Here is a 57671-nt window from a genome sequence, read left to right as displayed (position 1 = left end):
ATGAATGGGTGACGGATGCACAGAGTTAATGCGCACGCCAGATGGCGCTACCTCCAATGCGGCCGACTTAGTCAAGCCAACGACCGCATGCTTCGATGCAACGTAAGGGCTCATGTTGCCAAAGCCGTCCAAGCCCGCCACAGATGACATGTTGATAATACTACCCGACTTCGCCTTGAGCATGGATGGTAAGACGTACTTCATGCCAAGGAAAACGCCGCGAACGTTCACGGCCATCACGCGATCAAAGTGCTCTGCAGTTTGTTCATGAATCATTGCAGGTTTGCATTCGATACCAGCGTTATTCACGAGTACATCGATACTTCCAAAATGGGCTAACGTAGCTTGAACAAACTTTTGCACGTCCGACTCACTTGATACATCAGCAGCGACACTATAGACACGTTCAGCGTGCCCAAGCTCTTTTTCAGCAGCGTCTAAATCGGATTGGTGTAAGTCGACGAGACAAACTTTTGCGCCTTCGCGCAAAAATAATGCAGCGGTTGCAAGGCCAATGCCGGCGGCACCGCCGGTAATAATGGCAACTTTATCTTCAAGACGGGGCATCGCACACCTCCAGTTTTCGTATATGTGCGATCAACTATAGATTAATTTCTGTGCAGTTTTATGATCATCGCTAAGTTTTTTGTCACTGCTTTCTCGTTACCAAAGCAGCGCAACAATGCCGAGTAGAATAAACACTGCGGCAGCAATATAGCGCGCCAAATCGAGTGGTAACCTTTGCATTAGCTTAGCGCCTAACAATACCACTGGTACATTCGCTATCATCATGCCGAGCGTTGTGCCTAGAGTGACCGCGACAACACTGGTGTATTGAGCCCCAAGTACAATAGTAGCCACTTGTGTTTTGTCGCCTATTTCAGCAATAAAAAATAAAACGGTGGTAGCAATAAAGGCGCCGTATTTACGTACTTCATTATGCTCATCATTGTCAGGCTTATCGGGAATTAGTACCCACAAACCTACGGCAATAAAGCACACCGCCACGATATAAGTCGCCATTTGTTCTGGCAACACACCCACAATCCAACTGCCAAACCACGCCGAGACGAAATGGTTTAATACCGTCGCCACAAAAATACCCGCAATAATCGACCATTTGTGGCGATACCGCGCCGCTAAAAACAAGCTTAGCAATTGCGTTTTATCGCCTATTTCAGCTAGGGCAACCGTGAGAGTTGAGGTGAGGAATGCGTCCAAAATATGCTCCTTGTGAGTCGGCGCGCATTTTATCGGCAATAGACCAGATCATCAACAAAGTATCTAACACGGCTTTGCACCGCCTTTACAAACTGGAGCGGAATAATGTGAGCTCATCCATCGTTATCGAGGTGTCATTACGACATAACGGAGGAATCATTATGAAAACCGTATTTAATTTAAACGTCATCGCCTTATCACTTGCTTTAACTTCAGGTGCGGCTTTCGCCCAAGACGCTTCTGTCAGCGCAAATGCTTCGGTTGCGGCGCAGCAATCAACGTCAGCAGAGGCCGACAACAATCGTGTTGAAGCTGATACCCAGATTTCTGCCAATGCGAACGCAAGTGCTTCAGCGCAAACACCGCAGCCATCAATGGAAGATGATGCGCCAGTCGAAGGTGAACAGCCGGAAGATGATCAAGCAGAAGAAGCTTCGGAAACCAGCGGTGAGTTGTTGGCTGATGCTGAGCAAGATCTATCAGGTCAAGCTGATGCCTCACTTGAAACCGTTAATGGCGTGCAATCTGACGTTGTTAGCACCGTAGATGCAACAGCGAACGTTGCACAACAGACTGCCGGTACTGTCACAGCAACAGTCAATGACACGGTTTCATCAACGGTTTCAGGCGCAATCGAAACGGCTTCTGAGGCTGCCGTGACCGACAGCGTTAATGACACCATTAACAGCTCAGTGGAATCGACCGTTGATGCAGCGGTACGCAATACCATTCGCGGCAACATTGGTAACTAAGCTCGCCTGATTAACCCTGACGACATGGAGCTAGCCCTGCGCTAGCTCCATATTTTACTCGGAGGAATCACCATGAAAACATCAACTCTAATTCTCACTGTAGCTACCGTTAGTTTATTGCCTCGTATTGCCGTCGCAGAAGAACAAGGTTTTAGCTGGCAAGGTAAGCTTGAAGCGGGCTATTTGTACGATAGTAACGTGACGGTGCGTGAGCTCGATACCACCACGAATGAATCCGATCAGGCAGCACAATTAAAAGGGAGTGTGTCGCTGAAATGGAACCCCTGGGCCAACTTGAATTTCAATACCGGTATTAACCACAGCCAAACTCTGTATCAATCACAGGATGAATTTGATTTAGCCATTACCACCATTCATGGCGATTTATCTTATGATTTCAGTGAGATCACCGTGGGCGTAAGTCGTCATGATGCTACGGCAGATCTTGCTGACCAAGCTTTTATGGATTACCAACAAGATGCGTTTTATCTTGCTCGCTTGTGGAGCTCACGTTGGTACTCTCGAATTGCGATTCAAGATATTGACAAATCGTTTAACCAAGTGCCCGATCGCAACGCAACTGCGCAGGCTATCGCGGGCGATATTTATTGGTTTACGCCATCGGCGAAGAGTTTTGTGATGATTGGTTATACCTATCACGATGAAACCGCGACGAACCCTGAGTTGAGTTATCAGGAACCGCAGTATCGATTAACTTGGCAATCACAAACCACCGGCTGGGGTGGTGAGCATACCTGGCAAGTTCAATTACAGTGGCAGCAACGTGATTATGCGGCGCCAATGCAACTTCTGGATGGTGCCGCACGTGAAGAGCAGCGTTTGACTGCGCGTGCACAGTGGAATATTCCGTTGGCTGCGGCGTTGAAGCTGACGCCATCGCTTGAATATGTGGATAACCAATCGAACTTTGCCGACGTGGATTATGATGAGACCCTAGCCGGCATTAAACTGAGCTATTCGTTTTAAGGCGGCGTTATTATTGCGCCGTTAACAAACCAAATCCAAATACTGAATCACGCCCATTCTCGCCAAGATCAATCACGCGCTGCTGGAGTGCTTTTCGCACCTCAGTAGCGTTTTGTTGTGGATAGTCGTGCCAGATACACGCAGCAGCAGCGGCAACGACCGGAGCCGCCATCGACGTGCCCGTTTCATAGCCAACCTGACCATCGCGTCGCGCCGTTTTGACCTGTACCCCGCGCGCAGCAAACTCAACAAATTCGCCTTGATTGGCCCAGCGGTAGATGACGCCGTGAGTATCGACTGCGGTCACCGCAATAACCTCTTCATAGGCTGCCGGATAATTCGCCGGCGCCGCAGGGCCATCATTGCCAGCTGCTGCAATAAGCAAAATATTTTGTTCAGAAAGGCGTTTCACCGCCTGCTGTAATAACGTGTTTCCTGGCCCGGTTAGCGACATATTAATGACGCGAACCTGTTGCTCAGCCAGCCAATTTAACGCCTCTAATAAAGGTAACAACGCAGCACCTTGTTGCAGTGCATTATGGCGATGAAAAATGGCGGCACTATAAAGTTTAGCCTGAGGTACCAAGCTCTCGTAATCGTCATGTGAACCAATTAACAGACCAGCGATAGCAGTACCATGCGCGGTAGGTTGCGCCACACCATGCGTTAGAAAATCTTTCTGTACAATCGTTTGGTTAGTAAAAGCCGGATGCGCCGTGTCGACGGCGGTATCAATCATACCGATGCTGAGCGGCGCGTCGCACCAACGACGCTGAGTAGCTTGTACGGTGTTCGCACTGGCAGCCATGCTTTGCGTGTCATAAACATAATGACGTACTAACGATGCCGCAGCGGCTTTGGGTAATTGACGACGCAATAGTGCTTCATCATTGTATTCAGTCGGCACTTTAAATCGCAATACCGTGATACCAACCGCACCCAGTTTTTGCTTCGCGAGCATCTGTGCACCCATGTCTCGCAGCACTTCTTCAGTTTCATTTGATGCAACCACTAGCCATTCACGCTCAAGCACACGCGTGCCATCTTCCAAAGTAACTTCGGCAAATAATTCTTGGTTATTCTCACCAAGTACCGGTAACCACGTCATGGTGTCATTGGTTAACGTCACTACCGCTTGATTGAATTTATGCATTGTTTCAGGTGCGCGCTCCTGCAGGTTTTCTTGAACACGTTCTTGTACTTGATTGCGTACTCGGTCCGTGGTGCGCTGAACATCCTGAAGCACAGGCTGTACTTGATTATCAAGCACTTGCGCTATCCCCGCTGTTGGTAAAATCAACGTTAACATGGTTAAGGTAAGGCATCGCTTTGTGATATGACGTGCTAGTTTAATAATCATCATGTTGTACCTCGTGCTGCGTAACAAGTGTGTACACCATTAACGGTTTCTAGCAAAAAAAATTCCGTTTCAATGGAATAAATGTGCGACATGGCTCGTTACCAAATTAACACAGAATGAAATTGACGCTTTCATTTCAGTCAACTTGGATAGAACGATGACAACAGCAAACTTGAAACAACAAATCAGTTCGATATTGCCGGCTTTACGGCGCTTTGCACTGTCGTTGTGTGGCAATGTTGCCGACGCCGACGATTTATTGCAAACCACCGTCGAACGCCTGTTAACCCGATCGGTACCCGACAATGCTGAGCTTATCGCTTGGGCATTTAAAGTATGCCGCAATGCGTGGATTGATGAGCACCGAGCACGTAAAGTTCGTGAAAATGCCATACACAACGAACAGCTACAAGAATCCACCAGCGCAGATGATGTGCAGCGTATTCATGATCAGATGGCGTTACATCAAGTGGATGCAGCCCTCGAGCAGTTGGCGCCCGATCAGCGCGAGGCCATCGCCTTAGTGGCCATTCAAGGTTTGAGTTATCGTGAAGCCGCTGAAATTCTTGAGGTACCTACCGGAACCATTATGAGCCGTCTCGCTCGCGCCCGCAGTAAATTAGTTTCGTTATTGCAACCATCTCAAGTCGCCGACGGCACCAGTAGCAAAGGGGGGACACCTTATGTTCATTAATGATGAGAAGCTATCAGCATTCTTAGACGATGAACTTGAGGCAGCTGAGGCGGAGGGTATTCGCGCGCAGCTCGAACATGACGAAGAGCTCGCTGAACGCTTAGCGGCACTGGCTATCGCCGACCTACAAATTCGCGAGCGGGTTGATGAATTAAACGCACAGCCAATACCAGCGCGAGTTTACAACCTGCTTCACGAAGCCGACGAACAATCGAATGTGGTTTCATTAAGTCGCTGGTCGAAGCTGAAAAATACCGTGCAAGAGCATGTCGCACTGGCCGCCAGTATTACCTTAGTGGTTGGGTTTGGATTAGGCGTATGGACCTTGGCCCCAACAACTAACCGTGCCGACGCTGCGATTGCTGCGGCACTAGAAACACAACCAAGTGGTCAGCCATTCGAGCTCGATGCCGGCGCAACATTTACCGGACAGTTAACCTTTGTGGATAACCAGGGTGATTATTGCCGCCAGTATGAATTAACCCAGCAACAAAGCACAACCACGGCGATTCAATGCCGCCGCAATGGCACTTGGCAACGGGTAGCAAGTATGGAAGTCGCAACACCGGCACAGTCGGATAGCTATCAAACGGCAACAGATCAGCACGTGCTAGACCCAATTTTAGATCAAATGATGCGCTCGGCGCCATTAACGCCAGCGCAAGAACAAGAGACACTTAACGCTGCTTGGCGTTTGACATCGAAAGCTAGCCAGCAGCATTAAAAAAGGAGAACGACCATGAAAACACACATTGTTATGTTGTTCACATTAGCAAGCCTTGTACTTGTCGGTTGTAGCTCACAGCCTGATTACCGCAAAGCGGAAGGCTCCGGCTATGGCTACCAAGAGACTAAAATCTCGGATACGCAGTATCGCGTGAGTTTTAAGGCGCGCGGTTCTGACAAAACCAAAGCGATGGATTATGCGCTGCTACGAGCCGCTGAAGTAACACTGGAAAATGGTTATGACTGGTTTGTCGTCACACACCGTGAAACATTGATTGATCGTGAGCGCGTGAGCCCCGAATCAAGCATTGGCTACACCAGTTCGAATGACATGGTTACGCGTTGCGGGCTGATTTCGTGCACCACCACGCACTATCCGCGCGATACGTTTAGCGCCGGAGTTCATATTGGTGGTCGCAAATCGAGTGAAATTGAGAGTATTGTTGAAATAAAAATTGGTAAAGGTTCCCGCCCTGACACCGATTACAGTTTCAACGCGCTTGAAGTGAAGGAAAATCTCAGTCCGAAAAATTAGTCCGATCTACCCCTTGAGAGGGATCTCGAGGGTACTCCTTCAGCGCAAGGTTAATTTGCAACTAGACTGCGTATACTGCATGCATTGATATTTGATTTTGATCTGCATCAGGAAAACGTTATGGCGAATATGACTTCACACATTCATTGTCAAAATTGCAGCATGGCAGCGCTATGTTTACCGTATCAACTGGATCAAGATGGTATGGCGCGTTTAGATACAATCATTCAGCGCCACAAACCGATTCACAAACGCGACGTATTAGTGAATGCCGGTACACCACTAAAGTTTTTATACGCTGTTCGTAGCGGCTCACTTAAGTCGTATACCATTGATGACAATGGCGTTGAACAAATTATTGATTTTCACTTACCCGGCGATTTAATTGGCTTTGATGCGCTTGCCAACAGCGAACATCGGAGTTACACCCAAGCACTTGAAACCAGCATGTTGTGCGAAATTCCGGTGAGTTCATTAGATGATCTTGCGGAACAAATGCCGGGTTTACGCCGCCAAATGTGGCGCTTAATGAGTGGCGAAATTTTTACAAGTAAGCAGTTACTAGGAACACTCAACAACCGCTCAGCACAACAGCGCTTAGCTCACTTTCTGGTGACCCTTGCGGATCGTTTTAAAGAACGCGGTTTGTCGAGTCGGTCGTTCCGACTCACCATGACCCGTGCTGACATCGGCAATTACCTCGGCTTATCGGTTGAAACCATCAGCCGCATTCTGTCTGCGTTGCAGTTAGAAGGAGTGATTGACGTGCAAAACAAACTGGTCAACGTTATTGAACCAACCCGCTTACGCGAGTTGGCTCAATAACTCGTTATGCCTATTGGCAACCGCCACAGCAGTGGCCGTTGCCATGGTGGCCTTTTCCTGCTTCTTCAGCTTTCTTAAAGAGCACGCTATTTTCAATGGCGATGTGCTGATGTAGGTCGCTGACAAATTCGTTGATGCCCTCATACAGCATAATCCAGCTACCACAAGCGCCTCGTGGCGCATTGCATTGGTTTGTTAACTCAAGCAACTGCGCAATCATTTGCTCATGCTGATCATGCTCCTCTTCCATCACGGCGATTGGCCCTTGTGGATAAATACCGCCGGCAAGCATTGGAAACAATATTTGCTCTTCCTTCATCATGTGACTTTCTAGCTCCTGGTACATTGCTTGCAGGTGTTCGGCCAAACCAGCTGGGCACTCGCTATGGTCGTTGTGAACGTCTTCAATTTTGCGCGCCAAGTTGATTAAATCTGGCAATTGGGTACGGTGCTTTTCATGAAAGTGTTCCACCATAAATTCGGTGAGTGCTTTCTTCGGCATCGCTTGGTATACGGCAAGTGCTTCACTATGGACAGTCTGGGTAGTCATATGGCTTCTCCTAACTAAAAATTTTCCGCTGAAAACAGCGCAACTGAGCGTATTTACCCCTTTACTGGTGCAATTTCGATGCCAAAACTACCCACTTTGATTTATATCGAGTTTTTTTCAGCAATGGTAAATTAAACCCATTGAAATTCGGGTCATTCAGGCCTAAAAGGGTTGTTTTTACCATGCATGATGTCTCTTTACTTGAAACACTAATCGCCGATTTAGTGACCGATTTACCAGCGGTCATTCGCTTGGAAAAGGTTGTGAAAACTCTACGCACACATTTTAACTGTGGCGCTGTCGTGATACTCAAACATGACCAAGATATGCTGCGTCCTGTTGCGAGTATTGGACTAGCACGCGAAGCACTTGGTCGACGTTTTTTGGTGCAACAACACCCTCGCCTTGAACGTATTTTGAGTAGTCGGGAAACGGTTCGATTTGAACCTGATAGTAGCTTGCCTGACCCCTATGATGGATTGATTGAAGATAGTCCAGATGGCCATCTTGCCGTGCATGATTGCATGGGCATTAGTTTGTACATTGAAGGCAAGTGTTGGGGTGTACTGACACTAGATGCGCTAACCCCCGGCACTTTTGATAACAGCACGATGCAGGCATTGCAGCGCGCTAGTTTGTTGGTAGAAGCTGCGATTCGAATGGGTTTGATTGAGCAAAACATTCGAGCGCTTCGCAACAATCGTCGCGACAGTGAATACTCACTTACCAGCAATGGTACCGATAGCCAAGAAATTATTGGACGCAGTGCCGCATTGATGACGGTGTTGCAAGAGTTAGAGGTGGTTGCTGGATCTGATTTGCCGGTATTGTTACTCGGCGAAACTGGCGTCGGTAAAGAATTGTTTGCACGCCAGTTACATCGGTTATCACCTCGCAACCATAAACCGTTGGTGTATGTGAACTGCGCCGCCTTGCCAGAAACCCTCGCCGAAAGTGAGCTGTTTGGGCATACCCGCGGCGCATATTCCGGTGCCACGGGTGAACGCGCCGGCCGTTTTGATAGTGCTGATGGCGGTACCATATTTTTAGACGAAGTGGGTGAGTTGCCCTTAGCCATTCAAGCCAAATTGCTGCGAGTATTACAGAATGGCGAAATTCAGCGCCTCGGTAGTGATAGCTCACACAAGGTAAATGTTCGGATTGTGGCGGCGACTAACCGCGATTTAAAACAACAGATAAAATCCGGCGATTTTCGCGCCGATTTGTATCATCGCTTGTCAGTGTATCCACTGCCGATTCCACCTTTGCGTGAGCGCCAAGATGATATTTCGGTACTGGCGGGGCATTTCCTGGAGCTCAACCGCGCCCGCTTGGGCGTTCGTGCGCTGCGTCTGTCACCCGCTGCAGAGCAAGCACTACAACGCTACGACTGGCCGGGTAATGTGCGTGAACTGGAACATACGATCAGCCGCGCCGCGATCAAAGCGTTAAGCTTAGGAGCTCGCCGCGATGACATCGTCAGTATTGATGCCGAGCTGCTCGATTTGCCAACTGCAGTGGTTCAAGCAATAGGAGCAAACGAGCTGCCGATACCGCGAACCAAGAGCAACTTAGCGGCCGGTTCGTTGAATTTAAAGAATGCCGTGCAAACTGTGCAGCGCGAGTTAATTCAACAAGCGCTCGAGTATACCGACTATAAATGGACGCAAGCAGCCCGTATACTGGATCTTGATCCGAGCAACTTACACAAGCTGGCAAGCCGGTTAGGGTTGAAATAGCCTCAGTGCTCGATTTTCGATTCAGTAACATATAGGTCGGTTTTTTATGAGGGTAATTCTGCGCATTCTGCTGTGGCGCACTATCGCAATCTTAGCGTTGCTGCTTGGAGTAATCGGGTTATTGCTACCGATTATGCCAACGGTTCCGTTTTTACTTGTCGCAGCTTGGGCTGGCGGTAAAGGGTGGCCGGTGCTTGAGCAAAAGCTGCTGGCGCACCCGAAGTATGGGCCGCAAATTATTGCTTGGCGTAAATATGGCGTGGTTAAACGTCAACCAAAAGTGATTGCGTCAGTGATGATGAGTGGTAGTGCCATTATGCTAGGATTCAGCCCTGCTCCTTTTGCCGTAAAATTCGCCGTGATCGGAATTATGGCGACGGTTGCGGTGTGGCTCTGGTCACGTCCAGAAGTAGCGCCAGCCACCGCAACCGAATCGGATTAGCCTGGACGTCCGTCTGGGCGTGGTGTGGTAAGAATTGGCAAATACACCACCACGTACATGGCATAGGCAATAATCCATGCTACCGCCGCAAATACCAACCAAGACATGGCTAAATCGGGCACCAACCAATTAAGTACAACGCGCGATAACGCCGCTGAAATAACCAATAGAAATGCTAATGACATAATCGGCTTAGGTTGCAATGGACGACCACTATGTCCCAATGAAACCCGCGCTATCATCGCTAAAATCATGTTGCCCATTGCGCCAGCGGTAAGTGCATGCAGCGCGATGGAGTTTGTGATGCTGGTGACACCAAGTTCACGTAGGGCAAACAATGCTAAGCCAACTGGAATAAACCAATAGGCGACATGCAACGACCATAACAATGGCACGCGAAGCGTTATCCATATGCGCCAGCGGAAGCAACGAATACCTAATGCAACGGCGCTAATACCGTATAAAGCGGCCATGACCTCGTTTGGCAATTGCGCATTTAACAAGGTGATATTGAGGATAAAAATTAGCCACAAGCTGCCGAGCCCAATCCGGTCGAGCCACTCAATCGGTTGCGCCTTTTGGGTCATCGTGCCGTTCGCCGTAAACATGGGTAGCACACGCCCACCAACAATGGCCATCAGTAACGTGATCAGCCATACGGCATTTTGACTCCCTAACTGTTGTAAATCGAAACGGCCACTCACTAAACCGTAGTGCATGAGCGCATTACAAAACGTCAGCAAGAACAGTACAGGCACAAAGAACAAGTTACGCTGTTGTTTCACTTGAATAAGGGGTACCGCTAGCAAGATCGCGGCCAACGGCAGAAACAACAAATCAACCGCAGCCACCAGCCATACCGGTAAGCCGGCGCCAAAAAGCATTAGCAATCGACCAAGTAACCAAACGATGGTCAGAATACCAAGTGCTCGGCCATGGGTGGCACGTAGTCCTGTCCAGTTTTGAACAGCGGTAAGTAAAAAGCCCACAACAATTGCAGCAACAAAGCCAAAAATCATTTCATGGGCATGCCAAAACATCACTTGCCCGTAAACCGGCAACGAAATTTGCCCGCCCAGTACCAGTATCCACAGCAGCATCGCAATGGCACTGAAACTAGCACCCAATAAAAACATGGGGCGAAACGCTTGGCGCAACAACGGCCACATTTTTTGTTCAACTTGTAAATCGGTAATTTGTAACATGAGCTCTCCCTAATTTTTGGTGTGTAAGCGAGCTTTAATCGAGCTGTTGCACAAGTCCGGCAAGGGCTAACCAATAGCCGTTGCTATCATTCTTATCCAGTTTCTGTGGCGCGCCACCTGCCACATTGGCACGAAATTTTTCAAGCCAGTCAAAGGTTCCCACCAACTGCGGACTCAAGCGCACAACATCTACTAAGCCATCCATATTGGGGAGTTGGTTGACCAAGTTGTAGCGGCTACCCGACTGCGTTTGAATACCATTCAGTACAAACACTTGTTGGCCATCTTGGCTGCTGACGGGTCGCCCTTCCGGATAATTGATGCAGACCAGTTCGCACTGATCTTTTGGGCGGTTCTCGGAGCGCGCGGTAAAACAACGCCCGGACCAGGCCAATGGCATATGCCCTAACGCGAACACTTCCACTTCGAAGCAATCGCGCACATCGTGTACCATGGGCTGCTGCAATAACTTCGCTAACCAATCACGTGACAACTCAACCGGCATCACCCACCGGCTCATGCCTAAACTCATTAACTTTCGTAATGTATGTTGGTTGTAGCAGTTAATCGCTGCCCCCGCAACGAACGGTACTTTGTGCTCCTGCAAGTACGGAATGGCGCCAACATCATTGGCCTCCACCAGAAACTCACCGTTGTCGCAGTATTTGCGCAGCTCACGCAGTTCCGATGGAGCCTCTAACAAGGTCATGGTTGATAAACAGACTTGCTTGCCCGCCTCGCGCAACATATGCGCAATGCCCATGTAATCATCAAACTTCAGCTCACGTCGTTTGCTGCAAACGGTTTCGCCTAAATAAACAATATCCACAGCCGAGTCGGCTGCCTGTTGGTAAAAGTTTTCGACCACTTGTTTGGGCCAAAAATACTGAATTGCTCCGAGTGAAAATTTCATCGTTACTTCCATTTCCTGTGGTAGGCGCCAAGGGTGGTTTGACTTCCCTCAGAAAGGCCCGCCAAAACATGATCCCACTGTTCTTGAACCGCAAACTGCTCTGGGTTTGCCATCACGGCATCAATGGCTTGTCGCCAAACTTGGGTAATTTGCGCCACGTATGCTGGGCTTCGTTGGCGCCCTTCAATTTTCAGCGACGCAATGCCTTCTTTGTACAATTCGGGCAGTAAACTAAGCGTATTCAAGCTAGTTGGTTCTTCTAAAGCATGGTAAGTGTCATCACCAACCTTAAACCGACCTTTACATAGCGTTGGATAACCAGCCGTTTCATCCGGCGCAAAACGATCGATAAGAATGTTATTGAGGCGCGACTCTAACGTACCGTCTTCGGCTTCATCCCAGCGCACGTACTTTGCTGGCGAGCATGCGCCAGCAGTGTTCGGCGATTCACCAGTCATATAAGAGCTCAAGTAGCAACGCCCCTCAGCCATGATGCACAAGCTACCGAAGGCAAATACCTCGAGCTCGATATCAGTTGTGCGCGCTATCGCTCGCACTTGATTCATCGATAGCACCCGCGGCAATACGACACGACTCACACCAAACTGTTTATAGAATTCAATGGCAGCTGCATTGGTAGCAGAAGCTTGCACCGATAAGTGCAGTTCAACTTTCGGATACCGATCGGCGGCATACGCCAATACCGCCATGTCCGCAAGAATGAGCACGTCAGCGCCAGCTTTGACTGCCATGTCGACAGCACGGCGCCAGTTCTCAAACGTATCGGCATGCGCAAAGGTATTAATCGCGACGTGAAGCTTCTTGCCATGTTGATGCACATATCGAGCCGCTTCGCTCAGCCCAGCCTGATCAAGATTTAGTCCCGCGAAATGACGTGCGTTGGTCTCGTCTTTGAGGCCGACATACACCGCGTCGGCGCCGTACTCAATGGCGGCTTTTAACGCTGGCATGCTGCCAGCCGGACACAGAAGTTCCATAATTATTGATCCCGTCGATAAACATGCATTCGTAATGAGTATTATAATCCGATGAAAATTTTAAGGGACATTAATGGACGGCAACTTATGGTTATCCCAAAAGTAGTAGATCACTGGCAGCAGCTTATGAAAGGTTTTAATAGTGCCTTACATGTCGTGCCCAAACCCTTGTCAGAACAGGTGCTGGGGGCCATGTTGAACCACGTGTTAAAACCAGAGCTACAACAACAAAAACTTGCGTTTTTAATTAATCAATGGGTACAAATTGAGGTTCCCGATCTCAGCTTGGTGTTCTATGTCACCGCCATTGCAAACCCACATACGATGCGCCTGAAAGTGTCCGTAAAGCCGCATCAAGCCGCAGTGACCATGCGCGGAAATAGTGCCTCGTTGGTGTTGCTGATGAGTGGCCAAGTCGACCCAGACACCCTGTTTTTCCGGCGTAAACTGCTGATTAAGGGCGACACCGAACTGGGTTTATCGGTGAAAAATTTACTCGATACAATTGAATTAGAAGGGCGTCTGCCTGCGTCGCTGTATCGAGTAACCCAAGAGACCGTCAGCCTGATTCTGGCAAAGCCCGAGCTACGTTAATTTGCGCGTATGTTCGGGTAGCTTATACCCCTTCAGGTGTATCAAATTTTTGATCCGCATCATATAAACTGCGCTCAGTTATTCATCAGTAAGGGGTTTTCCCACGGGGTGTTCGCATGACCAATCACGCAAACCAGATTGTTTGGAGCCAGGAGCTCATCGATAAATACAACATCAATGGACCACGCTATACGTCTTACCCGACCGCATTGGCGCTGCACAATCAGTTTCCATTGAGCTCGATGGTACGCACTCTTGCCAACGCCCCAAAAGAGTTGAGCTTATACATTCATTTACCGTTCTGTATTAAGCTTTGCTACTACTGCGGCTGTAACAAGGTCATCACCCGTCATCAGCACAAAGCCGACATTTATTTGGATTACCTGGCCAAAGAAATGGCGATGTACAAAGCCTTGTTGGGCGATCGCAAGTTTGAATCGGTGCATATGGGCGGTGGTACGCCAACGTTCTTAAGCGAAACACAGTTGTCACGCTTAATGGACTTACTGCATGAACATTTCAATTTTACCGCGAATGCAGAGTGGTCAATTGAAATCGATCCGCGCAGCTGTAGCGATGACAAACTGCGTCATTTGCGTCAACTTGGTTTTGACCGCGTGAGCTATGGTGTACAAGATTTCGACACCAAGGTTCAAATTGCCATCAACCGAGTGCAAGACACGGACATGATCAAACATCAGGTTGCATTGAGCAAAGAACTTGGCTTTCGCTCAATCAATCTCGATCTAATCTATGGGCTACCATATCAACGCCCTGAAACTTTCGCGGCATCGATTGACCAAGTGATTGAGCTGAACCCTGACCGCGTGTCACTGTTTAGCTATGCCCACTTGCCATCGCGCTTTGCGGGCCAGCGTAAAATTGATGAGTCGAGCTTACCAACCGCACCGATCAAACTGGAATTGCTGCAGTTAGGTATTACTAAGTTCACCGAGGCTGGCTATCAGTTCATTGGCATGGATCACTTCGCTAAAACCAACGATACCTTGGCACAGGCGCAACAACGCGGCGAACTGCAGCGTAATTTCCAGGGCTACACCACGTCTGGTCAAGATGCGCTATTGGGTATTGGTGCCTCCTCAATTAGCCAAATTGACGGTGTACTCTGGCAAAACGTGAAAGAGCTACCGTCTTATTACAAAGCCATTGATAACGGTACTTTGCCGATTGTGAAAGGGTTTGAGTTAAACGACGATGATCGCTTACGCGCTGCTTTGATTTCACAAGTGATTTGCCACTTTGATCTCGACATTGAAGCGTTCGCTAAAGAATGGAACATCGACGATTTTTGGTCTTATTTCGCTGATGCGAAGCGAAAATTGGCACCGTTCGTAGAAGATAATTTGGTTGAGTTAAACGATCAGCGCTTAACGGTGACGCCATTAGGTCGCCTGTGGGTGCGTAGTATCTGTGCCTGTTTTGATGCTTATTTAGATGACGCAGCAACAGCGCCACGTTACTCCAAAGTGGTGTAACGCAGCGCTGATTTACATGCTGAGTTGAAGCAGGCTTAACTCGCCTGCTTCAGTGCGTTAGCCTGCGCTCGAGCGCCGGCAATACTGGTGTCATGCTGTTTGCGGTGATAATGGCGCGCTTGATGTTCTTTGCGGCGCCCTGCGCTAAATGCCGACACGCGTTTCAAGTAACCGATTACTCGAGTTCCATAATCGACATCGTCAGAGCCACACGATGAACATTCACACAACGTACGTTTATCGATGTGCTCGCACGCATTGCAGATGGTAATTTTCACGTTGATACAGAAGTAATTGCAGCCTGTGGTTGCAGCGATATTCAGCATCGACAAATAACCATCTACATTGAGCTTCTCATCCAGATTCAAATGTAACGCCGAACCGCCATCTAAGAATTCAATCAACTCGTTACCGTGCATGATGAATTTATCCAGCGAATTGGTTTGCTCATCTTCAACCACATAGAAATAGGAGTTGTAGCAGTCTCGTGGTACAAAGTAGCCATCTTCACGATCCCACTTCGCGTTCTTCACGCCAAGGTTTTCGGCCGGCACAAATTCGGTATTGAACATATAGCCGTATTCTTGCTTCGCACGTTTGTTGGCGTCATAGATGACTTTCAAATGACGCTGCACAAACTCAATGTAGTCGCGGTTGTTGCTCGCCACTAACCCTTGTGATTCAGCCGCTTCCACCATGCCATTGATGCCAATGGTCAAGAATTGCTTATCCAGCGAAATAAAGCCGGCATCATAAACGGTGAGCAAGCCCGCTTCTTTGTATTCTTCCATAATGCGGCGATAAGCCACTTGGTACTTATGAATTTTCTCAATTTCAGTATTTAAATCGCGACCGTCTTGCACCAAGCGATTCATATTAATGGTAATGACATTGATAGAACCCGTAGCAACGCCGCCGGCACCCAAGGTGTAACTGAAGGTGTTGTCGGCAATTTCGCTACGCAAGCGGCAGCATGAGGCGAGCGAGTCTGCGTTTGGCGATAAGTACACAAAGAAGGAGTTACCGTCGGCAAGTTCATGTGCAATATGGCGGGCAAACTGCTGATCTTTACACTGACCGTTTTCGGTGAGCATGGCCACAGTGACTACGGGGAAAGTTAAAATGGTTTTCTTGCGCTCTTCGTTAAACCAATGCAAAAAGAAATCTTGCAACTTACTGACTGATTCCCAGCTACTCTTGCTGAAATCAGGGAACACAAAATCACCAAACATACTGTCAAAGTAGTGTTGGTCATACACCGAAATATTCCAGAAAACACTTTGGTAGCCACGTGCAGCAGCTGGCTGGTTTAATGCATAGACAACGTGCTGAAGGTGATTTTCAATTTCATGGCGATGCGTCTCAAGGTAGTTATCGCCATAATCACGACGCGCAAAATGATCGAAGTAAGCCAAAAATTCGACCGTCGCGACTGCACCGGCAAACTGTGAGCTGACAGCAAAAACGAAGTTTACGAAGGTGCCGCAGAAGCTTTCGAGATGTTTTGGCGCTTTTGACTCACCACCGAGTTTCGTTAAACCATCACGCAAAAACGGATACATGGTCACCGACACACAATAAGGCTTCAAACTGGTTTCGTCGTGCACATAAATCTCGTGATCTTCAATTTGACGAATGTATTCTTGAGCCAAATCATCACCAAACAGTTCGCCAATTTTGGTACTGACTTGTTTACGATTTACTTGCACGAAAAAGTCTTTCATCAATTCCGCTTCAAGGGTCGCAATATTTTTCTGGGTGACGTTGGCGTTGGCATCCATTTTTGAACCATCAGCAGCATTTTGTGCAGCTAAGTACTGCTTGATAAAGTCCATTTTCGCGTCAACTTGTTCAGGGTGTAAGCGCAGCATTGTTCTTCTCCATTTATTTATTATTTATAACCGGCTACGTTGTGATAAACCGGCAATTGAGTCGTTGCTGATTGCGTAAGTCATAGAACTTCTGGTTGGTGGTGGGGCTGTCTAGGCCACCAAGCTCCGCAATCCATGGCCCCGTTTTGAGGTAGGTCAAGTGTTGCTTAATCGCTTGCGACACGTCGTCATAACCGGTGTATAAACAAGTTTCGAGACCGGCGTCACGGCTCATTTTCAGTAGCGCAATGAGCGCATCGGGCTGCCATTCGCCGCCAAGAAACAATACACAGGTAATCAGGTTGCGATACTGTGCCAAACGCGCCGCGAAGTAGTCGGTAGTTAGCGCCTCACCACTACCCACTGGCCAACTATCGACGCTGTGGCACCCTTTGCATCCCACTGGACAGCCGGTGATGGTATAAGCAAGGGAGACTTCTCCAGGAACCTCCTGAAATACCACCTGTTCAGCACTGTATCGCAACATGAAATACCTATATATTGTGTAGGGTTATTTATAAATCACTATATATTGTGTTTCAGCATAGTCTCGACACACAAAGCTGCTTTGATCTAGATCAATAAAACTACCTCCAATGGGTATACCCCAAACAATCCTTTTGTTTACCCCTTTAGCTCAATTTCTTGTGGACTAGGGCTCTGCCATTCTATACGCGGGTAATTTCTACCGAGGCGGTTTAAATGACCGCTGAAGAATTGGGTTGATTTAACCCAATAAATTTAAATAAACGTGCTTTTTCAGTGAGATAAAACTTGGCACGGGGCTTGCTAGACAATCGACGTGTGCGCAACCCATGTCGTAACACAGCGCAAACGTGATTAAAGGGAGAATCAACAATGCAACAACATCAACAGCCGGAGGTGCCACATGGCCGGTTATAAAAAATTATGGTGGACATTGATTGCCATTTTGGCGATTACCTTTGGTGTCCTCGGTTATTTCGGTAAAGAAGTTTACCGTGTCGCTCCGCCTATTCCTGATCAAGTAGTGACCGAATCGGGTCAAGTATTGATGACGGAAGAGACGATTCTTGATGGTCAAACCGCATGGCAATCAGTCGGTGGTATGCAACTCGGCTCGATTTGGGGTCATGGTGCGTATCAGGCGCCAGACTGGACTGCCGATTGGTTACACCGCGAGTTGTTAGCATGGTTAGAAATTACCGCGCAAAACACCTACGGCCAAAGCTATGAAAGCTTAACTGAAGCGCAACAGAACGCGCTGCAGTTTGAGTTAAAGCAAGAATATCGTAACCCTCAGTACGACGCTGCAACCGATACGCTTACGGTTGATGCCGTTCGTGCTGAAGCAATTGCACAAACTGCTGAGTACTATAGTCGTTTGTTCAGCGATGACTTGTCACTGCGTAGCACGCGCGAAAGCTATGCGATGAAAGAGAACACCTTACCAAGCGCAGAACGTCGCGACGTCATGACTCAGTTCTTCTTCTGGACTGCTTGGGCTGCCGCAACTGAGCGCCCTGATAGCGACGTGACTTATACCAATAACTGGCCGCATGAGCCGTTAATTGATAACAAACCAAGTGCTGAAAATATCATCTGGTCATTGGTATCAATTATCTTGTTAATTGCCGGTGTTGGTGCCTTGATTTGGGCGTGGGCGTTCTTGCGTGAACATGACGAAGAAGAGCCTGAAGCACCGAAGAAAGACCCTATCAGTCTGGTTAATTTAACTCCATCACAAAAAGCCTTGGGTAAATACCTGTTCTTGGTGATGGCGTTGTTCATTGTGCAAATTTTCCTCGGTGGTTTCACCGCACACTACACCGTTGAAGGCCAGGAATTCTATGGTATCAACGTGTCGCAGTGGTTCCCGTACTCATTGGTACGTACTTGGCACATTCAAGCCGCACTATTCTGGATTGCAACCGGCTTCTTGGCTGCAGGTTTGTTCCTTGCACCAATTATCAACGGTGGTAAAGATCCGAAATACCAAAAACTGGGTGTCGACATCTTGTTCTGGGCACTGGTTGTGGTTGTGGCTGGCTCGTTCATCGGTAACTACTTAGCTATCGCACAAATCATGCCTGAGAACCTAAGCTTCTGGTTAGGTCACCAAGGTTATGAGTACGTCGACTTAGGTCGTCTGTGGCAGATTGGTAAGTTCCTAGGTATCGTCTTCTGGTTAGGTTTGATGTTGCGTGGCGTTGTTGGCGCATTCAAACAACCTGGCGACAAGAACTTATTGGCTCTACTAACCGCATCAGTGGTAGCGATTGGTTTGTTCTACGGCGCTGGCTTCTTCTACGGCGAACGTACTCACATCTCAATCATGGAATACTGGCGCTGGTGGATTGTTCACCTGTGGGTAGAAGGCTTCTTCGAAGTATTCGCAACTGCGGCGTTAGCATTTATCTTCCACAGCATGGGCTTAGTATCACGCCGCATGGCAACTGCAGCTTCATTGGCTTCAGCATCATTGTTCATGTTAGGTGGCGTACCAGGTACATTCCACCACTTGTACTTCTCAGGTACCACAACCCCAATTATGGCGGTGGGCGCGACTTTCTCTGCGCTTGAAGTCGTACCATTGGTAGTGCTTGGTTATGAAGCTTGGGAAAACTGGAGCTTGCAGAAACGTGCTGACTGGATGCAACGCATCAAGTGGCCTCTCATGTGCTTCGTTGCAGTCGCATTCTGGAACTTCTTGGGTGCCGGCGTATTGGGCTTCATGATTAACCCACCAATTGCGCTGTACTACATTCAAGGCTTGAACACTACACCTACTCATGCTCACGCAGCATTGTTCGGAGTGTATGGTTTCTTAGCGATTGGTTTCGTACTGCTTATCTTGCGCTACATTCGTCCGAACTTCGCGTTCAACGACAAGATCATGAAAACCGCTTTCTGGTGGATGAACATTGGTCTGTGCATGATGCTGTTCACTAGCTTGTTGCCAATTGGCTTCATCCAGTTCTTCGCATCTGCATCTGAAGGTTTATGGTACGCACGTAGCGAAGAGTTCATGCAACAGCCATTGCTAGAAAGCTTACGTTGGATTCGTACTGTTGGTGACGTGGTGTTTATCATCGGTGGTCTTGCGGTTGCTTATCAGGTTGTTATTGGCCTGTTCGGCAAGCAAGAAGCTGAAGTTGACGCTAAACCCGTCACTGTGAAGTAACAACTTGTGTTGTTGTCCGTGGTAACCCCACGGTGATGTTAGCCCGAGACCTCCCAACCGTCTCGGGCTTTTTTTTGCCCTCTTAAGTCTCTTTAGGGAATAACAAGTAACCACGCTCTGTCACGTTGGCATCGCCACCCAGTGTGAACCCCGGTAACAACGGCAGTATTTCAATGTTGTAATTCGCCTCATAACTCGCGAGTACTTCAGTTGTATGAATCGCAAAAGGCGGTCCTTTCCAATACCCATCTGGGTACTCAACCATGACCAATAAGCCGGTGGCTGCTGGCGGCAAAATATGTTGCAAATGCGAGACGTACTTCACTCTCATCGCTGGCGGCAGCGCGACCATAGCAGCGCGGTCATACCACGTTGTTACTGTTTGTAAGTGCGTTTTGGTCAGCGCAAAAAAATCGCCCTGATAAATACAGATGCCCTCTGCGCGATAAGCAACGAAAGGACCTTCTTGAGTGGTTTGATAGGGAATACTGTGCTCAGCAAAAAACTCTTGAATTGCAGCCTCGCTCAGCTCAATACCAATTACCTCATAGCCTTGTTGAAGCAACCATTGCATATCGAGCGACTTGCCACACAACGGCACGAAAATGGTGGCGCTAGGCTTAGCAACCGATTCAATTTGAGTCGTCGGTAACGGGTGGACATCGAGGCGATGAAAACCAATTTCACGCTTTTGCCAGCGTTCGTGCCAAAATTCATGTTCCATTTACAACTCCGTATTCGCACATCAGAACGTTTGGCGTTAAACTATACAGTCGCAAGCGCAAACCGCAACAACGCAGGTGTTATGAATAAGTTTTCAATTGTTACTCGTATCGGAATTGCTTTAAGTGCCATGGTGGGCTTAACCATCTTGACGCTTTTGGCTTCTTATTGGCTGTCAGAAAAAGCCGACCTCGATGCGTTAGCCATCAATGTTGCGGGCTCACTGCGCTATCAAGCCTACCAGTACAGCTGGCATGTCATGCACTCGCCAGAAAAAGCTGCGACGATTGCCGAGGCGTTAAATGAAAGTTGGCATCACAGTGTATTTAATCGCTTTGAGCACGAACAAAGCGCGTTGACCGAATTGTATCGGTCAACTCAAACGAATTGGCTGGCGTTTCAACAACGTGTAGAAACTGGGGAGATTCCCGCTAATCGCTTAATGAATGAAATTGAGCCACAGATTGATCAAATTAATGCGTTTGTCACGGCTATTCAGCAAGATGCTGAGACACGGATTCGCTCAATTCGCTCCATTCAGGTACTGAGCTTGTTTGCTAGCATTGGCTTGGCGTTTGTAATTTTTTATTGGTTACGTACGCGGGTTCGCTATCCGTTAGAGGTATTAACCCAAGCGGCCCGCCGCATAGGTCAGGGCGACTTTACAGCGCGTGTTAAGCACCCGATGCGCGACGAGCTCGGTGTTTTAGCCGGCACGCTAAATAAAATGAATGAAGCCATTGGCTTTATGTACGGCAATCTCGAAAAGCGCGTCGACGAACAGACCAAAGCCATTCAGAAATCCAATATTCGTCTGCAATTTTTATACGATACAGCACGCATGATTATTGAGCATTCGCCGGGCTATCACGATTTCACCGAAATTGTGAATGGGTTGAAGCGAGCCTCCGAAGTGGATGATATTGAGCTTTGCTTAATCACCGAAGCTGGTAACAAGCCTTATCTGCAGGTACAACCTATCGGCGCACCGTTTGATCCATGCGAAGGGGTCGATTGTAGCCAATGCGTGAATGCCGGTGCCGGTGTTTCAATCCAGGACAATCAGCGTATTTATCGCTTCGCCATTGAACGTGAAGATCACAGCTACGGCGTTCTCGTTGCGCGTTGTCCGTTATCAGAGCAACTTAACGATTGGCAGCAGCAATTGATTCAATCGGTTGCCGACCAGCTCGCTGTGGCATTGAGCTTAAAACAAGAAGAAGAGCAAGTGCGTCGCTTAGCGCTCATTCAAGAACGTACGGTGATTGCTCGTGAGTTACATGATTCGTTAGCGCAAGCGCTGTCGTATTTGAAAATTCAGGTGACTCGTTTAAACAAAGCCATTGATAAAGATAACCGCGAAGTGATTGAAGATGTCGCTGAAGAGCTGAAAGAAGGCTTGAATGCGGCTTATCGTCAACTGCGCGAGTTGCTTACTACCTTCCGCTTAAAGGTGGACGGTGCTGGTTTGTTGCATGCATTACAAACCACCATGCAACAGTTTGGTGAGCAATCGGATATCGCCTTCCGCTTAGACTATCAGTTGGAGAATACACCGCTGGTGCCACACGAAGAAATTCACTTGCTGCAAATTATTCGTGAAGCCTGCCAGAATACCATTCACCATAGCCAAGGTTCGGATGTGGTGGTGCGATTATCGCAAGATGACCAAGAGAAAATTCACCTGAGCATTGAAGATAACGGCATTGGTATTCCGGAGAACGCCGAGAAGCTCAACCATTATGGTTTAGCGATTATGCAAGAACGCAGCCGTCATTTAGGTGGAAATATTTCAATTCAGCGTCGTGATGTTGGCGGTACTGGTGTGTATTTTGAATTTACCCCACAGTACATTTTGGAACGCCAAAGCGAGCCGTATCCTGCTTAAGTTTACGGGTTATAGAACTCGCTCCGATTGCGCAGATACATGACGCTGACCAACACTGCACACAACAGGTAGAAAGCGGCGAAGACAAACAGCGCAATCGCTGGAGTTGCATGGGTGCTATTGATGTACCACAACGTCGGAATATACGCCGCGCCGGCGGTTGCAACTGCAGTTAGCCAGCGCAGTGCCAATGGGAGTCGCTCCAATGGCAACACCACACTAACGCTGCGGAAGATTGCACTACTAGCCGCGCCAGTTGCAATGAAAATCACTAAAAATATCAGCAAATACCCTAGAAACCACTGTTCTGGTAACGGACTTTGACTCGCCTGAAAAGTGATAGCACCGGCGACAATGCAACTCACAGTGAGTACCAGCGCACACCATAAGGTAACTTTCGCTCCGCCAAACAAATCCGCTAACCAGCCGCCAAATGGCCGCGCTAACACACCAAGCAACGGACCAATCCAAGCGTACGTCAATGCGCTTGGCGCATAGGTTGCACTGAATGTTTGTAAGCTCAACGGGAAAGTAATGGTGAAACCGATAAACGAACCAAACGCCATGACATAAAACAGCGTCATCAACCAAGTGTGCTTATTACGTAAAATGGCTCGATAATGTGTGCGATCGGTTAAACTCCCAAGTGGCGGCGCCGGCTGTCGTGTCGATGGTCGAGCGACTTGCCAAGTAATCGTCGCCAACACAATTGCCGCAACAATCAGCCAACCAATATTGGCCAGATAGAGCGGCGCACCGGGAGCAATGATTCCCACGATGTCGCCGCTGCCGTGCGCTGTAAACCAAGGTGTAGCCCCAAACAAATTGAAGCTAGAAAGAAATGGCAAGGCCGCCTGCGCTATGACAATCCCAATGCCAGCGATGCCTGCGTTTACCGCCAACGTCCAACCCAACCCAGAATGATCCACTTTGTCGTGATGCGTAAATGCAATAAATTGTGCCCCACCGAAACCACAGGCAGCGGCCAGCCACTGCAGTGCGGTATAAGACAATGGCGGATTCATTAGCAGCCAGATCATAGCGATAGCTGGCAACAGCAGCGCCGCAGTGCTGAGATAAATAAACCGTGCCTGCATGGCTCGCTCACCCAACCAAAAGAACACGAAATGCCATACTGTGGCGCTTAATCCGGAAATGGCGAGCAGACGATACAGTTGCGCAAAACTAAAGCCAGCGTCGACGGTGAACAGCTGCACCACTAACACACTGAGACTCATCCACAGCGTCATGCCAACAATCAAATTGATTGCTGTTGGCTTGTCGACAGTTGAAGATGTGCGCACAGTATTCACGGGCAGCTCCTAGTATGATTCATGCTATGAACTATGCGTGATTGCACGCAATACAACAATTCAGCGGGAGTGATAATTGGCAAGGCAGAAGAGGCAACTGAAACTACCCCAAAAGGGTTAGTTTGCGCTAATCTGTACTTTGTGGCACAACATTGTGTAACAATACGTGCTTTAGAATACTGATGAAACGCAATAAATAGCGACGCAAACAAGGAGCTTGTCATGTCGGACACCCCCGCTAGCATTATGCTTGTGGATGATCATCCACTGCTGCGCAAGGGTTTGAAACAGTTGATTTCACTCGAGGATGGTCTAGAGGTTGTTGCTGAATGCAGCAACGGCGTAGACGCCTTGGCAAAAGCTGAAGAGCTTGACCCTGATCTGATCATTCTTGATTTGAACATGCAAGGCATGGATGGCCTCGAAACGCTGAAGCGCATGCGCGATAACGGCGTGACGTCTCGCATTGTCATGTTGACGGTGTCTGATGCGGATGAAGATGTTGTGACCGCTATTACCAATGGCGCCGATGGCTATTTGTTGAAAGATATGGATCCGGAATTGTTACTGGACCAAATTCAACGTGCCATTGAAGGGAAAATGGTTCTCAGTGAAGCCATTACCGAGGTACTGGCAACGGCATTGCGCCGTCCATCAGCGCCAACGGCGAGTAAACTCGATGGCTTGACCAATCGTGAACGCGAAATTTTGGAGCTGATTGCCAAGGGCATGAGTAATAAAGTGATTGCCCGCGAGCTGGATATTTCTGATGGCACCGTAAAAGTACACGTGAAGCACCTGCTGAAAAAACTAGGTTTGCGCTCTCGAGTGGAAGCGGCTGTGTGGATGGTGAACCAAGACCAGTAAGCTTATTGACGCACGTCAACACTTCGCTTCATAAATCAGCCCACACTTGTGGGCTGATTTGGTTATGGAGCCTTAAACATGCAACTTGGTGCATTGCTTACTCAATCGCTGCGCCACTGCGGCGTGAATGAGATATTTGGTATTCCTGGTGATTTTATTCTGCCGTTACTACAGCAGTTGCAAGATCAACCCGATGCCCTGCCGTTTTATTATTTAACTCACGAGCCTGCTGCCGTGTATGCCGCCGATGCTGCGGCTCGTAGCGCTAATCGTCCAACCGTTGTCGCTTTGACCTATGGCGCCGGTGCGCTAAACGGCGTTAATGCTGTGGCTCAAGCTTACGAAGAATATGTGCCACTGATCATTATTGCCGGCTACCCCAGTGCGAAAGAAGTTGCCTCGGGATTACAAATACATCATCAAGCCAAGTCTATCGATTCACAGCGGACTATTTTTGCCGAAATTACTTGCGCGCAAGTTCGTTTGAATAATCCCGACACGGCGGCGAATGAACTACAAGCCGCGATACAACAATGTCAGCGACAATCTCGCCCTGTCCTGATTGAAGTTCCGCGCGATGCCGTCGATTTTAATTTGAAGCCGGCCGAGCTGGTGCTGCATGAAACCCCACAAGCGGTTGACGAATTCGCCTACCAACGCCTTGTTGACGCCTTATGCACAGCGCGACGGCCGGTTATCTTAAGTGGTGTAAACGTGCGCCGCAGTGGAGCGCAATTCGCACTAGAACGGCTCGCTGAACAGTTCAATATTCCAATTGTGACTACCTTACTCGGACGCGCCAGCGTAAACCCCGAACATAGCTGTTATGGCGGTGTATTCTGCGGCGCCCAGGGCACGCGCGCCAGTCAGCTCATTTATGATGCCGACCTCGTATTAGCAATTGGCGTGGTTTACACCGACAGCAATTTTAGCGCGCATCAGGCTCTTATTCATGCCGAGCACTTTCATCGAATTGAGTTTCCTGCGCAACCGCTGAAACTCTTCTGTGCTCGGCTTGCTAGTGAACCCTTGCCGCTTTTTGAGCACCGTGATCTAACACCGATACAGCAGCAAGAGCCGGCATATTTTAATGCCGATACCGTCGTTCGGGAAATTCATCAGCAGCTTAGCCGCCAACGCGCTATTGTGCCTATTATAAGTGACGTCGGTGACTGTTTGTTCGCTTCATTGCAAGCCTCGCCATCCGAGTTTTTGGCACCTGCTTACTATGCCTCTATGGGTTATGCCGTTCCCGCTGCGCTCGGGGTTTATGCCACCAATCAACGCCGCCCTGTGGTCTTGGTTGGCGATGGAGCTTTCTTAATGACCGGTTTAGAGCTTGCTCACAGCTTGCGTTATGGCTGCCGCCCAATTGTGGTGCTGTTTAATAACCATAAATGGGACATGATTGCGGCATTTGCACCAACGCTGAAAGCAACAACGCTACAGCATTGGCAATTCCCACAATTAGCGGAATCGATGGGTATTCACAGCTTACGTGCGCATGACCAACAAAGCTTCGCAGCCGCCTTTGCGCATGCTTGGGCTGACCCCGACCGCGCCCACCTGATTGATGTTTGGCTACCTGAAAATAGCCGCACGGCGCGGCTGCAGCAATTTGCACAAACCTTGACGTCGATCAACAAAACAGGCGCCAGCGAGGTATAAACTACCCGGCCACAATTTCGACCACAACCGTTTCGACCACAACCGACTGCAGTTACACAAGGGTGTTATGTCATTACGTCAATCTGGACCAGAATTATTGAGCCCAGCCGGCAGCTTAAAAGCGATGCGTCTTGCATTTGCTTACGGCGCTGATGCTGTCTATGCCGGCCAACCTCGCTACAGCCTGCGCGTGCGCAACAACGAATTTGATTTGCCACGCCTCGAGCAAGGTATCAACGAAGCACACGCGCTCGGCAAAAAGTTCTACGTGGTGGTGAATATTGCCCCGCACAATGCCAAGCTTGTTTCGTTTGTGGACGATATGGCGCCGGTAGTGGCATTAAAACCCGATGCATTGATTGTTTCTGATCCCGGCATTGTGATGTTGCTACGTCAGCATTACCCCGAACAAGCGCTGCATTTGAGCGTGCAAGCTAATACGGTTAATTGGGCGGCGGTGCAATTTTGGCAGCAGCAAGGTATTGAACGGGTGATTTTGTCGCGAGAACTCGAAGTACGTGAAATTGCTGAGATTCGCAAAACATGTCCGGATATGGAACTCGAAGTCTTTGTTCACGGCGCATTGTGTATGGCGTACTCCGGCCGTTGCTTGTTATCTGGTTACTTCAATAAACGCGACCCGAATCAAGGCGCTTGCACCAATTCTTGTCGCTGGCCCTATCAGGTACATGATGCGCAGGAAGATGCTGTCGGCCAATTCAACCCGATTGATACTCCAGTGTTATTGACCGAGCCGCAGCGTCCTGGTGAATACATGCTCATGGATGAAGATTTGCATGGCACCTACATCATGAATTCCAAAGATTTGCGCGGCATTGAACATGTTGACGCGTTAACCCGCATGGGTGTGCATTCACTGAAAATTGAAGGGCGCACCAAATCCCCGTACTACGTTGCGCGCACTGCACAAATATATCGTCAAGCCATTGATGATGCCGTGGCTGGAAAACCGTTTAACCGTGATTTATTGGCGGAATTAGAAGGTATGGCTAACCGTGGGTTTACCGAAGGCTTCTTGCGCCGCCACGTGCCCAGCGACACGCAAAACTACAACACCAGCCATAGCTTAGGCGAGCAACTGTTGGTCGGCGAAGTGCTTTCAGTTGAGGGTACAAACGCTTATGTCGATGTCAAAAATGCCTTTGCTGTCGGCGATACCTTGATTCTGATGAAGCCATCGGGAAATGTAACCTTTGAGCTTCGCAATATGCAGGATGCACAAGACCAACCATTAGTGCGTGCAGCCGGTGCTGGCCGCCAGGTTCATGTGCAATTACCGATTGCACTAACAGATGATGACGCGCACTTTAGCATGCTCATTAAGATTGGCGAACACAAACCGCAACAAACGATTCCCGTGGTGGAGGTGACCAATGCCTGTGGTAATTGATAGTGACTGCATTAACTGCGATATGTGCGTACCCGAGTGCCCGAACGACGCCATTGCCATGGGTAAGGAGCACTACGTGGTCGATGTGAACAAATGCACCGAATGCGAAGGCTTCTACGACGAGCCCGCTTGTATTCCAGTGTGTCCGATTGAATGCATGACGTTAATTCCAGACGCTTAAGCTTGCAAACAAGCGCTCAGGTGCTCATGCCAGAATTCAGGTGGCTGCTGCATGGTGCGGCGACCCACGCTGATTTCACAAATACACTGGCCATTTTTACGAGCTCGCGGTAACGGCAGAACAACCACACCAGTCGTATTCGCATAATCAGTCATTGCTTGAATCAAAGCGTCTTCTTCGCGGTCAATGTGCAAGTGGAACATGGCCGCTTGCGGTTGTTTTGGCTTCACGCGCACGCCCTCAATGGCCTCTAATAACGGCCCAAGCTTTTGTGCATAGTGAACGGCGTCATCGATTGACGCTAAGTTTTCTTCGAGACCTTTCTCAGCCGCCAAAATGTAGGGGTACATCGAAATTAAGTTGCCGCCAGCACGACGATTCCAACGCTTTGCCTCAGCAATAAATGCTTCGGTACCTGCCAACACAGCGCCCGCAATACCGCCAATATCTTTATACAAACTCACATAAACTGAATCAGCTAAGTCGCAAATATCCGCTAAGCTGCGTTGATAATACGCGGGACAATGCCACAGCCGTGCACCATCGATATGTACGGCAATGTTATGTTTACGTGCCCATGCCACCTGTGCCTGCAAGTCGTCCCAAGTCGGCAATTGTCCGCCAATTTCACGCATCGGTAACTCAAGCACAATCGCCGCTAATTCGGCCGTATTCGCTTGTTTTAAATCGTGCAGTGTTAGCACCTTCTCGGCATCGCCGAGCAACTGTCCTTGCAGCCCCCATAGCTGCTGATAACCATCTTGTTCATGCAGCACCAGATGCGATGTTGGGTGCAGGCCAACTTGCCGTTTATGGCTTGCCTCACTGTGAATTTTCAGTGCCATCGGTTGTGCCAGGGTACCGCTTGGTAAAAATAGTCCCGCTGGTTTACCAAGCATTTCGGCAATTTTCGCCTCAAAGCGCTCAATCAATGCACCGCTACCATAGACATCTGGTTCAGACGTACCTTCCGCGCGGCTTGCTAGTTGCCGCAATACCTGCGCCATCGATTCCGGAGGATGTCGCAGTATCGACCACTGCGCTTGACGTGCGGCTTGTTGATAGGCTTGGCGTATATTGCTCATGAGGCTGTCACTTCTACTTGAAATACTGTGCTATTAAACAAAGTTTCATCGAAAAAAGCTATTAAGTTGGTCGTTTTTATTTACTTTGACTAGACTCATTAAGAGCGTAGGGTAAGGCATTATCATGAAATTTGATGATGCTAACGAATTGAAACGAGGAGTTTTTTATGAGTGACAATGCAGGTAAATGCCCAGTCATGCACGGTGGCAACACTGCGACCGGCAAATCAAATATGGATTGGTGGCCGAATGCCTTGAACTTAGACATTCTGCACCAGCACGACCGCAAGACCAACCCGCTAGATCCTGACTTCAAATATTCCGAAGCGTTGAAACAACTCGACGTTGACGCATTAAAGAATGACTTAAAAGCCTTAATGACCGACAGCCAAGCGTGGTGGCCGGCCGATTGGGGTCATTACGGTGGTTTGATGATTCGGATGGCGTGGCACGCAGCGGGTTCTTATCGTATTGCTGATGGTCGCGGTGGCGGCGGTACCGGCAATCAGCGCTTTGCGCCATTAAACTCATGGCCAGACAACGTGAACCTCGACAAAGCTCGTCGTTTGTTGTGGCCGATTAAAAAGAAATACGGCAACAAAATTAGCTGGGCCGATTTAATCATCTTAGCCGGCACCATGGCCTATGAATCGATGGGCTTACCATCCTACGGTTTTGCATTCGGTCGCGAAGATATTTGGCACCCAGAGAAAGATACTTACTGGGGTTCTGAAACTGAGTGGTTAGGTAAAACGCGTTACGAAAAAGAAGATAGTGCCAGCCTAGAAAATCCATTAGCTGCGGTTCAGATGGGCTTGATTTATGTGAACCCAGAGGGTGTCGACGGTAATCCAGATCCACTACGTACCGCACAAGACGTTCGCGAAACCTTCTTGCGTATGGCCATGAATGATGAAGAAACAGTCGCATTAACCGCAGGTGGTCACACCGTTGGTAAATGTCATGGTAACGGCAGGGCTGAGAACTTGGGTCCTGATCCTGAATCTGCCGACGTTCATGAGCAAGGCTTAGGTTGGAACAATACTAAAACCCGCGGCATCGGCCGAGATACGGTAACTAGCGGCATTGAAGGCGCATGGACAACCCACCCAACCCAATGGGACAACGGCTATTTCTACTTGCTGTTTACCTATGACTGGGAACTGAAAAAGAGCCCAGCCGGCGCTTGGCAGTGGGAGCCGATTAATATTAAGGAAGAGGACAAACCGGTTGATGTGGAAGACCCATCCATTCGTCGGAATCCAATAATGACCGATGCGGATATGGCGATGAAGATGGATCCTGAGTATCGGAAAATTTCTGAGCGCTTTTATAAAGACCCTGAGTATTTCTCAAAAGTGTTCGCTCGTGCTTGGTATAAGCTGACGCACCGCGACATGGGGCCACTGGCTCGCTATTTAGGCCCAGATGTTCCGCAAGAAGAGTTGATTTGGCAAGATCCGATTCCTGCTGGTAGCAAAGACTATGATGTTGCCGCAGTGAAAGCGAAAATTGCTGACACGGGGCTATCGATTGCTGAGCTTGCGGCAACCGCTTGGGATAGCGCGCGCACGTTCCGTGGCTCCGATCTTCGCGGCGGTGCGAACGGTGCACGTATTCGTTTAGCGCCACAGAAAGACTGGGAAGGCAATGAGCCTGAGCGACTCGCGAAAGTGTTGCGTAAGCTTGAACCGATTGCAAAAGCAACCGGCGCCAGCATTGCTGATGTGATTGTGCTTGGCGGTAACTACGCCATAGAGCAAGCGGCGAAGAACGCTGGCTTCAATATTGAAGTGCCATTTGCCCCAGGTCGTGGCGACGCCACCGACGAGCAAACCGATGTTGACTCATTTGAGCCACTGGAGCCGATTCATGATGGTTTCCGTAACTGGTTGAAGAAGCACTACACCGTGCAACCGGAAGAGTTGTTGCTCGATCGCGCTCAGTTAATGGGGCTAACGGCTCCTGAGATGACTGTGCTCATGGGCGGCATGCGTGTGCTTGGCACCAACTACGGTGACAGCAAGCATGGTGTATTTACCGACCGTGTTGGTAGCTTAACCAATGATTTCTTCGTCACGCTCACCGATATGCAGTACAAGTGGGAGCCAACTGGCCGCAACAGTTATGCGATAAAAGATCGTAACACCGGTGAAACCAAATACACCGCAACGCGTGTTGATCTGGTGTTTGGTTCGAACTCGATTTTACGTTCATACGCTGAACTCTATGCACAAGACGATTCACAAGAAAAATTTGTGAAAGACTTCGTCAAAGCATGGACCAAAGTGATGAATGCAGACCGATTTGATATCGCTTCTTAGTTAGTTGAAATATTCGCGCTCTGTCATTGAGGCAGAGCGCGAGTGTAAGTTCGATTGTGCGACGCGTTTGAACGAGCTATTCTGGCTTTTCGTTGTTATTTAGCTCCAAGAGACTTGTGCGTTGATTCATCTACCCACATTGATCATTACGACAATCATTTTAAACATTGTACTTGGTATAACCCTGCTTGTTATTCACCGAGCTATTCCTACGCAAAAGAGTTTTAAAACATGGGCGCTTGCGTGTTTCTTATTTGCCCTAGCCAATGTTCTGACCAGCCTCCGAGGGACAATTGAGCAACCTTGGCTGACGATTGTTGTGGCGGATTTACTGATTATTAGTGTGCCATTGCTCGCTTTACACGGCATGCGACAGTATCGCCAACAAACTGACGTGCCACTGACTAGCATTGTCGTCACCCTAGTCGTCAGTACGATATTGCTGCTTAGCACGCTATCGATAGCTCATGTCGCCGAAGCAATGACAGCGACTTTATGCGGTGTGATTTATCTTTTCGCTGCCAACTACCTTCGGCACATTCGGCCAACGCCGCGAATTACTCGCCAAATATTGATGGGGCTATTTGGTATTCACGGTTTGCTCATGCTGCTTATGGCAAATACTGCGCTGCAAATCGCCGATACAAGCGAGACTTTATTTACGCTGTTGTTGATGGCGCATTTAATGATGACCACGATGACCACGCTACTGTTTCCGGTTCTCGCTTTTTCTCACAACGAGCGACGCCTGCTTAAAATTGCACACCTTGATGAATTGACGGAATTGTTTAATCGACGCGCTTTTTTTGAACAGGGCGCGCTGCTCCTTGCTCAAAATAAGCAGTTGGAAAAACCGTCGTGCATTTTGATGATTGACCTTGATCATTTCAAATCAATCAATGACCAGTTTGGCCATGCGGCAGGTGATGCTTGCCTAAGGCATGTGGCAGAAATTATTCGTAGAACAATGCGCGAACGCGACGTTGCTGCGCGTATTGGCGGCGAAGAGTTTGCGATTGCTTTGGCCGATGTGGATCGTCAGCAAGCGGAAATGATAAGTCAGCGTCTGGTCGAGCGGATTGCTGCACAATCCTTCCATTTCGATGGTCGTGATATAGAGCTAACCGTCAGCCTAGGAGGAATTCTTAGCGTACGCAGCACCCGATCACTAGATGACCTACTCAACGATGCCGACGCAGCACTTTATGCCGCCAAAGCAAGCGGTCGTAACCAATTTAAATTTGCTTGATAACACAGCTACGGGGTTGTTGGCTGACTCCGTTGTTGGCACAGTATGCGCAACCAATCTAGCGCCGGCTGACCTGCTTTTGAGCGCGGATACGCAAGACCAATCGTCCGTTGTAAGGTAATGCCCTCAAGTGGTCGTAAAATCACATCCTGACGTTCGCGAAGCACCTCGAAATCAGGAACCAATGCAACACCAACACCAGCAGAAACCAACCCAAGCGCATATTCAATGGTGTGAATGTCCGCCCTTATATCTGGCTGAATTCCGTTTCTTATCAACTCCGGATAAAACTGCGACCATGCATCGCATGGTGTGCGTTTAATCAGTGCCAATTCATCGAAATCTTCCAATTGTAAACTCGGTTTGAGCGCTAACGGGTGTCCAGCAGGTAATGCAATCAAAAAATGGTCAGTCCAAATAGGCAAAAACTGTTCACCGGCTTTGAGCAATTTCGGGGTAATGATTCGCGCATCGGCATCATCCTCCGGCTCCACCAAATGCAATTCCAACCCTTCCACTCCGGCACTGAATTCACGTAGTAATTGACTCATACGCTCCACCCCCAAAGCACGAATCAATCCCAACCGAAATTGCACCCGCTTCACGCTATGTCGAAACGAGGCTTTCAGCGATTGCATTTGACTGAGCAATCGCCCGGCATGGCCATACAAACGCTCGCCATCTTCGGTTGGCGTCACGCCGCGCGATTGCCGCACGAACAGCGCAGTACCCAATTCATCTTCCAGTTGCTGTAGTGCAGCCGACAAGCTTGGTTGCGCTACATGACAGGCTCGAGCCGCGGCACTAATACTGCCGTTTTCGTATACTGCCACGAAGTAATTTAGTTGTCGTAAATCCATAGGTAAAAGCTATAGCTGGTTTAGTTTTTATATGATTTAACTTTACAACAAACAGGAGTAAAGTGAGAACAAATAAAAAGCGTTATTGGTTATTCGTTACTCGTTACTCGAATGAATACCCAAATCGGTTTGTTCTTAACGAATAACGAATAACGAATAACGATTAACGTCTCTTAAACTGAGGATTTCTCATGGCTCGTTTTCCTTTTGACTGGCAAGACCCATTCCAATTTTCATCCATGCTGACTGAAGAAGAACGCATGATTCGCGATACCGCCCATCAGTACTGCCAAGAAAAACTGATGACTCGGGTGCTTACGGCAAACCGCGAAGAGCGTTTTGATCGAGAGATTATGAACGAGTTAGGTGAGCTCGGATTATTGGGTGCGACGTTGCCGGAAAAATACGGCTGTGCGGAAGTGAATCATGTTTGTTATGGCTTAATTGCACGTGAAGTTGAGCGCGTCGATAGCGGTTACCGCAGTGCGATGAGTGTGCAATCAAGCTTGGTGATGCACCCGATTTATGCCTACGGTACCGAAGAGCAACGCATGACATATTTGCCGAAGTTAGCAAGCGGTGAGTGGGTTGGTTGCTTTGGTTTGACCGAACCGGATGCCGGTTCTGACCCTGCCAGCATGCGTACTACGGCGAAAAAGATTGACGGCGGTTATGTGCTGAAAGGCACTAAAATGTGGATTACTAACTCACCGATTGCCGATGTGTTTGTGGTGTGGGCGAAGCTTGATGGCGAAATTCGCGGCTTCGTACTTGAGAAAGGTATGAAGGGTTTATCCGCACCTAAAATTGAAGGCAAATTCTCACTGCGCGCGTCAATTACCGGTGAGATTGTGATGGATAACGTCGAAGTGCCAGAAGATGCCTTGTTGCCAAACGTGAGCGGTTTGAAAGGCCCATTTGGCTGTTTGAACAAAGCCCGCTACGGTATTGCTTGGGGCGCTCTTGGTGCAGCCGAATTTTGCTGGCATGCGGCGCGTCAATATACGCTTGATCGCCATCAGTTTAATCGCCCATTGGCGGCAACGCAGCTGATTCAGAAGAAATTGGCGGATATGCAAACGGAAATCACCATCGGTTTATTAGCCTGTTTACAAGCAGGTCGATTGATGGATCTTGACCAGCTACCACCAGAAACTATTTCGTTAATTAAGCGCAACTCCTGTGGCAAAGCGCTGGATATCGCACGTGTTGCACGTGATATGCACGGCGGTAATGGTATTGCTGACGAGTATCATGTGATTCGCCATGTGATGAACCTTGAAGCGGTGAATACCTACGAAGGGACGCACGATGTTCATGCCCTGATTCTGGGTCGTGCACAAACTGGCTTACAAGCGTTCGGTTAAACCCACTCGGTCGCAGGAGGTTTCCCTATGGCTGCAGCAATGCACCCGTGGCTGGTGGAGTTTATCCAGCGTATTGATGACCATCGCTTACCAACGGCGCACGCCGCCGGTGGTGTTCTAAGCGATGCTGATTTGTTTGATTTATTTGAATCGCAACTTGATAGCCGCTTATTGGATTTGCAATCACGCTTGATGCAAGCGGCGGGGCAAAGTTTCTACACCATCGGTAGCGCCGGTCATGAAGGCAATGCCGCGGTAGCGAAAGCTTTACGCGTAACTGACCCAGCGTTTTTGCATTATCGTAGCGGAGCGTTCTTTATTCAGCGGGCGAAGCAAGCGCCTGGTAGCACGCCGCTGTACGACATGATGCTAAGTTTTGCCGCCTCGGCGGACGAGCCTATTGCCGGCGGTCGCCATAAAGTTTTGGGTAGCTTGCATTTAAACGTTCCGCCACAAACCAGCACCATTGCCTCGCACGTTCCAAAAGCAATGGGCACAGCATTTGCGATTGGTTTATCAAAGCGCTTAAACCACAAAGGTACCTGGCCGCATGATGCAATTGCTATGTGTAGCTTTGGGGATGCTTCGGCCAACCATTCGACCGCACTTGGCGCGATCAACTCAGCCAGTTGGGCGGCTTATCAGCAAATTCCTATGCCTTTGTTATTGGTATGCGAAGATAATGGGTTGGGCATTTCGACTCATACGCCAAAAGGCTGGATTCAGCAGCAACTGAGCCAACGCCCGTCGTTGAAGTATTTCTTTGCCGATGGAAGTAATTTAGCAGAGACCTATTTGGTAGCGCGCGAGGCAGCTGACTATGTTCGGCAGAAGCGCAAACCGGCAGTGCTCCATTTACGCACCGTACGTTTGTTTGGCCACGCTGGAGCTGACGCAGAAGTTGCCTATCGTAGCAAACAGGAAATCGCCCTCGATAGCGAACGCGATCCGCTTTTGGATAGCTGCGCCGCGTTAATCAGTCGTGGTTTACTCGACCACCAACAGCTCATTGCGTATGTGCATCAACAGCAGCAACGTATAGCACGTATCGCGAAACAAGCATCGCAACAGCCCAAATTAGAAACCGCTGAACAGGTGATGGCTTCGATTGTACCGCCAAAGCGGAAGAGCAACCTACCAGCGCCGGTGAGTGGCGAGCAGCGCACAAACTTATTCAAGTGGGACAAGCACAACGCTGGGAAGCCTCAGCATTTAGCCAAACTCATTAACTTAGCGCTGCATGACTTGATGGCACAACACCAAAACATCGTGATGTGTGGTGAGGATATTGCCAAAAAAGGCGGCGTATATCACGTCACCCAACACCTGATGGAAGCTTTTGGCCCGAACCGGGTACTGAATACTGTGCTTGATGAGCAAAGTATTCTCGGACTCGCGATTGGAATGGCACAGCAAGGTTTTATTGCGATGCCGGAAATTCAGTTTTTGGCCTACGTCCATAATGCGGAAGACCAAATACGCGGTGAGGCCGCAACGCTGTCATTCTTCTCCAATGGCCAGTACACCAACCCAATGGTGATTCGCATTGCCGGGCTTGCTTACCAACGCGGCTTTGGCGGACACTTCCACAATGACAACTCATTTGCGGTGTTTCGCGATATTCCGGGTGTGATTTTATTGTGTCCATCGAATGGTCGTGATGGCGCTTTATTGATGCGTCAAGCAGTTGACTTAGCGGCACGTGAGCAACGCGTGGTGATCATGTTGGAGCCGATTGCGCTCTACATGACCCGTGATTTACACCAAGAAGGTGACGGTGGCTGGTTACACGAGTACCCAAGCCCGCAAGAGCCGACACCGATACTTGGTGAACCTGCCATTCACGGTGACGGCAATGATTTAGCAATTATCTCGTACGGTAATGGCTACTATTTGAGTCGCCAAGCGGAAGCAAAACTTGCCGAGCAAGGCCATAAAGTTCGCGTTCTTGATATCCGCTGTTTAGTACCACTGCATGTGGATAAAATAATTGATGCACTGGGTGGCTGTAAAAAAGTATTAATTGTGGACGAATGTCGGCGCCGCGGCTCATTGAGTGAAGAGTTATTCACAGCATTACATGAAACCAACCCCGGTATGTTTACTGTTTCGCGCCTCAACGCAGAAGATAGCTTTATCCCTCTAGGTAAAGCGGCCTACAGCGTTTTACCATCGACTGAACAGATCATTGCCCAGGCGCAACAATTGCTGGAGGCGAACTAATGGCTACAGAACGTAAAACCGCCCTGATTGTTTGCCCTGGGCGAGGTACTTACAACAAACCAGAATTGGGATCAATTGTAGGCTCAATTTCGGCCTCACCTTCGACAAAAATCGGCGATAATAAGGCAAATTTAACCGATGTACTGCATCAGATCGACGCTGTTCGTGACCAATTAGGGCAACCAACGGTTACCGCGCTTGATCAAGCGCCATTGTTTAAAACGTCACTTCATCAGAAACCTGAGAACGCAGCCGCGCTGATTTATGCTGGCGGCTACCTAGATTATTTGTCGATTGATCATGAGCGTTTCGAAGTGGTTGGCATTACCGGCAACTCAATGGGATGGTACACCGCGGTGGCGAGCGCCGGTTGCTGGGACATTGACACCAGTACGCGGTTAGTTACCAACATGGCGCAGCTCACTGCTGGCGGCGAAGGCGCTCAATTTATTTACCCGATTGTCGACAGCGATTGGCGTCCGCACCAAGGCTATATCGACGCGGTTAATGAGCAACTCGCACGCTTTCCTGATGAGTTGAAAATGTCGATTCGCTACGGCGGTTATGCAGTACTTGCCGGGTCCGAACAAGCCTGTACCGAAGCGGTCAAATCGTTACCTCGTGTTGATGACCGTTTCCCAATGATTTTGCCTGGCCACGCCGCGTTCCACACACATTTTATGAACGACGCGTCGCAGCAAGCGCTCGATTTATGGCCGCAAGCCGCATTTCGAGCGCCGCAAGTACCGTTAATTGATGGTCGCGGGCATATTTGGTCACCCCACGTGGTTGATAAGGCCGCGTTACATCAGTACACACTCGGTCATCAGGTAACACAAACGTATGACTTCACCCGCGCCATTCAAACGGCGGTGAAAGAATTTGCGCCAGACCATATTATTTTATTGGGGCCAGGTGCCGGTTTAGGTGGTGCGGTAGCGCAAGCTCTCATTGAGATGAACTGGCAGGGGTTGAATAGCAAAGCGGAGTTTGCGGCGCGCCAGCAAGCTGACACGCCCTATGTGTTGTCTATGGGGTTACCTGAACAGCGTGCTCTGGTGACAGGTTAGCAAAGTCGATAGATGCTGCTCGAAGGCAATTTTTGCCTCGAGCAGTCAGGTCGCTGATAAATTGAAACTGCTGGCGCGGATCAATAGGATAAGCTTTGATGCGATAATGTGTGCCCCAAGGCTGTTCTCGAACGCTTACCGAAATTGGATTCTGGAGCTTTACATAAGGGCTCGTTAAAGTCACATCTTCAAGAATGCTGCGCACTAGGTTTGGATCGTGATTTGGTGCCAAATAAAAGTGCGTTACACACATCAAACTAGCGCCACCATTGTTCGCATTGTGAATCAATTCCGTCCATAATTTTAGATGTGGGATGAAAACAACCGTGTCGTCTGGCGTGACTATCTCTACGGCACGCATACCAATATGTTTTACCTCACCATAGGTTCCGTTTACTTCAATCCAATCACCTGGGCGGTAGGGCAATTCATATACTGCAACAATACCAGCCACCAAACTGCTCACATAATCTTTCATGGCGAAGCCAATCGCCAGACCTGCAGCTCCAAGAATCGCAACCATGTTTTGCATCGAGGTTTCTATTACCATCGGTACAATCCAAATGGTTGCCAAGACAAAGACAATAACACGCAAGGTTGGAATCATCGCTAACACAAACAGACGTTGCTTACCGTGTAAGTGCTCTGCAATCCAGGGGAATAACCGCTGGCTTAACCATATAATTGCCACTGAAGCCGCAATCACCACTGCAATTTCAATAACAACGTCGCTTGTTACCGTTTTAAATAACCCAAGAATTTTGTCCGTTTCCATACTCATTTCCTACTCGCAACAGTTGGTGCTAGAACGCATCAACGAAAAAGCCGCGACTCCTCAAAAAGTCACGCACAGCTAAGTAACCGTAAACGGTTACATACCATTCATTGTCTTCATAGCTAATTAACTTTGCTTGTTGCAACTGAAGTAACTGAACATCAAGCTGATCGGCGGTGATTATCGGTAGCAAACGCTGTAGCGATTCGCCTGCTAAGCCCCGATGCAATAGTAATGTATAGAGAACAAATGCCGTTTCATCACGACAATCAGGCGGCATACTCGGAAGTTGGTGTTCGCTGTCTTGCTCCACAGCCCATAATGCAAGCGCCAAACCGACGTTGCCGAAAGCTCTCGCCGCTAAACTTTTTAATTTTTTATCTTCGGCCTGAATACCGACTTGACGCAAAAGCACCTCATCAGCTGCCGCAAAGCAATAGACATTCGGAAGGTTTACTGGCCAAGCGCGTTGCAGAAATGCAAAGCTCCAACTGTCGCAAACGACAAGGCCTTGCCCTAGTTCACCACGCAATAACTTTGGTAACAAAGCACGGATAAACGTCAGGCCATCGGTGCGCCGTTGCCAGTACTTAGCGAAGTCGTCAATTATCCATTGTTTAGCTGATTGCTCTCGCCACCATGACTCAACATCAATACCGCAGAATTGTTCTTCCTTTGGAGCTGTTAATGAAGGCCATTGATGTCGCACTGCCCATTCACGCACAATGTTAGCCGTACCGCTAAACGGCGGACTAATCAGGAATTTAATACCGGAATCGCCATCTTCGCGCCACTCGTCGAAAGCTACGTCGAGTGCATCAGCACCAGGTTTTAAATCAAACTCGCGATAACCTGGGAAGTCCGATTGTTCTTCATCGTCAGACCTTTCTTCAACCCTTGGAAACAAGTTTCGAATATGCTGAAACAACTGTTGCACGCGGGTACTTGCTGGCGCATCAGGCCGTTTAAATTCAGCTAACCGGATGATGCGCCAGTTGTTTTCAGATGACATAGATTCCGTGTCCTTTTATCTGGTTTTCCGACTCAATAATGACGGATAGTGGCACGGCCTATTGTATTTGTATCGGTGCCGAACCATAGTGCGCGGCTTTCTGGATCAAACACCATATGGCGAATTGTGCCGCCGCCACTTTGAACTTCAAACGGTTCAGTGAAGGTTTCACTTACCGAATCAAAGCCAACAATTCGGTTAGGTTGAACACCCGTTTCCGCAGCCCATACGTAACCGCGATGATCGACTGCCATAGCATACGGCATCGACTGCGTGCCCGCAGGCATTGGCCATTCCTTAATTTCATCCGTGGCCGGATTCCAGCGTCCTAAATAGCCACCCGCATAATCGACGTACCAGAAATGACCTTGTGCATCGACGCCCAGCCGACGTGGCCGATTGTTGTCACGAGGCAATTGGATTTCTTTCACGTCATTGTCATCGTCCAGTGTCACGAGCTTATTCGTACCAAACAAGGTAGCCCACGGCTTACCTTGAAACACCACAAGACCATAAGGGCGTGCATTCTTGGTTGGCACATCCCACAAGGTAATATTGTTCGTTTTCGCATCCATATGGCCAATTTGATTCGCACCTTGCGCGCTAAACCAAATGTCGCCATTCATATCAAACTCCATGGTATGAACGTCACGGCGGCCTTTTCCAGGTAGCGGATACTGCGTAATTTCAAAGGTTTCCCGATCGATTTTCCCTATATGTGCACCTTTGTTGCCGGCATACCAAGCACCGCGGTCATCCACAATAATATTGTGCGGTCCGGCGCCATCAGGCAAATCAACCCGTTTCATTTCACCGGTTTTTGGGTTCAACACGGCTGCATAATCAGAGCGTTGCCCAACAAACCAAACTTCATCATCACCGGCGACATAAGGGTCGCGCGGTCGCGAGTTTTCCCATGGCACTTGCCATTCGGTAATTTCAAGCGTGGCATTCGCCGGCTCGGCCGGAGCGCCACTGAGCATGAGTGCTAATGTCATTGCCAACATAATAACCTCCACTTCGTTATTCGTTATTCGTTATTCGTTATTCGTTAATGGAGTATAGACTGTCATTGATTTATAGTGTTTTCATGTTTTTCGAAAAACGAATAACCACTAACGAGTAACGGCTCTTTTTATGTTTGAGATCTTTATTGCTGTTTTATTTTTTGCTTTCTCGACCACCATAACACCTGGACCAAACAACGTCATGATTATGTCATCGGGCATGAACTACGGCGTTAAGGCGAGCATGCCGCACTTTTTGGGTATTTGTTTAGGCTTCCCACTGATGGTGCTGCTGGTCGGGTTAGGCTTTGGGGTGATTTTTGATCGTTTCCCGAATTTGCATCAATTGATCAAGGTACTCGGCGTGCTGTATTTGTTGTGGTTAGCATGGCATATCGGTACCGCAGAGCCGCAAGCAATTAAAAGGGGCGAGAAAAAACCGTTCACGTTTTGGCAGGCAGCACTGTTTCAATGGGTGAATGCAAAGGCTTGGGTGATGGCGTCAGGTGCGGTGGCTGCGTTCACGACGGTACAAGGTACGCCATTCCTGGAAGTACTAGCTATTACCTTAGCTTTCTTGCTAATGGCGTTTCCATGCGTTGGTGTGTGGTTAGTCTTTGGTTCGTTACTACGCAAGGTGTTAACGAACCCAATCATGCAGCGTCTGTTCAATATCACCATGGCGATTATTCTGGTGCTATCTATTGTGCCAGTGGTGATGGAGTTATGGCGCTTTTACTTCGCGCCAGCGGTTTAAAAACTGCTAATAGGTTCATCGTCGGCATCGAGGTAGGCAGTAATTGCCGCGATAAACTCTTGGCCGTAGCGTTCTAACTTTTTCTGACCGACACCGGTAATGGCCAACATGGCCGTTTCATCAGTTGGGTAACTCACCGCCATTTCCACTAAGCTGGTGTCGTTGAATACCACAAACGGTGGCACCTCTTCAGCGTCGGCAATGGCTTTGCGTAGCGCACGTAAACGCCGGAACAGCACCTTATCGTAATCACCGCGGTCAGCCACTCGCGGTTTGCTCACCACTAAATTGATGCGCGGTTCGGCAAGCTGTAAGGCGACTTCACCGCGCAGTACCGGCCGCGCTGCATCGGTCAGTTGCAGCACGCCATACTGCTGCACATTTTGAATCACCAGACCACGATGAATGAGCTGACGCACCACGCCTAGCCAGTATTCGTGGCTTTGTTCAGCGCCAATGCCATACGTTGATAGCTTGTCGTGCCCTAATTCAATAAGCCGCTGCGATTTACTACCACGCAACACATCAATCACGTGATTCACGCCAAAGCGCTGGCCAACACGATAAACACAAGACAGCACTTTTTGCGCGTCAACCGTACCATCGTATTGGCGCGGTGGATCGAGACAGATATCGCAGTTTCCACAGGGCTTATCGCGGTATTCATTGAAGTAGTTGAGTAAGACTAAACGCCGACAAGTTTGCGCCTCACTCATTGCCTGCATGGCAGTAAACTTATGCAGCTCAATACGACGACGTTCTTCATCTGGGTGATCGTGAATAATCGATTTTATCCATGCAGCATCGGACGGATCATAGAGCAGCACCGCTTCAGCTGGCAAACCATCACGGCCGGCACGGCCGGTTTCTTGATAATAACCTTCAACACTACGCGGCACGTCGAAATGCACCACAAAGCGCACATTCGGCTTGTTGATACCCATCCCAAACGCCACAGTTGCCACCACCACATCAATATCATCGCGAACAAAGCCACGCAGTACGGTCTCACGTTGGTCATGTTCCATGCCGGCATGATATCCAGCGGCGCGCAGACCTTCTCGCTGGAGCTTTTCGGCAAGCTCTTCAACCTTCTTGCGACTACCACAATAAACGATTCCTGAAGCGCCACGCTGTTTCTTAATGTAGTCGGTGACCTGCTTATAGGGTTTGTATTTTTCTTCAACCACGTAGCGGATATTGGGACGGTCAAACGATCCTTTATACACTACCGGATCGTGTAAATGCAGCCGACTAATAATATCGGCTTCCGTTGCGGCATCAGCGGTTGCGGTTAACGCCATAAACGGCACATTGGGCAACGATTCACGAAGTTGGCCGAGCTGACCATATTCAGGACGGAAATCGTGGCCCCATTGAGAAATACAGTGCGCCTCATCAATCGCAACCAAAGTCACCGGCCATTGTTGCAGTAAACGAATGAAAAAACCTTGCATGGCACGCTCTGGACTCACATAAAGTAACCGTATTTGATTACTATTGAGCTGTTGCATGATCTGGCTGCTTTGCTCTGGCGTGAGTCCATTGTTGAGCGCTGCTGCGGGAACACCCATGGTTTGTAGGGCTTCCACTTGGTCTTGCATAAGACTAATCAGCGGCGAAATCACCACCGTTAAGCCGTCCGAATTTAATCCAGGCAACTGATAACAAAGTGACTTGCCACCACCTGTTGGCATCAACACTAGGGCATCGCGCTGTTGCTGCACGGCTTCGATCACCTGCAGTTGGCCTTCGCGAAACGCGGTATAGCCAAATACATCGGCAAGAAGTTGTGACAGCGCAGATTCAGACAAAATAGCGTCTCCAATTGACGGCAAGCTCGTATTAGCTCTATTGTATGCATCCCGCTTGCGAAGCTCCACCGACGATCATGAAAATCCGTGATATTCTGTCGGCGAGTGCTGGTTTTTCGTACAATTCAACGTGAGATGCTCAAGATGACTGATGATGCCGCCCGCAGCCGCCAAGGTGTATTCTTTGCTATTGCTGCTTACACTATGTGGGGTGTTGCGCCGATTTACTTTAAATGGCTGCAAGAAGTACCGGCTTTGGAGATTCTAAGCCACCGCATTCTCTGGTCCTTCATTCTTGTATTTATCCTGATTATGGTGCTTCGTCGCGGCAATCGCTTAAAGCCTGTGCTGCAAAATAAACAACAAATGGCACGTTTAGCCTTGGCAACCTGTTTACTCGGCGGTAATTGGTTCTTGTTCATTTGGGCGATTAACAACGATCATATACTCGATGCCAGCTTAGGTTATTACATTAACCCACTGTTAAACGTGGCGATTGGTATGGCGTTTTTTGCTGAGCGGATGCGTAAAATGCAGTTGGTTGCCATAGCGCTTGCTGTTATCGGCGTGTTGATTCAGGTTATTTCTTTCGGTTCGGTGCCATGGGTGGCACTAGCGCTCGCATGCAGCTTCGCAATTTATGGCGCTATTCGTAAACGTCTACCGATAGACTCAATTACCGGCCTGTGGCTCGAAACATTAATATTGACGCCTGCGGTACTGATATATTTAGTGTTCTTTGCCAGCTCTAATGCGGCTGATATGACCCAGAATACATGGCAGATTAACACGCTACTTATTGCTGCAGGTGTTGTGACGACGGCGCCATTATTATGTTTCACCGCGGCCGCGCAACGCATTCGCTATTCAACCTTGGGTTTCTTTCAGTACATTGGCCCCAGTATGATGTTCGTTCTGGCCGTGTGGGTGTATGGCGAACCACTCGCTGCAGATAAGCTGGTGACGTTCGCCATTATTTGGGTGGCGTTAGCGCTTTACAGCATTGATACGCTCGTGCATCAACAGCGCTCTAAACGCGCGTAGCCAACAACTAACCATTTGCTGCCCACCTCGTCGAAGTTCACTTGAATACGACTTTGTGGGCCCGTGCCCTCGTAGTTCAGCACCGTACCTTCGCCAAACTTGGTATGACGTACGCGCTGACCGAGACTATATCCGGTTTGCTCAAATGCTTCGTGGCTAGCACCACTGTGAAACCGACCAAGTGCATGGGATTGATGTGTGGTACGCGACTGCAAGCGCACGTGATGAATCATTTCCGGTGGAATCTCACCCACAAAGCGACTCACCGTACTATGCTTTTCTTGGCCGTAAATGCGCCGTGATTCGGCGTAACTAATCACCAGTTTTTGCATGGCGCGCGTCATACCCACGTAGCACAGGCGACGCTCTTCTTCGAGCCGACCACTCTCACCAATCGATTGCTGCGACGGAAATAAACCCTCTTCAACGCCGCTCATAAACACGAGCGGAAACTCGAGACCTTTCGCACTGTGCAACGTCATTAACTGCACGGCATCTTGATGCTCATCAGCTTGTTCTTCGCCCGATTCCAACGCTGCATGCGCCAAGAAGGCATTGAGCGGCGTCATCTCATCTTCAATCACGCTGTCGAGCGTGTTGAAGTTGTCGCAGGCGTTCACGAGCTCTTTTAAGTTCTCAACGCGAGTTTCTGCTTTCTCGCCCTTTTCAGCCTGAAACATCGCCATCAAACCACTTTTTTTGATCGCTGTATCGACTTGACGGCCCAACGGATAATCGCTGGTTTCATCCTCGAGGCCATCAATTAAATCGAGGAAGGCTTGCACCGCATTGCCCGCTCGACCATTCAGAATTTTTTCTTGCACCAATTGCTTCGCCGCTTCCCACATCGGTAATCCGCGCTCTCGCGACCCTTCACGAATAATGCCAAGCGTTCGGTCACCAATACCCCGCGTTGGCGTATTGATCACGCGCTCAAACGCGGCGTCATCATTACGGCTCGCCACTAAGCGCATATAAGCCAGCGCATCTTTGACTTCCATACGGTCAAAGAAGCGTAACCCGCCATAGATACGATAAGGAATTCGGGCATGCAGCAAGGCTTCTTCCAGTACGCGCGATTGCGCGTTACTGCGGTATAAAATGGCGACATCTTGCAACGCATTACCCTGCTCATGCCATTGCTCGATGCGCCCGGCAATATAACGCGCCTCGTCCATTTCGTTGAAGGCAGCGTACAAATCAATTGGCTCACCAGCGCTGCCATCAGTCCATAACTCTTTACCGAGACGCCCTTGGTTATTGGCGATCACCTCGTTAGCAGCCGTCAGAATATTATTGGTGGAGCGATAGTTTTGCTCCAATCGAATAGTTAAAACATTCGGGAAGTCGCGTAAAAATTGCTGAATATTCTCTACGCGAGCGCCGCGCCAGCCGTAAATCGATTGATCATCGTCACCCACGATGGTGACATAGTTCGTGTCATCATGCCCTTGACCGACTCCCGAAAGCAGTTTGATCCAGCCATATTGAATGGCATTGGTATCTTGGAACTCGTCCACCAAAATATGGCGGAAGCGACGCTGATAATGCTCACGGACATGCTTGTTATCACGAATGAGCTCGTGCGCGCGTAGCAACAATTCAGCGAAATCGACCAGCCCTGCGCGGTCACAAGCGACTTGATAGGCCTCATATATCTCTTTTAAGGTGCGCTCATTGAAGTCATACCCATCGAGATGATGAGGCCGCAAACCTTCATCTTTTTTGCCGTTGATAAACCATTGTGCTTGCTTCGGCGGCCAACGTTTTTCATCTAAATTCAAGCTACGCATGACGCGTTTGACCAAGCGCTGTTGATCGTCACTATCGAGAATTTGAAAATTCTGCGGTAACCCGACATCCATATAATGCGCACGAAGTAAGCGATGCGCGAGCCCATGAAAGGTACCAATCCACATCGTGCGCACTGAACTACCTAACAGCTGCTCAATACGCCCACGCATTTCCGCCGCCGCTTTGTTAGTAAAAGTCACCGCCATAATGCTATGTGGTGAAATGCCTTTTTCTTGAATGAGCCAAGCAATACGATGCACCAACACCCGTGTTTTACCACTGCCAGCGCCGGCAAGGACCAACATGTGACGCTCGGCGGCGCCAACGGCTTCACGTTGTTTGTCGTTCAGTTGTGCGAGTAATGGGTGATGTTGCATGAATAATTACCAACAAATAAAAAGGGCAGTGTAGTCACAGAATACTGTATATGCAACCAGTTACTTATGCGATTTAAGTAACTGGTCGGTGAGTTGCTGCAAATTGTTGTACGCCAATGTCGGCAATACTTGTAAGTGATCGTGTTTACCTAAACCACCGGTGAACCAGGCACTCTGCCAACCGACACGATGGGCGCCTAATACATCAGCATTTGGACTATCACCGACGTGTAACCATTGCGACGGTGCCACTTCGGGAAGTTGCTGCTGTGCCGCCAAAAACATATCCGCAAAAGGTTTACCGCGAAGTTCGTCTGACGGCTGAAAGACTCCAGTGAAATAATCACCAAGACCAATGGCATCAACGCTGACATTACCATTGCTTAACGCAAACAAAGGGTAATATTCAGCAAGTTGCGCCAATGCGGCGTGAACATCTGCCGAAATTTCAACCGCATTGCGATGTGCCATGAAGTGTGCAAAAGCGGCGTCGACACCGCCACTAATTTCGTTCTCAGCAATGGCAAACTGACGCAACCCATCAGCCAGAGCGGTACGGCGCAATTGCGTCATATTGCTCGCTAAATCGGGCTGTGCGTGCATAAGCTGTTGACGATGCCGTAACCAATCGGACGCTTGCCATGCTGCTGTTTGCGGGAATTCGCGAGCAAGGAAATCACGGACAGCTTGCTCGGCTCGCTGCATCACTGGCACATTGTTATAAAGGGTATCATCGAGATCAAAGCTGACAGTTTTGACAGGATATAAGCGGCGATAAAACTGCATCAATCAACCTATTCTTTTTTCTTCCGAGCGCGCGGATGAGCGCCATCGTAAACCTTCGCCAAGTGTTGAAAATCGAGATGGGTATACACTTGCGTGGTACTTAAATTCGCATGGCCAAGCAATTCTTGCACAGCGCGCAAATCACCACTTGATTCTAACATATGCGAAGCAAACGAGTGGCGTAGTTTATGCGGATGCAACGTACCTTTTAGCCCTTGCTGTTGTCCCCAATAATTCAAGCGTTGCTGCACAGTGCGCGGATTAATACGCTGGTTCCGCTGTGAAATAAACAGCGCAAGCTCGGTTATATTGCCACCTAACCACTGTGCGCGGAGCGGTAACCAACGCTCTAACGCTTCTGCTGCGCAACGTCCATAAGGGACAATGCGTGTTTTATTACCTTTACCTAAAACTCGAAGTTCTCGGTGCCGTGGCTGAATCGCATCAACATCAAGCGCCACCAGCTCAGCTAAACGCAGTCCACTGCCATATAAAAGCTCCATCATGGCGGCGTCACGAATCGCTAGCGGATCATCTTGCGGCAATTGCAGCAACTGGCTAATGCTGTCTACATCAAGGTTTTTCGGTAAACGCTTGGCTTTGCGCGGTGCTTTAAGCTGTGCAGCGGGATTGTCCGTTAACCAGTTTTCGCGAATGAGATACTGACAAAATGTTCGCCAAGCAGCTAACCTCAGCGCCAGCGATGCATCGCCAAGACCGCGCCGGCGCCAGCTGACAAACAAGCGTTCAAATACTGGAAGGTTAAATTGCTGTGGATTATCGATGCGCTGACTCGCTAATTCCACAATGTCGTCGGCGAGAATCCGACCATAACTATTGAGCGTGTGATCGGCGAGCCCGCGCTCGCCGGCTAGGTGATCTAAAAAACGTTGGCGTAATTCAGACAGCGTCATGATGGTTGGCTTGATGCTGCAATAAAGGCGGCAGCAACTTACTCAACAACGCTTGCAATTGACGCACGAGCAAAGTATCCATTGCGGGCTCAAAATGTCCGGCATCGTGGTTACCAATCGCCAACATCCCTAATTCGCCCTTATTGCCGAGAAGCAATAACGCAACCGAGGCAATGGGTTCATCTGGGAACAGCAGCTTTTTCTCATCTGCTGTCAAACGCCCTAAGTACACCTGAGAATTCTGGAAACGTTTGCTCAGTAGCATTTTGTGCGTATCGGCAGCAAAGGTGAACTGTTCATCAAGCTCAATGGGGCTATCGAAAAACTTCAAACGCAAGGCTGGCATATTGAGGCGTTCAGAGAAAGTTTGCTGCAATGCATCCATAATGCTTGGTAAGTCGTCGCACTCCAGCAGCGTGACATAGAGCTCACTGTAGGTTTGAAATAACTCTTCATTGCGGCGTGCCGTCACCATTAAATCCGTGATTTCTTCTTCCAAATGCATAATGCGCTGGCGCAATACCTGTTGTTGGCGTTCCACCAACGATACGGCACCGCGCTCCTGATGACGCAAGCTTAGTTGCTGTAACAACTGTGGATGTCGCTCAAAAAAATCAGGGTTCTCTTCTAGGTATTGAGCAATGAGCGTGTCGTCAACAACTGGGGTACCTAATTTTTTTACTTCTGTCGTCATAGTTTTATATATCCATCATAAACATGCTCAGCAGAACCGGTCATGCGCACCGGTTGGCCTGGTTGCCAACGAATCGTCAAATAACCGCCGGGTAATTCCACAATCACTTGATCGGCAAGCTTGTCTTGGCGCATACCAATCACTGCGGCTGCACACGCACCGCTCCCACAAGCTTGCGTTTCTCCAACGCCGCGTTCGTACACACGAAGTTTAATTCGGTTGCGATCAACCACCTGCATAAAACCAACATTCACGCCTTCAGGGAAACGTTCATGCGTTGCTAATGCTTTACCCATCGAATCAACCGGAGCCGTATCAACATTATCCACTTCAATCACACAATGCGGATTTCCAATGCCCATAACGCCAGCCAAAATGGTTTGATCTTGTTCGCGCAAAATATACGTTAGCTCTTCTTTGTTCGCTTTAAACGGTACTTCGGCTGGGGTAAATGTCGGCCGCCCCATCTCAACAGTAATACGCCCGTCACGCTCATGATGCAAAACCATTTTGCCCGCTTTGGTGCTCACACGCAGATGATTTTTATTGCTTAGGCCTTTAAGTTTCACAAACAGCGCGAAACAACGCGCACCATTTCCACATTGGGATACTTCCGAGCCATCGGCGTTGAAAATACGATAATGAAAATCCAGATCGGGGTCATAGGGTGGTTCAACCAACAACAGCTGATCAAAGCCAACACCACGATGACGATCGGCCCAATGCCGAATTTGTTCTGGGTTGACATAAATATTCTGAGTGACGCCATCTATCACCATGAAGTCATTGCCGAGCCCATGCATTTTTGCAAAATTCATTCTGGCATCTCCATGATTTGCTCACCTTTCCATAAATCACTCAGCTTTTCGCGCGCTCGAATCACTTGCGCCTTGTTGCCAGCAACCATGACTTCTGCGGCACGTGGGCGCGTATTGTAATTCGAGCTCATAGTAAAACCATAGGCGCCAGCATTCATAACCGCCAACAAATCGCCCTCGTTTGCGGTTATGTGACGCGCATGACCAAGAAAGTCGCCGGTTTCACATACCGGTCCCACCACATCCACAATAGACGTACCAGCTTCATGCTGGGTGACCGGGATAATGTCATGGTACGCTTGATACAGTGCCGGACGCATAAGGTCGTTCATACCCGCATCAACCAATAAAAAGTCTTTCTCAACGCCCGGTTTATGATATTCAACCTGCGTGACTAACACGCCAGCATTGCCGACAATGGCTCGGCCCGGCTCGAGCATTAAAGTGAGGTCACCGACTTGCTCAGCACGCTTTTGCAGCTCAAGTAAGTAAGCACTCACATCAAGCTTATTCTCGTGCTGGTAAGGAATGCCCATACCACCCCCCATATCGAGGTGGGAGATTGCGATGCCCTCGTTACGCAACGTTACAATCAATTCGAGCATTAAATCTGCGGCATCTAAAAATGGCGCTGGCGTGAGAATCTGTGAGCCAATATGGCAATCTAACCCTTGCATGGCAATATTCGAAAGCCCCTGAGCTCGGCGCGCAACATCCGGCGCTTGCGCCATAGCAATCCCAAATTTATTGCTTTTCAGGCCCGTTGAGATGTACGGATGAGTCTGGGCATCCACATCGGGGTTCACGCGTAACGACACTGGAGCAACAACCCCGTGCGCTTTGGCAACGTCATTCAGCCGCTCTAATTCAGCAGCCGATTCAACATTGAAACAATAGATGCCTTGCTCTAACGCATAAGCCATTTCGTTGCGGCTTTTGGCAACGCCTGAAAAAACGACATCACTTGCTTTACCGCCAGCCGCAATAACGCGGGCTAGTTCACCACCAGAAACGATATCAAAACCAGCACCAAGCTTTGCCAGCACATTCAATACGGCCAAATTACTATTGGCTTTTACGGCGTAACAAAGCTTGTGCGGCGCCGGCCAATGCGCGGCGAATTGCCGCCAATTTTCTACCATACGCTGATGCGAATAGACATATAACGGCGTACCGTGCTCAGCGGCAAGTTCACTCACGCGGCATTGTTCGGCAAAAAGCTCGCCATCACGATAATTAAAACTCATGCCTACTCACCATTTTCTGCAGGGTTGGACGGTTGGTTTTGTTCAGCTGGTGGCGGCATTTCTAACGGCCCTTTTTGCCCACAAGCGGCGATAAAACCGAGTGTTCCTGCTACAATGATCAGACGCATTACTTTCAAGTTAAACATCGGTAAACTGTACCTAATAATTACGGTTAAATTTGTTGATGCGTCTATCATCGCATTGAGACGCACAAATGTCATTATCAGGAGTTGACATGCAAGAGCACGAATACCATGAATTAGCCGAAGCAACTATTTTAGCTATTGAAGAAGCAGTAGAAGCCTGCGGCGTTGATATTGATTGTGAGTCAGGCGGCGACATCCTTGAATTAACATTCCCGAATGGCACCAAAATGGTCATCAACAAGCAGCCTCCTCTGCATCAACTCTGGGTAGCAACCAAGTTTAATGGTCATCACTTTGAGTATCGCGACGGGCAATGGATTGATAACCGCACCGGTAGCGAATTATGGGCGCTACTTAGCGAAGCGGCAAGTCGCCAAGCTGACACGACCTTGTTGCTAACACCACCTTCAAACTAAGTTTAGAGCTGAATTATGAGTAAAACTTTACGCATCGCCACACGCAAGAGCCTGCTCGCCATGTGGCAAGCGGAACACATTAAAGCGCGCCTCGAGCAGTTACATCCCGATTTGACGGTAGAACTGCTGCCGATGAGCACGCGAGGTGACGTGATTCTTGATACGCCATTAGCAAAAATTGGTGGGAAGGGGCTGTTCGTTAAAGAACTTGAGGTTGCCATGCTTGAAGGCCAAGCTGATTTAGCTGTGCATTCGATGAAAGACTTGCCCGTTGAGTTCCCTGAAGGCCTTGAGTTGTTTGGTATTTGCGAGCGTGAAGATCCGCGCGATGCCTTTGTTTCAAATAATTATGCGCAACTTGACGATTTACCCGAGGGCGCCATTGTAGGCACCTGTAGTTTGCGCCGTAAGTGCCAAATCTTGGCAAACTTCCCTCATCTTGTGGTTCACGATTTGCGCGGCAACGTGCAAACGCGCTTACGGAAACTCGATGAAGGGCAGTTCGACGCTATTATTCTGGCGGCATCTGGGTTGATACGCTTAGAGCTGACTGACCGCATTAAACAGCGCATTCCTGCTGAGCTAAGTTTGCCTGCCAATGGTCAAGGTGTGCTTGGTATAGAGTGTCGTAGTGATGACGACGCCACAAAAGCGTTATTGGCACCGCTTACCTGCGCCGATACACGCAGCTGCGTATTAGCTGAACGCGCGATGAATCGCCGATTGCAAGGTGGTTGCCAAGTACCCATTGGGGCATACGCTGAGTTGCACGGTGAACTCCTCCATTTGCGTGGCTTGGTGGGGCGCCCTGACGGCAGTGAAATTATTGAAGGTGAAATAAAAGGCCATCGCGATCATGCCGAGGCGCTCGGTACTGAATTGGCCGAGTATTTATTAGCGCGCGGCGCCGGTAAAATTTTGAACGATGTGTATGCGGAGAATGAGTTGCAATCATGAGCCATCATTTGCTGCTGTTACGACCAGATGACCAAGCGCGCGAGTTAGCTCAGTTATTACAGCAGCGAGCGAGCGGGGCTGGCATAGCGTTAACCTGTAGCAGCAAAAGTATGGTGAAAATTAGTAGCTTTGACGATCCCAACTACAGTTTGCGCGACATTTTGCGGCAACCGTGGGATGCCGGCATGATGGTCAGCGTGAATGCTGCGCGCTATTTTGCCCAGCAAGCGCAGGCGTGGGCGCCAGAGTGTGCGATGCCCTCAGCACGCTGGTATGCCGTGGGGCCAACCAGTGCTGCGGCAATTGCAAAAGTGGTTGGTCGCCCAGTGAATTGTCCGTGGCGACAGCACAACAGCGATGCCTTGCTGAAACTGCCTGAGTTACAACGGGTAAAAGGTCAGCGCTGGTTACTCGTGCGCGGCCATGGCGGTCGTGAGCTCGTTGCAGACACGCTGCGAGCACGCGGCGCCGAAGTGACGTATCTGGAAGTGTATCAACGTACACCGGTATCTCTTGATGCGACTGAATTTGAACAATGGCAGCAGCGGATTAACGGTATCGTCGTTACCAGCGCCGAGCAGTTAGGTTATTTTCTTGCGGCGTTGCCAAAGCAAGCGTTAAGCTGGTTAGAACAGTGTTATTGGATTGTCGCGAGCGATCGATTAAAGCAATTGATGCCATCAGCAGTGCATGGCAAGGTTGCCGTTGCGCATAGTGCAACGCCGTTCGCAATTGCCGATGCCTGGCAACAATTATTGGAACAGCAGTAAGCATATAAGGAACCTCCATGAGTGAGTCGAAAAAGCAAAAGTCTGCAACGAATGAGCAAGCCAAGACGCCTGCAGAAAAGCAGTCTGCAACCGAAACTGCGCCACAGAAAACGGAAGCGCCAACGGTGAAAGCAACTTCGGCAGCAACTGAAGACACTGCCAAGAAAGGTTCCGAAAATGCGGCAGTGGACAAGACAAAACCAGCGCCGAAACCTATACCGAAGGATGCTACCAAGAATCCTAAGCGAAATTCAGCATTAATCGCTTGGCTAATCGTGGTGCTTCTTGCTGCCGTCATTATTGTTGCAATATGGTTTGGATACACACGCATTTGGCCTTTGCATCAGCAACAGATTGCTTCAATGGCTCAACAACAAGATACCTCAGCCGCAACCATTGAGGAGCTGCAAGGGCGTTTAGATAACTTGGAGCAAGCAGTAAACGCAACGGTTCGTTTGTCGATTGAAGATTTAGAACAACGCGTGGATTCACAGATAGGTCGCCAGCAACAAATCATTGATGACTATCAATTGGCAGTGCAGTCGGTGCAAGCTGAACTGGCTAATCTAGACATCTCGCAGGAATCTAACTGGCGAATTTATGAAGCTCGCAACTTAGCTGAGCGCGCCGCCACCAAGCTTTGGATTGAAAATGACTCAGCTGCTGCATTGGCGTTCTTGCAATTAGCTCAGTCACATATTGTTGCGCTAGATAACCCAGCGCATTTGCAAGCACGCCAGGCCCTTGCAAATGATATTGCGCAACTAGAGCAACTTCCTGAAAGCCAAATTGAAACGGTCAGTTTAAAACTTGGTACGCTGCGTGATCAGGTCGCTCGTACTCAATGGTATCAACAACTAGGTATGTCAGATGAGAATACTGACGCGCCAACCGAAGACACTTGGTTGAGCAATCTAAAGCGTAGTTTTAACACGCTATTGCAACAGTTTGTACGCATCCAACGTCGCGACACGCCGGTTGAACCGATGATTGCAGATGCTTATTTCGATGTCTTACAACAGCGATTATTACTGCAGCTCCAACTGGGTCAACAAGCCGCGATGAACGGCTCACAAGCGGTCTATGAGGCCAGCCTAAATGAAGCGGTAACCTTACTAAATGACGTGCAGGGGCAGGTCAATGAAGCTGACTTAAATCGGTTTATTGACGAGCTTAAGGCGTTACAAGTGATTCAGTTACAACCTGAATATCCGACCGAGTTGAGCGCTACGACTCAACTTGAGCGCCTAGCGAATCAAATCTCACAAACCAACCAAGGAGGCTAACTCGATGAAAACTGCCTTGGTTGTCATTGTTTTATTCATTGCTGGATTACTGCTTGGTCCGTTATGGTCTGGCAATACTGGTTACGTGTTGATTTCTGTGGGTACATACACGGTTGAAACGAGTGTGGTCGCCGCGCTAATTCTATTGGTGATTGCAGTCATTATTATACGCGCAGTGTTGGCATTTATTGGGCGTTTGATTCGCGGCACAAAATGGGGTGTACGTTGGTTTGGTAATCGTCGTCAACAAAAAGCCGAAGCGGCATTTCATGATGCGTTGGTCAGCCTGAATCATGGTGATTATGCCGGTAGCTCGCGGGCGGCGAATCGTGCTTGGCAACTACGTAAAGAACCCAATGATGCATTGTTAGCCGCCTATTCTGCGCAGCAAATTGGCGATGTGAAGCAAGCTCGCGAATGGCTAACTCACACCGACCAAAAGGCCGAACTAGCCGTGGCCGAAATGATTTTTGCGCTACGCGAGACCCCCGAGAGCATCGATTCTCGGTTGACGCAGTTACGCGCGCTGTTGAAAGATTACCCGCGTCATCCCGAACTACTGCGCCAAGCCATCATCGGTTTCCGCCATCAACATCGCTATCGTGATATTGCGGGCGTTCTTAACGCCGCTGAACAACAACAATTATTTAGCGATACCGAATTTGAGGTGCTAGTCGAAGAAACCTACTTCCATTTAATGCTGGAAGCGGGGCGTAACAGTGCCAATGCGCTGCAAGATTATTGGCAAGCTCTAACACGCGATCAGCGTCGTAATAAAGCGATTCGCCGTGCCTATTTACATGCCTTGAAAACATTTGGCGCAACAGCGGCAGCAGATAAAGTAGCGGCGCGGGCGTTAAAACGTGGTGAGTTAGATATCGCCTATTTGCTCGACAAACAGTTACTGGTTGCTGGTCCGGAACTTCGCGATATTGTTCAGGATGGTCTGAAGAAGAAGCCGGATGATCCGTTCTTATTACAAGCTTTCGGTCAAATGGCGTTGCAAACAAAGGATTATGCTCTTGCACAACGTGCACTACGTCGAGCTGCCGATATAGCACCGTCACAACGTGTGCTTTTTGACCTTGCACAAACCTACGATGCGCTTGGCGACACCGCCAATGCTTTGAAGTGTTACCGAGAAGGCTTGCGGATTTAACCGCAAGCCTCTTGGCTAATCACGCTTACTGACGAATACCTTCAATTGATAAGAAAATTTCGACCGTTTCTGCTGCTGGACCTAAATCGTAGTCCATACCAAACTCCGCAGGCGTTAAGGTAACAGCGCCTTCAAATCCACGGCGGAAGCCACCCCAAGGATCTTCACCCGCACCAATCTCTTTCACATCAATCGCGATTTCCTTGGTTGTGCCATGCAAAGTGAAGTTACCTTTTAGTACGCCGGTACCATCGCCATTCGGTGCATAGCTCGTTGAAACAAACTTCGCTTCTGGATACTCGCTGACATTGAAGAAGTCACCGCTACGTAAGTGCTTGTCGCGCTCAGCATGGTTACTGTCTAAGCTCGCAACATCAATAGTCACTTCAACTTTCGCTGCGCTTGGGTTGGCTTCGTCGTAGCTAAATGTACCTTCAAAATCGTTAAAGCGGCCAAGCAACCAGCTATAACCTAAATGGCTAATTTTGAACTGCACGAATGCGTGCGCATCCTTAGTATCAATCACATAGTCAGCAGCGTGTGCTTGGGCGGCGCCGAATAATGATGCTGAAATTACTGTCGCAAGTGCTAATTTTTTCATGATAAATCTCCTCAAATGAAACGTTATTCGTTGTTGGTTAGTCGTTATTCGATTGGTTACGTTTGGCGACTAACATACGGGTCAAAGTTGAATCTTTATTTACAAAGTGATGCTTGAATGCGGCAAGCGCATGGCCTGCGGCAAGAATGACCAAGGCTAAGGCGGTATACCAGTGTACTGCGCCGGCAATATCCTCTTGCTGCGGAATACTGGTGATTAGCGCCGGTATTTCAAACCAGTCAAACACCGAGATCCCTCGGCCATCAGCAGTCGAGATCAAATAGCCACTGATCATCGTCACCAATAGCAGGGCATAAATCAGTCCGTGCCCAACCCGTGCGCCAATTTGTTCAAAGCGCGTACCCAATGGTTTCGGCGTTGCGTTAACGAACTTCCAAAGCAACCGGATGACGGTGAGCACCAACAAGGTGATACCAAACGACTTGTGCCACCACGGACCCAGTCGATACCAGCTGTCGTAATAGCCAAGCGTCAACATCCAGTAGCCCAGCGCAAATAGTCCAATAACCATCAATGCACTTAGCCAATGAATGACGATGGCGATCCATCCATAGGAATTTATGGTGTTTTTCAGCATAAATAGGCCCTGTAATTGTTTACATAAGCATTGTAGCTGAGTTTAGAAAAGACGATATGGGATAATTTAGAGGAATATATTCTATTTTTTCGAATAAAAGACTAAGGCGATATTAGCTATTGGATATTAGATATTAGAAGAGAGAAGGCGTTGTTCGTTGTTCGTTGTTCGTTATTCGTTATTCGTGGGTGGGGTTGGCTTTTTCGAATAACCAATAACGAATAACCAATAACGCTTTTGGCTTTCCCCAAAACGAAAAAACCCCGAGCGTTAGCTCGGGGTCTCGTCGTATTTGAAGCCTGGCGGTGTCCTACTCTCACATGGGGAAGCCCCACACTACCATCGGCGCTGAAGCGTTTCACTACTGAGTTCGGAATGGATCAGGTGGTTCCACTTCGC

Annotated in this window: 54 protein-coding genes and 1 rRNA gene (1 of these 55 running past the window's edge); 28 read left to right on the top strand and 27 right to left on the bottom strand. The window is 49.0% G+C overall.

Going from position 1 to position 57671, the window contains the following annotated elements; all coding sequences use genetic code 11:
• Positions 1–567, bottom strand: partial view of an SDR family NAD(P)-dependent oxidoreductase gene (locus CWI76_RS08830; RefSeq protein WP_126759986.1) — the 5' portion only. The gene continues 204 nt to the left of window position 1, outside the view; only the first 567 of its 771 coding nucleotides appear in the window; it begins with the start codon at positions 565–567; its stop codon lies off the left edge, out of view.
• A 96-nt stretch (positions 568–663) separates the two neighbouring features.
• Positions 664–1221: a TMEM165/GDT1 family protein gene (locus CWI76_RS08825; protein WP_126759985.1), complete on the bottom strand. Its 558-nt coding sequence runs from the start codon at positions 1219–1221 to the stop codon at positions 664–666.
• Between the two features lie 161 nt (positions 1222–1382).
• Between CWI76_RS08825 and CWI76_RS08820 the strand changes: the two genes are divergently transcribed.
• Together CWI76_RS08820 and CWI76_RS08815 are read left to right on the top strand one after the other, a co-directional pair.
• Positions 1383–1973 carry a hypothetical protein gene (locus tag CWI76_RS08820; RefSeq protein WP_126759984.1) on the top strand — a complete coding sequence of 197 codons (591 nt, stop codon included), beginning with the start codon at positions 1383–1385 and terminating at the stop codon, positions 1971–1973.
• Between the two features lie 72 nt (positions 1974–2045).
• On the top strand, positions 2046–2960 hold the full coding sequence (locus CWI76_RS08815; RefSeq protein WP_126759983.1) for a surface lipoprotein assembly modifier: 915 nt from the start codon (positions 2046–2048) through the stop codon (positions 2958–2960).
• A 10-nt stretch (positions 2961–2970) separates the two neighbouring features.
• On the opposite strand, the gene CWI76_RS08810 is transcribed toward CWI76_RS08815, so the two are convergent.
• Positions 2971–4323: a S8 family serine peptidase gene (locus CWI76_RS08810; protein WP_126759982.1), complete on the bottom strand. Its 1353-nt coding sequence runs from the start codon at positions 4321–4323 to the stop codon at positions 2971–2973.
• A 154-nt stretch (positions 4324–4477) separates the two neighbouring features.
• Here CWI76_RS08810 and CWI76_RS08805 point away from each other — a divergent pair, with 154 nt between their 5' ends.
• From CWI76_RS08805 to fnr, 4 genes are all read left to right on the top strand, one after another.
• The gene (locus CWI76_RS08805) at positions 4478–5014 is read left to right on the top strand and encodes an RNA polymerase sigma factor (protein ID WP_126759981.1); all 537 of its coding nucleotides are present in this window, start codon (positions 4478–4480) and stop codon (positions 5012–5014) included.
• Complete coding sequence (locus tag CWI76_RS08800) at positions 5004–5738, top strand: anti-sigma factor family protein (RefSeq protein ID WP_126759980.1); 735 nt, start codon at positions 5004–5006, stop codon at positions 5736–5738. The genes CWI76_RS08805 and CWI76_RS08800 overlap by 11 nt, the downstream gene beginning before the upstream one ends.
• A gap of 15 nt (positions 5739–5753) precedes the next feature.
• Entirely contained in the window at positions 5754–6275 is a 522-nt protein-coding gene (locus CWI76_RS08795) for a CC0125/CC1285 family lipoprotein (protein ID WP_126759979.1), read from the top strand.
• A 120-nt stretch (positions 6276–6395) separates the two neighbouring features.
• Positions 6396–7100 carry a fumarate/nitrate reduction transcriptional regulator Fnr gene (fnr, locus tag CWI76_RS08790; protein WP_241967997.1) on the top strand — a complete coding sequence of 235 codons (705 nt, stop codon included), beginning with the start codon at positions 6396–6398 and terminating at the stop codon, positions 7098–7100.
• Positions 7101–7110: 10 nt separating this feature from the next.
• Here fnr and CWI76_RS08785 read toward each other — a convergent pair whose 3' ends face one another.
• Positions 7111–7650 (bottom strand): hemerythrin domain-containing protein, encoded by a 540-nt coding sequence (locus tag CWI76_RS08785; protein ID WP_126759978.1) that lies wholly within the window; start codon positions 7648–7650, stop codon positions 7111–7113.
• Positions 7651–7832: 182 nt separating this feature from the next.
• Here CWI76_RS08785 and norR point away from each other — a divergent pair, with 182 nt between their 5' ends.
• Together norR and CWI76_RS08775 are read left to right on the top strand one after the other, a co-directional pair.
• Positions 7833–9389: a nitric oxide reductase transcriptional regulator NorR gene (gene norR, locus CWI76_RS08780; RefSeq protein ID WP_126759977.1), complete on the top strand. Its 1557-nt coding sequence runs from the start codon at positions 7833–7835 to the stop codon at positions 9387–9389.
• Positions 9390–9435: 46 nt separating this feature from the next.
• Positions 9436–9831: a YbaN family protein gene (locus CWI76_RS08775; protein ID WP_126759976.1), complete on the top strand. Its 396-nt coding sequence runs from the start codon at positions 9436–9438 to the stop codon at positions 9829–9831.
• Here the strand turns inward: CWI76_RS08775 and CWI76_RS08770 are convergent.
• From CWI76_RS08770 to ubiU, 3 genes are read right to left on the bottom strand one after another with little or no spacing between them, the layout of a single operon-like run.
• Positions 9828–11036, bottom strand: a complete 1209-nt coding sequence (locus CWI76_RS08770; RefSeq protein WP_126759975.1) for an NnrS family protein — start codon at positions 11034–11036, stop codon at positions 9828–9830. The two genes, CWI76_RS08775 and CWI76_RS08770, sit on opposite strands and share 4 nt — an antisense overlap.
• Before the next feature lie 34 nt (positions 11037–11070).
• Positions 11071–11949, bottom strand: coding sequence for a U32 family peptidase (locus CWI76_RS08765; protein WP_126759974.1), 879 nt, complete (start codon positions 11947–11949; stop codon positions 11071–11073).
• A 2-nt stretch (positions 11950–11951) separates the two neighbouring features.
• Positions 11952–12947, bottom strand: coding sequence for a ubiquinone anaerobic biosynthesis protein UbiU (ubiU, locus tag CWI76_RS08760; RefSeq protein WP_126759973.1), 996 nt, complete (start codon positions 12945–12947; stop codon positions 11952–11954).
• A 126-nt stretch (positions 12948–13073) separates the two neighbouring features.
• Between ubiU and ubiT the strand changes: the two genes are divergently transcribed.
• On the top strand, positions 13074–13541 hold the full coding sequence (gene ubiT / locus CWI76_RS08755) for a ubiquinone anaerobic biosynthesis accessory factor UbiT (RefSeq protein WP_157980823.1): 468 nt from the start codon (positions 13074–13076) through the stop codon (positions 13539–13541).
• Positions 13542–13657: 116 nt separating this feature from the next.
• Complete coding sequence (hemN, locus tag CWI76_RS08750; protein ID WP_126759971.1) at positions 13658–15037, top strand: oxygen-independent coproporphyrinogen III oxidase; 1380 nt, start codon at positions 13658–13660, stop codon at positions 15035–15037.
• A gap of 35 nt (positions 15038–15072) precedes the next feature.
• Here hemN and nrdD read toward each other — a convergent pair whose 3' ends face one another.
• Together nrdD and nrdG are read right to left on the bottom strand one after the other, a co-directional pair.
• Complete coding sequence (gene nrdD / locus CWI76_RS08745) at positions 15073–16929, bottom strand: anaerobic ribonucleoside-triphosphate reductase (RefSeq protein ID WP_338068863.1); 1857 nt, start codon at positions 16927–16929, stop codon at positions 15073–15075.
• A gap of 13 nt (positions 16930–16942) precedes the next feature.
• Complete coding sequence (gene nrdG, locus CWI76_RS08740) at positions 16943–17395, bottom strand: anaerobic ribonucleoside-triphosphate reductase activating protein (protein WP_126759969.1); 453 nt, start codon at positions 17393–17395, stop codon at positions 16943–16945.
• A 402-nt stretch (positions 17396–17797) separates the two neighbouring features.
• Here nrdG and CWI76_RS08735 point away from each other — a divergent pair, with 402 nt between their 5' ends.
• Complete coding sequence (locus CWI76_RS08735; protein WP_126759968.1) at positions 17798–20071, top strand: nitric-oxide reductase large subunit; 2274 nt, start codon at positions 17798–17800, stop codon at positions 20069–20071.
• Between the two features lie 82 nt (positions 20072–20153).
• Here CWI76_RS08735 and tmpT read toward each other — a convergent pair whose 3' ends face one another.
• On the bottom strand, positions 20154–20795 hold the full coding sequence (gene tmpT, locus CWI76_RS08730) for a thiopurine S-methyltransferase (RefSeq protein WP_126759967.1): 642 nt from the start codon (positions 20793–20795) through the stop codon (positions 20154–20156).
• An 81-nt stretch (positions 20796–20876) separates the two neighbouring features.
• Here tmpT and CWI76_RS08725 point away from each other — a divergent pair, with 81 nt between their 5' ends.
• Positions 20877–22682, top strand: a complete 1806-nt coding sequence (locus CWI76_RS08725; RefSeq protein ID WP_126759966.1) for an ATP-binding protein — start codon at positions 20877–20879, stop codon at positions 22680–22682.
• A 2-nt stretch (positions 22683–22684) separates the two neighbouring features.
• On the opposite strand, the gene CWI76_RS08720 is transcribed toward CWI76_RS08725, so the two are convergent.
• Entirely contained in the window at positions 22685–23995 is a 1311-nt protein-coding gene (locus tag CWI76_RS08720; protein WP_126759965.1) for an MFS transporter, read from the bottom strand.
• Between the two features lie 222 nt (positions 23996–24217).
• On the opposite strand from CWI76_RS08720, the gene narL reads away from it, so the two are divergent.
• The 4 genes from narL (at position 24218) to CWI76_RS08700 (ending at position 28122) form a co-directional block, all read left to right on the top strand.
• Positions 24218–24862 (top strand): two-component system response regulator NarL, encoded by a 645-nt coding sequence (narL, locus tag CWI76_RS08715; protein ID WP_126759964.1) that lies wholly within the window; start codon positions 24218–24220, stop codon positions 24860–24862.
• 78 nt (positions 24863–24940) lie between these two features.
• Positions 24941–26530 carry a thiamine pyrophosphate-binding protein gene (locus CWI76_RS08710; RefSeq protein WP_126759963.1) on the top strand — a complete coding sequence of 530 codons (1590 nt, stop codon included), beginning with the start codon at positions 24941–24943 and terminating at the stop codon, positions 26528–26530.
• Between the two features lie 67 nt (positions 26531–26597).
• Positions 26598–27941 (top strand): prephenate-dependent tRNA uridine(34) hydroxylase TrhP, encoded by a 1344-nt coding sequence (gene trhP, locus CWI76_RS08705; protein WP_126759962.1) that lies wholly within the window; start codon positions 26598–26600, stop codon positions 27939–27941.
• Positions 27925–28122, top strand: coding sequence for a YfhL family 4Fe-4S dicluster ferredoxin (locus CWI76_RS08700; RefSeq protein ID WP_126759961.1), 198 nt, complete (start codon positions 27925–27927; stop codon positions 28120–28122). The genes trhP and CWI76_RS08700 overlap by 17 nt, the downstream gene beginning before the upstream one ends.
• Here CWI76_RS08700 and CWI76_RS08695 read toward each other — a convergent pair.
• Entirely contained in the window at positions 28119–29207 is a 1089-nt protein-coding gene (locus CWI76_RS08695; protein WP_126759960.1) for a threonine aldolase family protein, read from the bottom strand. The genes CWI76_RS08700 and CWI76_RS08695 overlap by 4 nt on opposite strands.
• A gap of 167 nt (positions 29208–29374) precedes the next feature.
• Between CWI76_RS08695 and katG the strand changes: the two genes are divergently transcribed.
• Positions 29375–31531, top strand: coding sequence for a catalase/peroxidase HPI (gene katG, locus CWI76_RS08690; RefSeq protein ID WP_126759959.1), 2157 nt, complete (start codon positions 29375–29377; stop codon positions 31529–31531).
• Between the two features lie 319 nt (positions 31532–31850).
• Entirely contained in the window at positions 31851–32780 is a 930-nt protein-coding gene (locus CWI76_RS08685; RefSeq protein ID WP_126759958.1) for a GGDEF domain-containing protein, read from the top strand.
• 8 nt (positions 32781–32788) lie between these two features.
• Here the strand turns inward: CWI76_RS08685 and CWI76_RS08680 are convergent, their stop codons facing one another.
• A complete protein-coding gene (locus tag CWI76_RS08680; RefSeq protein WP_126759957.1) occupies positions 32789–33640 on the bottom strand; it encodes a LysR family transcriptional regulator in 852 nt (283 codons plus the stop codon).
• Positions 33641–33831: 191 nt separating this feature from the next.
• Between CWI76_RS08680 and CWI76_RS08675 the strand changes: the two genes are divergently transcribed.
• From CWI76_RS08675 to CWI76_RS08665, 3 genes are read left to right on the top strand one after another with little or no spacing between them, the layout of a single operon-like run.
• Entirely contained in the window at positions 33832–35007 is a 1176-nt protein-coding gene (locus tag CWI76_RS08675) for an acyl-CoA dehydrogenase (protein ID WP_126759956.1), read from the top strand.
• 27 nt (positions 35008–35034) lie between these two features.
• A complete protein-coding gene (locus CWI76_RS08670; RefSeq protein ID WP_126759955.1) occupies positions 35035–37230 on the top strand; it encodes a thiamine pyrophosphate-dependent enzyme in 2196 nt (731 codons plus the stop codon).
• The gene (locus CWI76_RS08665) at positions 37230–38300 is read left to right on the top strand and encodes a malonyl CoA-ACP transacylase (protein ID WP_126759954.1); all 1071 of its coding nucleotides are present in this window, start codon (positions 37230–37232) and stop codon (positions 38298–38300) included. Before CWI76_RS08670 ends, CWI76_RS08665 begins: the two co-directional genes overlap by 1 nt.
• Here CWI76_RS08665 and CWI76_RS08660 read toward each other — a convergent pair.
• From CWI76_RS08660 to CWI76_RS08650, 3 genes are read right to left on the bottom strand one after another with little or no spacing between them, the layout of a single operon-like run.
• Entirely contained in the window at positions 38260–39075 is an 816-nt protein-coding gene (locus tag CWI76_RS08660) for a mechanosensitive ion channel family protein (RefSeq protein ID WP_126759953.1), read from the bottom strand. The two genes, CWI76_RS08665 and CWI76_RS08660, sit on opposite strands and share 41 nt — an antisense overlap.
• A 28-nt stretch (positions 39076–39103) precedes the next feature.
• Entirely contained in the window at positions 39104–40087 is a 984-nt protein-coding gene (locus CWI76_RS08655; protein ID WP_126759952.1) for a hypothetical protein, read from the bottom strand.
• A gap of 32 nt (positions 40088–40119) precedes the next feature.
• Entirely contained in the window at positions 40120–41094 is a 975-nt protein-coding gene (locus CWI76_RS08650) for a Vgb family protein (protein WP_126759951.1), read from the bottom strand.
• Positions 41095–41224: 130 nt separating this feature from the next.
• On the opposite strand from CWI76_RS08650, the gene CWI76_RS08645 reads away from it, so the two are divergent.
• The gene (locus CWI76_RS08645) at positions 41225–41851 is read left to right on the top strand and encodes a LysE family translocator (RefSeq protein WP_126759950.1); all 627 of its coding nucleotides are present in this window, start codon (positions 41225–41227) and stop codon (positions 41849–41851) included.
• On the opposite strand, the gene recQ is transcribed toward CWI76_RS08645, so the two are convergent.
• On the bottom strand, positions 41848–43665 hold the full coding sequence (recQ, locus tag CWI76_RS08640; RefSeq protein WP_241967996.1) for a DNA helicase RecQ: 1818 nt from the start codon (positions 43663–43665) through the stop codon (positions 41848–41850). The two genes, CWI76_RS08645 and recQ, sit on opposite strands and share 4 nt — an antisense overlap.
• 144 nt (positions 43666–43809) lie before the next feature.
• Between recQ and rarD the strand changes: the two genes are divergently transcribed.
• On the top strand, positions 43810–44709 hold the full coding sequence (gene rarD, locus CWI76_RS08635) for an EamA family transporter RarD (RefSeq protein WP_126759949.1): 900 nt from the start codon (positions 43810–43812) through the stop codon (positions 44707–44709).
• Here rarD and uvrD read toward each other — a convergent pair.
• From uvrD to lptM, 7 genes are read right to left on the bottom strand one after another with little or no spacing between them, the layout of a single operon-like run.
• Positions 44685–46880, bottom strand: a complete 2196-nt coding sequence (gene uvrD / locus CWI76_RS08630) for a DNA helicase II (protein WP_126759948.1) — start codon at positions 46878–46880, stop codon at positions 44685–44687. The genes rarD and uvrD overlap by 25 nt on opposite strands.
• 60 nt (positions 46881–46940) lie before the next feature.
• Positions 46941–47666 (bottom strand): HAD-IA family hydrolase, encoded by a 726-nt coding sequence (locus CWI76_RS08625; protein WP_126759947.1) that lies wholly within the window; start codon positions 47664–47666, stop codon positions 46941–46943.
• 8 nt (positions 47667–47674) lie between these two features.
• The gene (locus tag CWI76_RS08620; protein ID WP_126759946.1) at positions 47675–48580 is read right to left on the bottom strand and encodes a tyrosine recombinase XerC; all 906 of its coding nucleotides are present in this window, start codon (positions 48578–48580) and stop codon (positions 47675–47677) included.
• Positions 48567–49274 (bottom strand): DUF484 family protein, encoded by a 708-nt coding sequence (locus tag CWI76_RS08615; RefSeq protein ID WP_126759945.1) that lies wholly within the window; start codon positions 49272–49274, stop codon positions 48567–48569. The genes CWI76_RS08620 and CWI76_RS08615 overlap by 14 nt, the downstream gene beginning before the upstream one ends.
• Positions 49271–50092 carry a diaminopimelate epimerase gene (gene dapF / locus CWI76_RS08610; RefSeq protein ID WP_126759944.1) on the bottom strand — a complete coding sequence of 274 codons (822 nt, stop codon included), beginning with the start codon at positions 50090–50092 and terminating at the stop codon, positions 49271–49273. The genes CWI76_RS08615 and dapF overlap by 4 nt, the downstream gene beginning before the upstream one ends.
• Complete coding sequence (lysA, locus tag CWI76_RS08605; protein ID WP_126759943.1) at positions 50089–51339, bottom strand: diaminopimelate decarboxylase; 1251 nt, start codon at positions 51337–51339, stop codon at positions 50089–50091. Before lysA ends, dapF begins: the two co-directional genes overlap by 4 nt.
• 2 nt (positions 51340–51341) lie before the next feature.
• Complete coding sequence (lptM, locus tag CWI76_RS08600; RefSeq protein ID WP_157980822.1) at positions 51342–51485, bottom strand: LPS translocon maturation chaperone LptM; 144 nt, start codon at positions 51483–51485, stop codon at positions 51342–51344.
• 89 nt (positions 51486–51574) lie between these two features.
• On the opposite strand from lptM, the gene cyaY reads away from it, so the two are divergent.
• Genes cyaY through CWI76_RS08575 form a run of 5 tightly spaced genes read left to right on the top strand, consistent with a single transcriptional unit; the run spans position 51575 to position 56073 of the window.
• Positions 51575–51901 (top strand): iron donor protein CyaY, encoded by a 327-nt coding sequence (gene cyaY, locus CWI76_RS08595; RefSeq protein WP_126759941.1) that lies wholly within the window; start codon positions 51575–51577, stop codon positions 51899–51901.
• A 15-nt stretch (positions 51902–51916) separates the two neighbouring features.
• The gene (hemC, locus tag CWI76_RS08590; RefSeq protein WP_126759940.1) at positions 51917–52858 is read left to right on the top strand and encodes a hydroxymethylbilane synthase; all 942 of its coding nucleotides are present in this window, start codon (positions 51917–51919) and stop codon (positions 52856–52858) included.
• Complete coding sequence (locus CWI76_RS08585; RefSeq protein ID WP_126759939.1) at positions 52855–53628, top strand: uroporphyrinogen-III synthase; 774 nt, start codon at positions 52855–52857, stop codon at positions 53626–53628. Before hemC ends, CWI76_RS08585 begins: the two co-directional genes overlap by 4 nt.
• A 17-nt stretch (positions 53629–53645) precedes the next feature.
• On the top strand, positions 53646–54914 hold the full coding sequence (locus tag CWI76_RS08580) for a uroporphyrinogen-III C-methyltransferase (protein WP_126759938.1): 1269 nt from the start codon (positions 53646–53648) through the stop codon (positions 54912–54914).
• Positions 54915–54918: 4 nt separating this feature from the next.
• Complete coding sequence (locus tag CWI76_RS08575) at positions 54919–56073, top strand: heme biosynthesis HemY N-terminal domain-containing protein (RefSeq protein WP_126759937.1); 1155 nt, start codon at positions 54919–54921, stop codon at positions 56071–56073.
• 25 nt (positions 56074–56098) lie between these two features.
• Here the strand turns inward: CWI76_RS08575 and CWI76_RS08570 are convergent, their stop codons facing one another.
• From CWI76_RS08570 to rrf, 3 genes are all read right to left on the bottom strand, one after another.
• On the bottom strand, positions 56099–56674 hold the full coding sequence (locus tag CWI76_RS08570) for a YceI family protein (protein WP_126759936.1): 576 nt from the start codon (positions 56672–56674) through the stop codon (positions 56099–56101).
• Positions 56675–56711: 37 nt separating this feature from the next.
• Complete coding sequence (locus CWI76_RS08565; RefSeq protein WP_126759935.1) at positions 56712–57272, bottom strand: cytochrome b; 561 nt, start codon at positions 57270–57272, stop codon at positions 56712–56714.
• 297 nt (positions 57273–57569) lie between these two features.
• Positions 57570–57671, bottom strand: a 5S ribosomal RNA gene (gene rrf, locus CWI76_RS08560); the annotation flags it as partial.

Source organism: Pseudidiomarina marina (assembly GCF_003987045.1).
GTDB lineage: Bacteria > Pseudomonadota > Gammaproteobacteria > Enterobacterales > Alteromonadaceae > Pseudidiomarina > Pseudidiomarina marina.
Note: the sequence above shows the minus strand (reverse complement) of the source record. Positions and strands in the feature narration are given on the sequence as shown.

Coding starts and splice junctions, on each gene's coding strand:
- CWI76_RS08820 (WP_126759984.1), top strand. CDS start 1,383: ATGAAAACCGTATTTAATTTAAACGTCATCGCCTTATCACTTGCTTTA.
- CWI76_RS08815 (WP_126759983.1), top strand. CDS start 2,046: ATGAAAACATCAACTCTAATTCTCACTGTAGCTACCGTTAGTTTATTG.
- CWI76_RS08810 (WP_126759982.1), bottom strand. CDS start 4,323: ATGATGATTATTAAACTAGCACGTCATATCACAAAGCGATGCCTTACC.
- CWI76_RS08805 (WP_126759981.1), top strand. CDS start 4,478: ATGACAACAGCAAACTTGAAACAACAAATCAGTTCGATATTGCCGGCT.
- CWI76_RS08800 (WP_126759980.1), top strand. CDS start 5,004: ATGTTCATTAATGATGAGAAGCTATCAGCATTCTTAGACGATGAACTT.
- CWI76_RS08795 (WP_126759979.1), top strand. CDS start 5,754: ATGAAAACACACATTGTTATGTTGTTCACATTAGCAAGCCTTGTACTT.
- fnr (WP_241967997.1), top strand. CDS start 6,396: ATGGCGAATATGACTTCACACATTCATTGTCAAAATTGCAGCATGGCA.
- CWI76_RS08785 (WP_126759978.1), bottom strand. CDS start 7,650: ATGACTACCCAGACTGTCCATAGTGAAGCACTTGCCGTATACCAAGCG.
- norR (WP_126759977.1), top strand. CDS start 7,833: ATGCATGATGTCTCTTTACTTGAAACACTAATCGCCGATTTAGTGACC.
- CWI76_RS08775 (WP_126759976.1), top strand. CDS start 9,436: ATGAGGGTAATTCTGCGCATTCTGCTGTGGCGCACTATCGCAATCTTA.
- CWI76_RS08770 (WP_126759975.1), bottom strand. CDS start 11,036: ATGTTACAAATTACCGATTTACAAGTTGAACAAAAAATGTGGCCGTTG.
- CWI76_RS08765 (WP_126759974.1), bottom strand. CDS start 11,949: ATGAAATTTTCACTCGGAGCAATTCAGTATTTTTGGCCCAAACAAGTG.
- ubiU (WP_126759973.1), bottom strand. CDS start 12,947: ATGGAACTTCTGTGTCCGGCTGGCAGCATGCCAGCGTTAAAAGCCGCC.
- ubiT (WP_157980823.1), top strand. CDS start 13,074: ATGAAAGGTTTTAATAGTGCCTTACATGTCGTGCCCAAACCCTTGTCA.
- hemN (WP_126759971.1), top strand. CDS start 13,658: ATGACCAATCACGCAAACCAGATTGTTTGGAGCCAGGAGCTCATCGAT.
- nrdG (WP_126759969.1), bottom strand. CDS start 17,395: ATGTTGCGATACAGTGCTGAACAGGTGGTATTTCAGGAGGTTCCTGGA.
- CWI76_RS08735 (WP_126759968.1), top strand. CDS start 17,798: ATGGCCGGTTATAAAAAATTATGGTGGACATTGATTGCCATTTTGGCG.
- tmpT (WP_126759967.1), bottom strand. CDS start 20,795: ATGGAACATGAATTTTGGCACGAACGCTGGCAAAAGCGTGAAATTGGT.
- CWI76_RS08725 (WP_126759966.1), top strand. CDS start 20,877: ATGAATAAGTTTTCAATTGTTACTCGTATCGGAATTGCTTTAAGTGCC.
- narL (WP_126759964.1), top strand. CDS start 24,218: ATGTCGGACACCCCCGCTAGCATTATGCTTGTGGATGATCATCCACTG.
- CWI76_RS08710 (WP_126759963.1), top strand. CDS start 24,941: ATGCAACTTGGTGCATTGCTTACTCAATCGCTGCGCCACTGCGGCGTG.
- trhP (WP_126759962.1), top strand. CDS start 26,598: ATGTCATTACGTCAATCTGGACCAGAATTATTGAGCCCAGCCGGCAGC.
- CWI76_RS08700 (WP_126759961.1), top strand. CDS start 27,925: ATGCCTGTGGTAATTGATAGTGACTGCATTAACTGCGATATGTGCGTA.
- CWI76_RS08695 (WP_126759960.1), bottom strand. CDS start 29,207: ATGAGCAATATACGCCAAGCCTATCAACAAGCCGCACGTCAAGCGCAG.
- katG (WP_126759959.1), top strand. CDS start 29,375: ATGAGTGACAATGCAGGTAAATGCCCAGTCATGCACGGTGGCAACACT.
- CWI76_RS08680 (WP_126759957.1), bottom strand. CDS start 33,640: ATGGATTTACGACAACTAAATTACTTCGTGGCAGTATACGAAAACGGC.
- CWI76_RS08675 (WP_126759956.1), top strand. CDS start 33,832: ATGGCTCGTTTTCCTTTTGACTGGCAAGACCCATTCCAATTTTCATCC.
- CWI76_RS08670 (WP_126759955.1), top strand. CDS start 35,035: ATGGCTGCAGCAATGCACCCGTGGCTGGTGGAGTTTATCCAGCGTATT.
- CWI76_RS08665 (WP_126759954.1), top strand. CDS start 37,230: ATGGCTACAGAACGTAAAACCGCCCTGATTGTTTGCCCTGGGCGAGGT.
- CWI76_RS08660 (WP_126759953.1), bottom strand. CDS start 39,075: ATGGAAACGGACAAAATTCTTGGGTTATTTAAAACGGTAACAAGCGAC.
- CWI76_RS08655 (WP_126759952.1), bottom strand. CDS start 40,087: ATGTCATCTGAAAACAACTGGCGCATCATCCGGTTAGCTGAATTTAAA.
- CWI76_RS08650 (WP_126759951.1), bottom strand. CDS start 41,094: ATGTTGGCAATGACATTAGCACTCATGCTCAGTGGCGCTCCGGCCGAG.
- CWI76_RS08645 (WP_126759950.1), top strand. CDS start 41,225: ATGTTTGAGATCTTTATTGCTGTTTTATTTTTTGCTTTCTCGACCACC.
- rarD (WP_126759949.1), top strand. CDS start 43,810: ATGACTGATGATGCCGCCCGCAGCCGCCAAGGTGTATTCTTTGCTATT.
- uvrD (WP_126759948.1), bottom strand. CDS start 46,880: ATGCAACATCACCCATTACTCGCACAACTGAACGACAAACAACGTGAA.
- CWI76_RS08625 (WP_126759947.1), bottom strand. CDS start 47,666: ATGCAGTTTTATCGCCGCTTATATCCTGTCAAAACTGTCAGCTTTGAT.
- CWI76_RS08620 (WP_126759946.1), bottom strand. CDS start 48,580: ATGACGCTGTCTGAATTACGCCAACGTTTTTTAGATCACCTAGCCGGC.
- CWI76_RS08615 (WP_126759945.1), bottom strand. CDS start 49,274: ATGACGACAGAAGTAAAAAAATTAGGTACCCCAGTTGTTGACGACACG.
- dapF (WP_126759944.1), bottom strand. CDS start 50,092: ATGAATTTTGCAAAAATGCATGGGCTCGGCAATGACTTCATGGTGATA.
- lysA (WP_126759943.1), bottom strand. CDS start 51,339: ATGAGTTTTAATTATCGTGATGGCGAGCTTTTTGCCGAACAATGCCGC.
- lptM (WP_157980822.1), bottom strand. CDS start 51,485: ATGTTTAACTTGAAAGTAATGCGTCTGATCATTGTAGCAGGAACACTC.
- cyaY (WP_126759941.1), top strand. CDS start 51,575: ATGCAAGAGCACGAATACCATGAATTAGCCGAAGCAACTATTTTAGCT.
- hemC (WP_126759940.1), top strand. CDS start 51,917: ATGAGTAAAACTTTACGCATCGCCACACGCAAGAGCCTGCTCGCCATG.
- CWI76_RS08585 (WP_126759939.1), top strand. CDS start 52,855: ATGAGCCATCATTTGCTGCTGTTACGACCAGATGACCAAGCGCGCGAG.
- CWI76_RS08580 (WP_126759938.1), top strand. CDS start 53,646: ATGAGTGAGTCGAAAAAGCAAAAGTCTGCAACGAATGAGCAAGCCAAG.
- CWI76_RS08575 (WP_126759937.1), top strand. CDS start 54,919: ATGAAAACTGCCTTGGTTGTCATTGTTTTATTCATTGCTGGATTACTG.
- CWI76_RS08570 (WP_126759936.1), bottom strand. CDS start 56,674: ATGAAAAAATTAGCACTTGCGACAGTAATTTCAGCATCATTATTCGGC.
- CWI76_RS08565 (WP_126759935.1), bottom strand. CDS start 57,272: ATGCTGAAAAACACCATAAATTCCTATGGATGGATCGCCATCGTCATT.